44 protein-coding genes and 5 tRNA genes (1 of these 49 running past the window's edge) are annotated in these 48,738 nt (G+C 55.5%); 31 read left to right on the top strand and 18 right to left on the bottom strand.

The features are described 5' to 3' along the window. Positions 1-2: 2 nt before the first annotated feature. Positions 3-75, bottom strand: a tRNA-Lys gene (locus tag IM300_RS05350). A gap of 3 nt (positions 76-78) precedes the next feature. Then, positions 79-154: transfer RNA gene (locus IM300_RS05345), tRNA-Val, on the bottom strand. A 258-nt stretch (positions 155-412) separates the two neighbouring features. Here IM300_RS05345 and gltX point away from each other — a divergent pair. Then, entirely contained in the window at positions 413-1,828 is a 1,416-nt protein-coding gene (gene gltX / locus IM300_RS05340) for a glutamate--tRNA ligase (protein WP_063868117.1), read from the top strand. Positions 1,829-1,879: 51 nt separating this feature from the next. Here gltX and IM300_RS05335 read toward each other — a convergent pair whose 3' ends face one another. Together IM300_RS05335 and IM300_RS05330 are read right to left on the bottom strand one after the other, a co-directional pair. Further along, on the bottom strand, positions 1,880-2,266 hold the full coding sequence (locus tag IM300_RS05335) for a YfeC-like transcriptional regulator (RefSeq protein WP_226842057.1): 387 nt from the start codon (positions 2,264-2,266) through the stop codon (positions 1,880-1,882). Between the two features lies 1 nt (position 2,267). After that, on the bottom strand, positions 2,268-2,630 hold the full coding sequence (locus tag IM300_RS05330; protein WP_063868121.1) for a YfeC-like transcriptional regulator: 363 nt from the start codon (positions 2,628-2,630) through the stop codon (positions 2,268-2,270). Between the two features lie 217 nt (positions 2,631-2,847). Here IM300_RS05330 and IM300_RS05325 point away from each other — a divergent pair. From IM300_RS05325 to IM300_RS05315, 3 genes are all read left to right on the top strand, one after another. Continuing rightward, a tRNA-Ala gene (locus tag IM300_RS05325) sits at positions 2,848-2,923 on the top strand. Positions 2,924-2,964: 41 nt separating this feature from the next. Further along, positions 2,965-3,040: transfer RNA gene (locus IM300_RS05320), tRNA-Ala, on the top strand. Between the two features lie 211 nt (positions 3,041-3,251). After that, positions 3,252-5,441 carry an EAL domain-containing protein gene (locus IM300_RS05315; protein WP_131636522.1) on the top strand — a complete coding sequence of 730 codons (2,190 nt, stop codon included), beginning with the start codon at positions 3,252-3,254 and terminating at the stop codon, positions 5,439-5,441. Positions 5,442-5,486: 45 nt separating this feature from the next. Here the strand turns inward: IM300_RS05315 and nupC are convergent, their stop codons facing one another. After that, the gene (nupC, locus tag IM300_RS05310) at positions 5,487-6,674 is read right to left on the bottom strand and encodes a nucleoside permease NupC (protein ID WP_063450445.1); all 1,188 of its coding nucleotides are present in this window, start codon (positions 6,672-6,674) and stop codon (positions 5,487-5,489) included. Between the two features lie 345 nt (positions 6,675-7,019). On the opposite strand from nupC, the gene IM300_RS05305 reads away from it, so the two are divergent. After that, positions 7,020-8,258, top strand: a complete 1,239-nt coding sequence (locus tag IM300_RS05305) for an Nramp family divalent metal transporter (protein WP_064910292.1) — start codon at positions 7,020-7,022, stop codon at positions 8,256-8,258. Positions 8,259-8,291: 33 nt separating this feature from the next. Here IM300_RS05305 and ypeC read toward each other — a convergent pair whose 3' ends face one another. Together ypeC and mgrA are read right to left on the bottom strand one after the other, a co-directional pair. Further along, positions 8,292-8,639, bottom strand: coding sequence for a DUF2502 domain-containing protein YpeC (gene ypeC, locus IM300_RS05300; protein WP_063450443.1), 348 nt, complete (start codon positions 8,637-8,639; stop codon positions 8,292-8,294). A gap of 126 nt (positions 8,640-8,765) precedes the next feature. After that, positions 8,766-9,764, bottom strand: a complete 999-nt coding sequence (mgrA, locus tag IM300_RS05295; RefSeq protein ID WP_107533449.1) for an L-glyceraldehyde 3-phosphate reductase — start codon at positions 9,762-9,764, stop codon at positions 8,766-8,768. Positions 9,765-9,949: 185 nt separating this feature from the next. Between mgrA and ipdC the strand changes: the two genes are divergently transcribed. Continuing rightward, positions 9,950-11,608: an indolepyruvate decarboxylase gene (gene ipdC, locus IM300_RS05290; RefSeq protein WP_193035597.1), complete on the top strand. Its 1,659-nt coding sequence runs from the start codon at positions 9,950-9,952 to the stop codon at positions 11,606-11,608. Here ipdC and IM300_RS05285 read toward each other — a convergent pair whose 3' ends face one another. Continuing rightward, positions 11,609-12,844, bottom strand: a complete 1,236-nt coding sequence (locus IM300_RS05285; RefSeq protein ID WP_193035595.1) for an ion channel protein — start codon at positions 12,842-12,844, stop codon at positions 11,609-11,611. A 205-nt stretch (positions 12,845-13,049) separates the two neighbouring features. Here IM300_RS05285 and glk point away from each other — a divergent pair, with 205 nt between their 5' ends. Next, positions 13,050-14,015 carry a glucokinase gene (glk, locus tag IM300_RS05280; protein WP_063868132.1) on the top strand — a complete coding sequence of 322 codons (966 nt, stop codon included), beginning with the start codon at positions 13,050-13,052 and terminating at the stop codon, positions 14,013-14,015. Positions 14,016-14,050: 35 nt separating this feature from the next. Here glk and IM300_RS05275 read toward each other — a convergent pair whose 3' ends face one another. Together IM300_RS05275 and IM300_RS05270 are read right to left on the bottom strand one after the other, a co-directional pair. Further along, positions 14,051-14,782 (bottom strand): LytTR family DNA-binding domain-containing protein, encoded by a 732-nt coding sequence (locus IM300_RS05275; RefSeq protein WP_063450438.1) that lies wholly within the window; start codon positions 14,780-14,782, stop codon positions 14,051-14,053. Between the two features lie 13 nt (positions 14,783-14,795). Then, positions 14,796-16,493, bottom strand: coding sequence for a sensor histidine kinase (locus IM300_RS05270; RefSeq protein WP_107533445.1), 1,698 nt, complete (start codon positions 16,491-16,493; stop codon positions 14,796-14,798). Between the two features lie 386 nt (positions 16,494-16,879). Between IM300_RS05270 and alaC the strand changes: the two genes are divergently transcribed. Continuing rightward, entirely contained in the window at positions 16,880-18,115 is a 1,236-nt protein-coding gene (gene alaC, locus IM300_RS05265; RefSeq protein ID WP_193035593.1) for an alanine transaminase, read from the top strand. Positions 18,116-18,173: 58 nt separating this feature from the next. Here alaC and ypdK read toward each other — a convergent pair whose 3' ends face one another. Together ypdK and lpxP are read right to left on the bottom strand one after the other, a co-directional pair. Next, a complete protein-coding gene (ypdK, locus tag IM300_RS22790) occupies positions 18,174-18,245 on the bottom strand; it encodes a membrane protein YpdK (protein ID WP_099458937.1) in 72 nt (23 codons plus the stop codon). A 359-nt stretch (positions 18,246-18,604) separates the two neighbouring features. After that, positions 18,605-19,525, bottom strand: a complete 921-nt coding sequence (gene lpxP, locus IM300_RS05255; protein ID WP_167349523.1) for a kdo(2)-lipid IV(A) palmitoleoyltransferase — start codon at positions 19,523-19,525, stop codon at positions 18,605-18,607. A gap of 268 nt (positions 19,526-19,793) precedes the next feature. Here lpxP and IM300_RS05250 point away from each other — a divergent pair, with 268 nt between their 5' ends. Continuing rightward, positions 19,794-21,173, top strand: coding sequence for a diguanylate cyclase (locus IM300_RS05250; RefSeq protein WP_107533443.1), 1,380 nt, complete (start codon positions 19,794-19,796; stop codon positions 21,171-21,173). Positions 21,174-21,186: 13 nt separating this feature from the next. Here the strand turns inward: IM300_RS05250 and IM300_RS05245 are convergent. After that, positions 21,187-21,258, bottom strand: a tRNA-Arg gene (locus IM300_RS05245). Between the two features lie 75 nt (positions 21,259-21,333). After that, positions 21,334-22,263, bottom strand: a complete 930-nt coding sequence (locus IM300_RS05240; RefSeq protein ID WP_063868143.1) for a formate/nitrite transporter family protein — start codon at positions 22,261-22,263, stop codon at positions 21,334-21,336. 314 nt (positions 22,264-22,577) lie between these two features. Here IM300_RS05240 and mlaA point away from each other — a divergent pair, with 314 nt between their 5' ends. Continuing rightward, entirely contained in the window at positions 22,578-23,330 is a 753-nt protein-coding gene (mlaA, locus tag IM300_RS05235; RefSeq protein ID WP_003861365.1) for a phospholipid-binding lipoprotein MlaA, read from the top strand. A 44-nt stretch (positions 23,331-23,374) separates the two neighbouring features. Here the strand turns inward: mlaA and fadL are convergent, their stop codons facing one another. Beyond that, the gene (gene fadL, locus IM300_RS05230) at positions 23,375-24,658 is read right to left on the bottom strand and encodes a long-chain fatty acid transporter FadL (protein WP_063868145.1); all 1,284 of its coding nucleotides are present in this window, start codon (positions 24,656-24,658) and stop codon (positions 23,375-23,377) included. A 372-nt stretch (positions 24,659-25,030) separates the two neighbouring features. On the opposite strand from fadL, the gene IM300_RS05225 reads away from it, so the two are divergent. The 4 genes from IM300_RS05225 to sixA all read left to right on the top strand — a co-directional run bounded on the left by IM300_RS05225 (position 25,031) and on the right by sixA (position 29,705). Continuing rightward, complete coding sequence (locus IM300_RS05225; RefSeq protein ID WP_063868147.1) at positions 25,031-25,315, top strand: YfcZ/YiiS family protein; 285 nt, start codon at positions 25,031-25,033, stop codon at positions 25,313-25,315. 237 nt (positions 25,316-25,552) lie between these two features. Continuing rightward, positions 25,553-26,863, top strand: a complete 1,311-nt coding sequence (gene fadI, locus IM300_RS05220) for an acetyl-CoA C-acyltransferase FadI (protein WP_112791588.1) — start codon at positions 25,553-25,555, stop codon at positions 26,861-26,863. Then, a complete protein-coding gene (gene fadJ / locus IM300_RS05215) occupies positions 26,863-29,010 on the top strand; it encodes a fatty acid oxidation complex subunit alpha FadJ (protein WP_193035591.1) in 2,148 nt (715 codons plus the stop codon). The genes fadI and fadJ overlap by 1 nt, the downstream gene beginning before the upstream one ends. Positions 29,011-29,219: 209 nt before the next feature. Continuing rightward, on the top strand, positions 29,220-29,705 hold the full coding sequence (gene sixA, locus IM300_RS05210) for a phosphohistidine phosphatase SixA (RefSeq protein WP_063868153.1): 486 nt from the start codon (positions 29,220-29,222) through the stop codon (positions 29,703-29,705). 46 nt (positions 29,706-29,751) lie between these two features. On the opposite strand, the gene smrB is transcribed toward sixA, so the two are convergent. After that, the gene (smrB, locus tag IM300_RS05205) at positions 29,752-30,303 is read right to left on the bottom strand and encodes an endonuclease SmrB (RefSeq protein WP_063450427.1); all 552 of its coding nucleotides are present in this window, start codon (positions 30,301-30,303) and stop codon (positions 29,752-29,754) included. A gap of 145 nt (positions 30,304-30,448) precedes the next feature. Between smrB and prmB the strand changes: the two genes are divergently transcribed. From prmB to IM300_RS05175, 6 genes are read left to right on the top strand one after another with little or no spacing between them, the layout of a single operon-like run. Then, positions 30,449-31,381, top strand: a complete 933-nt coding sequence (prmB, locus tag IM300_RS05200) for a 50S ribosomal protein L3 N(5)-glutamine methyltransferase (RefSeq protein ID WP_063450426.1) — start codon at positions 30,449-30,451, stop codon at positions 31,379-31,381. Positions 31,382-31,441: 60 nt separating this feature from the next. Continuing rightward, positions 31,442-32,527: a chorismate synthase gene (aroC, locus tag IM300_RS05195; RefSeq protein WP_193035589.1), complete on the top strand. Its 1,086-nt coding sequence runs from the start codon at positions 31,442-31,444 to the stop codon at positions 32,525-32,527. Positions 32,528-32,529: 2 nt separating this feature from the next. Beyond that, a complete protein-coding gene (gene mepA / locus IM300_RS05190) occupies positions 32,530-33,354 on the top strand; it encodes a penicillin-insensitive murein endopeptidase (protein WP_193033403.1) in 825 nt (274 codons plus the stop codon). Next, positions 33,354-34,163 (top strand): sulfite exporter TauE/SafE family protein, encoded by an 810-nt coding sequence (locus IM300_RS05185; protein WP_022648863.1) that lies wholly within the window; start codon positions 33,354-33,356, stop codon positions 34,161-34,163. Before mepA ends, IM300_RS05185 begins: the two co-directional genes overlap by 1 nt. Next, positions 34,163-34,708 carry an elongation factor P hydroxylase gene (locus IM300_RS05180; protein ID WP_063868156.1) on the top strand — a complete coding sequence of 182 codons (546 nt, stop codon included), beginning with the start codon at positions 34,163-34,165 and terminating at the stop codon, positions 34,706-34,708. Before IM300_RS05185 ends, IM300_RS05180 begins: the two co-directional genes overlap by 1 nt. Before the next feature lie 13 nt (positions 34,709-34,721). Beyond that, positions 34,722-34,997, top strand: coding sequence for a YfcL family protein (locus IM300_RS05175; protein ID WP_028013966.1), 276 nt, complete (start codon positions 34,722-34,724; stop codon positions 34,995-34,997). Positions 34,998-35,062: 65 nt separating this feature from the next. On the opposite strand, the gene mnmC is transcribed toward IM300_RS05175, so the two are convergent. Then, the gene (gene mnmC, locus IM300_RS05170) at positions 35,063-37,060 is read right to left on the bottom strand and encodes a bifunctional tRNA (5-methylaminomethyl-2-thiouridine)(34)-methyltransferase MnmD/FAD-dependent 5-carboxymethylaminomethyl-2-thiouridine(34) oxidoreductase MnmC (protein WP_193035581.1); all 1,998 of its coding nucleotides are present in this window, start codon (positions 37,058-37,060) and stop codon (positions 35,063-35,065) included. A 158-nt stretch (positions 37,061-37,218) separates the two neighbouring features. Between mnmC and fabB the strand changes: the two genes are divergently transcribed. Beyond that, positions 37,219-38,436 carry a beta-ketoacyl-ACP synthase I gene (gene fabB / locus IM300_RS05165; protein WP_022648859.1) on the top strand — a complete coding sequence of 406 codons (1,218 nt, stop codon included), beginning with the start codon at positions 37,219-37,221 and terminating at the stop codon, positions 38,434-38,436. Between the two features lie 67 nt (positions 38,437-38,503). Next, positions 38,504-39,682, top strand: coding sequence for an MFS transporter (locus IM300_RS05160; RefSeq protein WP_193035579.1), 1,179 nt, complete (start codon positions 38,504-38,506; stop codon positions 39,680-39,682). A gap of 87 nt (positions 39,683-39,769) precedes the next feature. Here IM300_RS05160 and flk read toward each other — a convergent pair whose 3' ends face one another. Further along, the gene (gene flk / locus IM300_RS05155) at positions 39,770-40,774 is read right to left on the bottom strand and encodes a flagella biosynthesis regulator Flk (RefSeq protein ID WP_193035577.1); all 1,005 of its coding nucleotides are present in this window, start codon (positions 40,772-40,774) and stop codon (positions 39,770-39,772) included. Positions 40,775-40,885: 111 nt separating this feature from the next. Between flk and pdxB the strand changes: the two genes are divergently transcribed. The 9 genes from pdxB to purF all read left to right on the top strand — a co-directional run. Beyond that, the gene (gene pdxB, locus IM300_RS05150; protein WP_193035575.1) at positions 40,886-42,022 is read left to right on the top strand and encodes a 4-phosphoerythronate dehydrogenase PdxB; all 1,137 of its coding nucleotides are present in this window, start codon (positions 40,886-40,888) and stop codon (positions 42,020-42,022) included. A 64-nt stretch (positions 42,023-42,086) separates the two neighbouring features. Further along, entirely contained in the window at positions 42,087-43,100 is a 1,014-nt protein-coding gene (locus IM300_RS05145) for an aspartate-semialdehyde dehydrogenase (protein ID WP_063450416.1), read from the top strand. After that, positions 43,100-43,912: a tRNA pseudouridine(38-40) synthase TruA gene (gene truA, locus IM300_RS05140; protein WP_193035573.1), complete on the top strand. Its 813-nt coding sequence runs from the start codon at positions 43,100-43,102 to the stop codon at positions 43,910-43,912. The genes IM300_RS05145 and truA overlap by 1 nt, the downstream gene beginning before the upstream one ends. Positions 43,913-43,940: 28 nt before the next feature. Continuing rightward, complete coding sequence (locus IM300_RS05135) at positions 43,941-44,600, top strand: DedA family protein (protein WP_063450414.1); 660 nt, start codon at positions 43,941-43,943, stop codon at positions 44,598-44,600. Between the two features lie 154 nt (positions 44,601-44,754). Continuing rightward, on the top strand, positions 44,755-45,660 hold the full coding sequence (accD, locus tag IM300_RS05130) for an acetyl-CoA carboxylase, carboxyltransferase subunit beta (protein ID WP_193035571.1): 906 nt from the start codon (positions 44,755-44,757) through the stop codon (positions 45,658-45,660). A gap of 70 nt (positions 45,661-45,730) precedes the next feature. Beyond that, positions 45,731-46,999: a bifunctional tetrahydrofolate synthase/dihydrofolate synthase gene (gene folC / locus IM300_RS05125; RefSeq protein WP_193035569.1), complete on the top strand. Its 1,269-nt coding sequence runs from the start codon at positions 45,731-45,733 to the stop codon at positions 46,997-46,999. Further along, a complete protein-coding gene (gene dedD, locus IM300_RS05120) occupies positions 46,989-47,684 on the top strand; it encodes a cell division protein DedD (protein WP_063868170.1) in 696 nt (231 codons plus the stop codon). The genes folC and dedD overlap by 11 nt, the downstream gene beginning before the upstream one ends. Before the next feature lie 222 nt (positions 47,685-47,906). Continuing rightward, on the top strand, positions 47,907-48,395 hold the full coding sequence (gene cvpA / locus IM300_RS05115) for a colicin V production protein (RefSeq protein WP_063868171.1): 489 nt from the start codon (positions 47,907-47,909) through the stop codon (positions 48,393-48,395). A 33-nt stretch (positions 48,396-48,428) separates the two neighbouring features. Beyond that, positions 48,429-48,738, top strand: the beginning of a protein-coding gene (purF, locus tag IM300_RS05110; RefSeq protein ID WP_008502595.1) for an amidophosphoribosyltransferase. The gene runs 1,208 nt beyond the window's last position; the window shows 310 of its 1,518 coding nt (coding positions 1-310); its start codon is at positions 48,429-48,431; its stop codon lies beyond the right edge, outside the window.

Raw genomic sequence — 48,738 nt, 5'->3', positions numbered from 1 at the left:
GGTGGGTCGTGCAGGATTCGAACCTGCGACCAATTGATTAAAAGTCAACTGCTCTACCAACTGAGCTAACGACCCGAGTGGTGGGTGATGACGGGCTCGAACCGCCGACCCCCTCCGTGTAAAGGAGATGCTCTACCAACTGAGCTAATCACCCCCGCTGTGTGGAGTCGCATTATAGGGAGAGTTGAAAATGAGTCAACGCATTTTCTAAAGTTTTTATTCGTTCGTCGTAAAATTAGTCAAAACGATCGCAAAACGGACTGTGGCGCATGATTTCTAAACAAAAACAGCAATCTCGAACCGGATAAAGTGATCGACATTGAGGAATCGGCCCACAGTGATAGAATATTGCCCATTGTTTTCTTCCCAGGATTTGCCGATTACCGGCATCTTTATAACGTAAGGCCATTTCATGAAAATCAAAACTCGCTTCGCGCCGAGCCCGACAGGCTATCTGCATGTCGGTGGTGCACGTACCGCTCTCTATTCCTGGCTTTTCGCACGCCACAACAAAGGTGAGTTTGTGCTGCGTATTGAAGACACCGATCTTGAGCGCTCAACGCCGGAAGCAATTGAAGCCATTATGGATGGGATGAACTGGCTGAATCTGGAGTGGGACGAAGGCCCGTACTTCCAGACCAAACGTTTTGACCGCTATAACGACGTCATTGACGAGATGCTGGTCGCGGGCACGGCCTATAAGTGCTACTGCTCCAGAGAGCGTCTGGATGCACTGCGCGAAGAGCAAATGGCAAAAGGCGAAAAACCGCGTTATGACGGTCGTTGCCGTCACGACCACAGCGAGCATGCTGCCGATGAGCCGTGCGTTGTGCGTTTTGCTAACCCGCAGGAAGGCTCTGTTATCTTTGATGACCAGATCCGTGGCCCGATCGAATTCAGCAACCAGGAGCTGGATGATCTGATTATTCGTCGTACTGACGGATCGCCAACCTATAACTTCTGCGTAGTGGTGGACGACTGGGATATGGAAATCACGCACGTGATCCGTGGTGAAGACCATATCAATAACACCCCGCGTCAGATCAACATCCTGAAAGCGCTGAACGCGCCGGTACCGGTGTACGCGCACGTATCGATGATCAACGGTGACGACGGCAAAAAACTGTCCAAACGCCACGGCGCGGTGAGCGTAATGCAGTACCGTGATGACGGCTATCTGCCGGAAGCGCTACTGAACTACCTGGTGCGTCTGGGCTGGGCCCATGGCGACCAGGAGATCTTCAGCCGCGAAGAGATGATCAACCTGTTCTCTCTGAACTCGGTGAGCAAATCCGCCAGCGCGTTCAACACCGATAAGCTGCTGTGGCTGAACCATCACTATATCAATACCATGCAGCCAGAATATGTGGCGACTTATCTGCAATGGCACATTGAGCAGGCAAACATCGATACCCGTACTGGTCCGGAACTGGCGGATCTGGTGAAACTGCTTGGCGAGCGTTGCAAAACGCTGAAAGAGATTGCCGAAAGCTGCCGCTATTTCTATGAAGAGTTTGACGCGTTCGACGCGGACGCGGCCAAGAAACACCTGCGTCCGGTTGCGCGTCAGCCGCTGGAAGTGGTGCGAGACAAGCTCGAAGCCATTACCGAATGGACAGCGGAAAATGTGCACCACGCGATTCAGGCTACTGCTGATGAGCTGGAAATTGGCATGGGTAAAGTCGGTATGCCGCTGCGCGTTGCGGTAACGGGGGCAGGCCAGTCTCCGGCGCTGGACGTGACCGTACATGCAATTGGTAAATCGCGTAGCGTTGCGCGCATCAACAAGGCGCTGGGCTTTATCGCTGAGCGCGAAAGCCAGCAGTAATGCCCGCGTAATACACATAACGGCAGGGTGACCTGCCGTTTTTTTTGCCTGTTATTCAGCAATACCAAGACGCGTAAGAAAACCCTGCAAACCTTCACGCGCGAGCAGTGTGCGCAAACGTTCCTGTTCGACAGCCGTCATGTTTTCCAGCGAGTCGATGATTTGTGGAAGCAGGCTGGGTGAGGTCGCCACGCCATAGAGGGAAGGGCTTTCCGCAACGTGGTAAACAGCCTGACGGTTACGCATGGCGGGAAGGCTTATGATGTGCTCCTTCACGTGCGCATCAATGCATATCACACGCGCTCTTCCGCCTTTAACGCCGTTAATCCCCTCCGTTTTCCATCCTTTTTGTCGTATCCAGCGATTAACGGTCTGTCGGGCTACGCCCAGACTGTCCGCCAGCTCTTCCGTGGTCATTTTGCTGCGTAATCTTTTCATATTAGCGTTGGTCGCGAATCCCTAAGCGTTGTAACAATCCGGTAATCCCTTCCCGCAGTAACAGCGATGTCATCTGCTTTTGCTCATCCGGCGTCATTTCATTCGCCAGCGTCATGAGCAGGGCGTGAAGTGAACCGTCGTGGTACGCCTTATCTGGCATTTCCGGCGACTCTGTCACCCTGCGTGCGCTGCGAATAAAGTCGCGCACTTTTTCATTGACGTGTACCAGACGCGCCTTGCCACCCTGAACGCCTGGTTTTGGCGATGTAATCCAACCCTCTTTACGTACCCATTTATTGATGGTCTGTCGGCTATAGCCAGTCAGCAGAGCTAACTCTTCTGGCGTCATTCGTTCCTTGATCATACAATTTCCTGAATATCTGTGGGGTTAATTAGTGGTTCATTTTATAGCACCGTTTTACGTGAAAACGTGACAAGCTTAACTCCTGGCTGCGAGCAGGCTCGCAAAGTGATTCATTTGCATGATTTTTCGACGGTTGAAAGGCGGAGGCTGAATTTGCCGTTGACACGTTGCGGCGGAATTCATATTATGCCGCCCGTCAACATGACAGCTTTACGATGGGGCTATAGCTCAGCTGGGAGAGCGCCTGCATGGCATGCAGGAGGTCAGCGGTTCGATCCCGCTTAGCTCCACCAAACTCTGAACCCAACAGAGTGCGGTAGGTAAAGTAACATGTGGGGCTATAGCTCAGCTGGGAGAGCGCTTGCATGGCATGCAAGAGGTCAGCGGTTCGATCCCGCTTAGCTCCACCAAAATTTAAACCCTCGTCGCAAGACGGGGGTTTTTTTATATCTTGTAAAATGTTTAGACTCTTTTTGTTGCCAGCAATGTCGTTTTCTATACATCACCTCAATCCAAATCAATAAACAAGTCTATAAATAGACCCGAACTTGATTCGTGCAATTAATAAACCTATTATCCATCCGGTCAATAAGACGATGGTTAAATAGATCTCACGGATTAATGAATAGAAAAATTTACAATAATGTAAAAATATTTATGATTGCCCTGGCGCTAAGCCTGATTGCGATCCCCTTTTCCCGTTATATCTCCCCGCGCGCTATCGTCAACGAAAATGATGTTTATTTAGCGTGGTTGCCCTTAAGCGCTATGCTCGCCATCGTGTTGTTATTTGGACGAAGGGCAATCATTCCTTTACTGATTAGTTTTAGTGTCACTAACATTTATTACTTTGATTTAGCATTGCTACAATCTTCCGTGTTATTACTTTGTCAGACGTTTGCCGTCTTTGCGGCCTGTGGCGTCATCCGTCTGATGCTGGGCAAGCGCTGGCGACACAGCATGCCGAATAAGTACATCGGTATACGTATTTTCTGGCTCGGATTTATGGTTCCTGTAGGCATCAAATTATCGATGTATCTGGCTGGATATTTATTTGATTTCCCGGTGACAATCTCCTCCTATTTCGGCGAAGGCTCTGCAATTTATAACGTTATCGATATTCAAAGCCTCATTTGTGCCGCCCTGATTTTCACCATGATGTTCTATTACCCGTTAAGAATGATAATTAATCCCCGGTATGCCCGAACATTCTGGCGGCGAAGCGTGAAGCCTCTCTTTTGTCACAAAAAAGCATTATTTATCGTTGTGTGGCTGATGCTGTTGGTCTCGATGATCGCTATTTTGTGCGCGCCTTTCGAGTCACAGTTTATAGCTGGTTATTTGATGCCAATCGTTTTTATTCTTTTTACCCTAGGGATTGGTCGTCTGAGCTATTCACTCATCTCTTTGCTCTGGGCGGCTTCGGCGCTCATGCTGTTGACCTACAATTATAATTTTCTCAATGGCGTTGAATCGGGTCACTCACTTTCCTTTATCCTCTCGGTGCTCATCTCTTTCGCCATCTGCCTGCTTTACATGTCACGGATCTTCCAAAAAAGTGAATGGCTGAAACAGGGATGGCAGGAGAGGGCGCTTACCGATCCGCTCACCGGTCTGCCTAACATTCGTGCGCTGGAAGTTTTTCTTCAGCACCATCCTGAGGCTAAAGTCTGCTGCCTGCGCCTGGATAATCTGGAATTCCTGAGTCGTCACTACGGCATCCTCATGCGCGTGCACTGTAAAAAGATGATCACCGCGTCGCTGCAACCGCTATTGCAAAAAGACGAGAAGCTCTTCCAGCTACCGGGCAGCGAGCTGGTGGTGGTTTTGCTGGGGCCGGGCACGGCTGAGCGCCTGCAATATATGGTTGACCAACTGAACAGCCGTAAGATCACCTGGAACAAGACCGAGCTCGACATTGAGTTTGGTGCCTCCTGGGGGGAAGTGCCGGATGGGGAAAGCCTGCACCACACGCTGGGTCAGCTGAGCTGGCTGTCCGAGCAATCCTGTGGCGGGCATAACGTTCTGGCGTTAACCAACAGTCTGGATGATGTCTCTGGTCAGACGACGGACAGGGTGCTAATGCTGGCCCGCATAAAACGCGCCCTGGATATCGGCGGTCTTCACCTTTACGCCCAGCCAATCCACAATGCGCGCGGGGAAGGGTACTTTGAAATCCTCTCCAGGCTGGAAAGCGATGGCGAGATCATCACCCCTGACCGCTTTATTCCGCTGATTGCTCAGTTCAACCTGAGCCACCGGTTTGACCTGAACGTACTGGAAAAATTGCTGATGTGGATGCGCAGCCATCCGTCCGGACGTGCAGGAACGCGCTTCTCCGTCAATCTGATGCCGCTGACGCTGATGCAAAATGAGATTGCGGCTGAGATCATTGCCCTTTTTGAACGCTACGCTATTGCGCCGCAAGATATCATCATTGAGATCACCGAGGAACAGGCTTTCTCTGACTCGGGAAGCAGCATCAAAAATATCCAGCAGCTGCGTGATTACGGCTTCCGTATTGCCATAGACGACTTTGGTACCGGCTATGCCAACTTTGAGCGCCTGAAGCGGCTGGAGGCCGATATCATTAAGATCGATGGCAGCTTCGTTAAAGATATCTGCACCGACAGCATGGATGCGATGATCGTGCAGTCCATTTGCAACATGGCAAAAACGAAATCGCTGTGTGTGGTGGCTGAATATGTGGAAACGGCTGAACAACGCGAAATGTTGCTGCGATTTGGCGTAGATTATTTGCAGGGCTATTTGATTGGCAAGCCACAGCCTCTGACGGCGCTGGAAGCATAAAAAAACCGGGAGCGATGGCTCCCGGTTTTCGTTCAGCGGTATGAATTAGAGGACCAGTGCTGCGATAGAGGCAGACAGGACGCTCACCAGCGTTGAACCGTAAACCAGCTTCAGGCCAAAGCGAGACACCACGTTACCCTGCTCTTCGTTCAGGCCTTTAATTGCGCCAGCGATGATACCGATGGAAGAGAAGTTCGCGAAGGAGACCAGGAAGACGGACAGGATCCCTTCCGCGCGCGGGGAGAGCGTGCTGGCAATCTTCTGGAGATCCATCATCGCCACGAATTCGTTGGATACCAGTTTCGTTGCCATGATGCTGCCCACCTGCAACGCTTCATGAGCCGGTACACCCATCACCCAGGCAACCGGGTAGAAGATATAGCCCAGAATGCCCTGGAAGGAGATACCCAGTACGGCCGCAAACAGGGCGTTCAGCGCAGCGATCAGCGCGATAAAGCCAATCAGCATCGCGGCAACGATAACCGCAACCTTGAAACCAGCCAGAATGTATTCACCCAGCATTTCGAAGAAGCTCTGTCCCTCGTGCAGGTTTGACATCTGAATGTTCTCTTCGCTGGCATCCACACGGTACGGGTTAATCAGCGAAAGGACGATAAAGGTGCTGAACATGTTCAGAACCAGCGCCGCAACCACGTATTTAGGTTCCAGCATGGTCATATACGCGCCCACGATAGACATGGAAACGGTAGACATTGCGGTCGCCGCCATGGTGTACATGCGGTTGCGGGACATCTTGCCGAGGATATCTTTATACGCAATGAAGTTCTCAGACTGACCGAGGATCAGCGAGCTGACTGCGTTGAAGGACTCCAGCTTGCCCATGCCGTTAACTTTAGATAACAGGAAGCCGATCGCACGGATAACCACCGGCAGAACACGGATGTGCTGGAGGATACCGATCAGGGCAGAGATGAAGACGATAGGGCAGAGCACTTTCAGGAAGAAGAAGGCCAGACCCTGATCGTTCATGTTGCCAAAGACAAAGTTTGTCCCTTCGTTGGCAAATCCGAGCAGTTTTTCGAACATTTCGGAGAAGCCTTTCACGAAGCCGAGGCCTACGTTGGAGTTCAGGAAGAACCACGCAAGTAAAACTTCAATGACCAGCAGCTGGACAACATAGCGAATACGAATATTTTTGCGGTCTGTGCTGACCAGCAATGCGAGTGCAGTAACGACAACGAGTGCCAGGACAAAATGAAGGACGCGGTCCATATTTGCTCCAAATATGAGGCAGGTTTAATTTCCGTGCACATTCTATGTAACAAGCACAAAGAAAACGAGATCAAGCCCACACTATAGTTACATCCTGTGACGAGTCTCAAAAATAGTGATCAACAATACATTTTTGTTATGTTAGGTAAATGAGTGAAAAGTTAAGTTTGTGTGCTACGCTTCACAAATGTCTGCGCATTTTCACATTCTGTGACCTTGCTCCACCTGCCTGTCTATTGTTCCTGACTATCAGAGAAATCATGTTAATCATTACAAATGAACTTGATAATCATTCTCATTTTGATAGCATAAAACATAGCAAAGGCTATATTTCCAGAGGCAGAAATGACGAATAGTCGCGTAGAGAGTAGCAGCGGCAGAGCGGCACGCAAGCTGCGGTTCGCATTAATGGGACCGGCATTCATTGCCGCGATTGGCTACATCGATCCGGGTAATTTTGCGACCAATATTCAGGCCGGGGCCAGTTTCGGCTATAAGCTGCTGTGGGTTGTGGTTTGGGCCAACCTGATGGCGATGCTGATTCAGATGCTTTCCGCGAAGCTGGGTATTGCCACCGGGAAAAACCTGGCGGAGCAAATCCGCGATCACTATCCGCGTCCGGCGGTATGGTTTTACTGGGTCCAGGCGGAAATTATTGCCATGGCCACCGATCTCGCTGAGTTTATCGGGGCGGCGATCGGCTTTAAGCTCATTCTGGGCGTCTCCCTGCTACAGGGCGCCGTGCTGACCGGTATCGCCACGTTCCTTATTCTGATGCTCCAGCGGCGGGGACAAAAACCGCTGGAGAAAGTCATCGGCGGCCTGCTGCTGTTCGTCGCTGCCGCCTATATCGTTGAGCTGGTTTTCTCCCAGCCGAATCTGGTGCAGCTGACGAAAGGGATGGTGATCCCATCGTTACCCACCTCTGAAGCCGTTTTTCTCGCGGCCGGGGTGCTGGGGGCGACCATCATGCCGCACGTGATTTATCTGCACTCTTCTTTAACCCAGAATCTGCACGGCGGGACGAGCAAAGAACGTTACTCCGCCTCGAAATGGGATGTGGCGATCGCGATGACCATTGCCGGATTTGTGAACCTGGCGATGATGGCGACCGCCGCCGCCGCGTTCCACTTTAACGGGCATACCGGGGTTGCCGATCTCGACCAGGCTTACCTGACGCTGGAGCCGTTGCTGAGCCATGCCGCGGCCACTATTTTCGGTTTAAGCCTTGTTGCTGCGGGTCTCTCGTCTACGGTTGTGGGAACGCTGGCCGGGCAGGTGGTGATGCAGGGGTTTGTACGTTTCCACATTCCTCTGTGGGTTCGCCGCTCGGTAACCATGCTGCCTTCCTTTATTGTCATTCTGATGGGATTGGATCCGACCCGCATTCTGGTGATGAGTCAGGTGCTGCTGAGTTTCGGTATTGCGCTGGCGCTGGTGCCGCTGCTGATCTTCACCAGCAACAAATCGCTGATGGGCGATCTGGTAAATTCAACGTGGGTGAAACGCGCCGGCTGGGCCATTGTGGTGGTGGTGGTGGCGTTAAACCTCTGGTTGTTAATAGGCACGGCGGCAGGGCTGTAAAAGAAAAAGGAGCCGTGAGGCTCCTTTTTGCTGTTAATGATGATGGCCGTGACCGTGGCCCCTGCCTTTACCATGGCCTCTGCCGCCGCGGTGGTCGTCACGATCGTGCCAGCCTTCGCGGTAGCCGCGTTCGTAGGCCTTACGCTTATCCCAGCCACGGTGATAGCCGTTATCGTGTTTCCACCAGCGGTTTTTACGCCACTCATAATGGCGGTGCCAGTAGTCACGGTCGCGCCAGCCGCCGCCGTCCCAGTAGTTACCGTAATTGTCGCGATCGCCAATTTGTAATTTTATCGATGGCAACAGGGTGATTTCGCCAGCGTTGGCGACCAGCGGGGCCGAAGCCAGTAATACCGCTGCAAGAATCAGTGACCTGAACATACTCTTCTCCTTCACGATCGGGGCCGCTGTGCGACCTGTTAACGCAATTTTACGAGTTGGTAAACATTCGTTTCATCGCCTCAACTCCTAAATCATGAAGGAGAGCACTTTTTGCTAAAAGTAATGTTAATCTGAACTGGACAGGATCGCTTCTATCGTCTTCAGCTCGTCTGCGGAGAAATGACAATTTTCAAGCATGCCTGCTGCATCATCAATTTGCCCGGTTTTGCTTGCGCCGATGAGCACTGACGTCACCGCATCGTGGCGCAGTATCCAGGCCAGCGCCATTTGCGACAGCTTTTGCCCCCGGCTTTGCGCCAGCGCGTTCAGCTTACGCACTTTTTCCAGCTTATTGTCGGTGATTTGCTCCGGATTAAGGAACTTACTGCCGCTTGCCGCGCGAGAATCTGCCGGGATGCCGTTCAGATAGCGATCGGTCAACTGTCCACCGGCCAGCGGAGAGAAGGGGATACATCCCACCCCTTTTTGCTGCAATACCTCCAGCAAACCCGCTTCAGGCGCACGTTCAAACATGGAGTACTTCGGCTGGTGGATGAGACACGGCGTGCCCAGATCCTCCAGTATTTCAATCGCCTGTCGTGCCAGTTCTGCCGGGTAGTTGGACAGACCAATGTACAGCGCCTTGCCCTGACGCACCACGTGGTCAAGCGCTTTCATGGTTTCACGCAGCGGCGTTTGGGGATCGGGACGATGGTGATAGAAAATATCAACGTACTCCAGCCCCATACGCCTGAGGCTTTGATCCAGGCTGGCGATCAGGTATTTACGTGAGCCCCAGTCGCCGTAAGGCCCGTCCCACATGGTGTAGCCCGCTTTGGTGGAGATAATCAGCTCATCGCGCCAGGGCAGGAAATCCTCCTGCAAAATGCGACCAAAATTACGTTCGGCCGACCCGGGAGGCGGGCCGTAATTATTGGCAAGGTCAAAATGCGTAATACCCAAATCGAACGCGCGCTGTAAAAGTTGACGGCTGTTTTCGAGCAGCGTCGCGTCGCCAAAATTATGCCACAGCCCCAGCGAGATGGCGGGAAGCTTAAGGCCGCTTTGTCCACAGCGGCGATACTGCATTGTCTGATAACGATTTTTGTCAGGTTGATAACCCATTGGCGAGACCTCTGGCGCTGAAAAAAAAATCAGTGTATACGTTTACACTCACCCGAAGAAAATGAGCATAGCTCAGCTTTTTTCGTAAAGCATTCTTTCCATTCTCGACTTCTCGCCATTTCTGGACAGGCTTCACGCTTATTTAATACTCAGAGTGAGGTCAACGTCAGAAGGACACCTATAATATGCGTACCCCCTATTGCGTCGCCGATTACCTGCTGGACCGACTAACAGATTGCGGTGCCGATCATCTGTTTGGCGTGCCGGGCGACTATAACCTGCAATTTCTCGACCATGTGATAGACAGCCCGGACATCTGCTGGGTGGGCTCTGCCAACGAACTGAACGCGTCTTACGCTGCTGACGGCTATGCCCGCTGTAAGGGCTTTGCCGCGCTGCTGACGACATTCGGCGTTGGGGAATTAAGCGCCATGAACGGTGTGGCGGGCAGCTTTGCCGAACATGTTCCCGTGCTCCATATTGTGGGGGCCCCGGGTATGGCGGCACAGCAACGAGGAGAGTTATTGCACCATACGTTAGGCGACGGCGAGTTCCGCCACTTCTATCATATGAGCGAACCCATTACCGTCGCACAGGCGGTGCTCACCGAACAAAACGCCTGCTATGAAATTGACCGGGTGCTTACCACCATGCTGCGCGAGCGCCGTCCGGGCTACCTGATGCTGCCTGCCGATGTGGCGAAAAAAGCCGCTACGCCCCCTGTAAGCGCTCTCACTTTGCATCCCGCACCCGCTGATTCAGCCTGTTTGCAGGCGTTCCGTGAGGCTGCCGAAAAGCGTCTGTCCATGAGCAAACGCACCGCGCTGCTAGCGGATTTCCTGGTGCTGCGCCACGGCCTGAGAGACGCCGTTCAGAAGTGGGTCAAAGCGGTGCCAATGGCCCACGCAACGATGCTGATGGGTAAGGGCATTTTTGATGAACGCCAGAGCGGCTTTTATGGCACCTATAGCGGGTCGGCAAGCGCCGAACAGGTTAAAGAGGCGATCGAGGGTGCCGATACGGTGCTGTGCATTGGCACGCGTTTTACCGATACGCTCACCGCCGGATTTACCCATCAGCTGACGCCAGCCCAGACGATAGAGGTTCAGCCCCACGCTGCCCGCGTCGGTGACGTCTGGTTTACGGGCATCCCGATGAGGGAGGCGATTGAAACGCTAACGGCCCTGTGTAAAACGCATGTACGTGATACGCGAACGTCATCAGATAACAACGGCTTTTCGTTCCCCACTATCGAAGGGTCTCTGACGCAGGAGAGTTTCTGGCGTACCCTGCAAGCGTTTATTCGTCCCGGCGATATCATTCTGGCTGACCAGGGAACATCTGCTTTTGGCGCTATCGATCTGCGTTTACCGGCAGACGTCAACTTTATCGTCCAGCCGCTGTGGGGCTCAATTGGCTACACGCTGGCGGCGGCTTTTGGCGCGCAAACGGCGTGTCCGGACCGACGCGTGATTGTCCTGACGGGCGACGGCGCCGCGCAGCTGACCATTCAGGAGCTGGGCTCAATGCTGCGCGACAAGCAGCGCCCGATTATTCTGGTGCTTAACAACGAAGGGTACACGGTCGAGAGGGCTATCCACGGGCCGGAGCAGCGCTATAACGATATCGCCCTCTGGAACTGGACGCAGATCCCGCAGGCGCTGAGCCTGGCGCCTCAGGCAGAGTGCTGGCAGGTCAGCGAAGCGGAAGCGCTGGCAGAAGTGCTGGATAAAGTGGCACACCACGAGCGGCTGTCGCTGATCGAGGTGATGCTGCCGAAAGCCGATATTCCGCCGCTGTTGAGCGCGCTGACCAAAGCGCTGGAGGCGCGCAATAACGCCTGATTACCTGTCGTTTCGCCATGCCATCAGCATCGGTTTGCCCGCCAGCAGGAGCCAGGCGGGCAACATCACGATACAGAGCAGCGGCAGAAGCGTGGTATCCGGCACGACAACGGCCGCCATAAACAGGCTTAGCCACGCATCGCGCGTGACCACCAGTACCAGCCCCAGAATGGAGCAGGAGACGGTAATCGCCGCAGGGACTGCGTCGACGTGCTCATGCAGCATCAGCCCCAGCGCGACCCCAACAAAGACCGCCGGGAAGATACGACCTCCCCGGAAACCACAGGCCGCAGCGACCACGAGCGCCGCCAGTTTTATCAGCGCGAACAGCAGATAATCTGAAACGCTAAAGACCTGGCTGAAGGCCAGCTGCTGCATCTCGTCCAGCCCCTTAAACAGCGTAACCGTCCCGCCGATGGCGCCTAAAATGCCCAGAATAAAGCCGCCCATACCCAGAATCAGCACCGGATGCTTCAGCCTGTGCATCAGGCGATGCAGGCGCGGAAGACACCATACCGCGACCATCCCCAGCGCAATGGCTATCGCGACGACGACGACACCGCTGAAAATATCGGCGAGCTGCATCTGACCGTAGTGGGGGATGGGCAGCGAAAAATGAGGATGGAAAAACAGGCTGGTGGTGAGCGCCCCCGCAGCGGCGGCCATCAGCGGCGCGAAGAGTTTGTCCCACAGCGGCACGTCATTGTCCCTGCTCAGGGTTTGAGAAAAGATAAGCGCGGCGGCTACTGGCGTGCCAAACAGCGCCCCGATGGTGCCGGCGGAGGCCAGAATCGTCCAGTCCAGCGCGCCAACGCGCGGGAAAAGACGCGCCCCCAGGAAGACCGCCAGCGCGATGTTGACCGCCATAATGGGGTGTTCAGGCCCGAGGCTCACGCCGCCGGCGAGACCGATAATCAGCGCGATGATAAGCCCCGGCAGGGCAGAAGGCGAAACGGGCGCGCCAATCAGTGGTTCCAGCGCCGGGTCCGGCCCGGCGTGTCCCGGGCTATAGCGGATCACCAGGCCTACGGCAATCCCGGTCAGGGTCAGCATCATCATGATCCAACCCGGCGAGTCAATGCTGATGCCGAGCTTTGCCGGTAGCGCAGACCACAACAACGATTGCAGCACCGATGCCACCTTCATGACGACGATGAGCACCAGGCTCGACGCCACGCCAATAATCAGCGCCGGGACGGCCAATAACAGCATGGTTCTGGCTCGCGGATGGAGCATGATGATTTCCTTGTACAAAACGGCTTAACGTTACTTTGCACAATCAGCATTGTGGCAATAGTGCAAAAGGTGCTGAAACGGTAAAGTTATTATGTGACGAAGATCGATAATCCATGGGCAGTCACCTTCTGGTCGTTGTTGTTATCACGCCTTGAATTTACAGTGTCCCAAAGATTTATTCTGACTTTAGCGGAGCAGTAGAAGAATGACAAAGTATGCTTTGGTAGGTGATGTGGGCGGCACCAACGCTCGCCTTGCCCTGTGCGATGTGAACAGCGGTGAAATTTCTCAGGCGAAAACCTATTCAGGGCTGGATTACCCAAGCCTGGAAGCGGTGGTACGCGTCTATCTGGAAGAGCATAAAGTGAGCGTTGAGGACGGTTGTATCGCCATCGCCTGTCCGATCACCGGCGACTGGGTCGCGATGACCAACCACACCTGGGCCTTCTCAATTGCCGAAATGCAGAAGAACCTCGGCTTCTCGCACCTCGAAATCATTAACGACTTCACCGCGGTTTCCATGGCTATTCCGATGCTTAAGCAAGAGCATCTGATTCAGTTCGGCGGTACGGCCCCGGTTGAAGGTAAACCGATTGCCGTTTACGGCGCGGGCACCGGTCTGGGGGTGGCGCACCTGGTTCACGTCGACAAACGCTGGGTGAGCCTGCCGGGCGAGGGCGGTCACGTGGATTTTGCGCCGAACAGCGAAGAAGAGGGCATTATTCTTGAGGAGCTACGCGCCGAGATTGGTCACGTGTCGGCGGAGCGCGTGCTTTCTGGCCCGGGGCTGGTGAACCTGTATCGGGCGATTGTGAAATCAGATGGCCGTCTGCCGGAAAATCTGCGGCCTAAAGACGTGACCGAACGCGCGCTGGCCGACAGCTGTACTGACTGTCGCCGTGCGCTGTCGCTGTTCTGCGTCATTATGGGGCGTTTCGGCGGCAACCTGGCGCTGAATCTTGGCACCTTTGGCGGGGTCTATATTGCGGGCGGGATCGTGCCGCGCTTCCTCGATTTCTTTACCGCCTCCGGCTTCCGCGGCGGCTTCGAAGACAAAGGCCGCTTCAGGAGCTACGTGCAGGACATTCCGGTTTACCTGATTGTCCACGACAACCCAGGCTTGCTTGGCTCCGGTGCGCATCTGCGCCAGGTGCTTGGCCAGATCCTCTGACGCCCGTCCCCCTCTCCTGCGGGAGAGGGAACGCACTACAGGTGCATGAGCTGGCGGAACTCTTTCACCCTGCTGCGGCTTACCGGCACCTGAAAATCCAGATCCTTCAGACGCAAAATATAGGTGTTATTAAACCAGGGCTCGATTTCGCGGATCTTGTTCAGGTTGACGCAGAACGAACGGTGGCAGCGGAAGAAGCGGGCGGCCGGGAGTTTATTGCAAAATTCGGTGATGTTCATCGCCATGACGTAGGATTCACGCCGCGTATAGACAAACGTCATTTTTTCATGCGCTTCGGCATAGTAAATATCGTCGACAGGCGTGACGATGATCCGTTCGTCTTTCACCAGGTTAATGGTGTCGTTTTCCCGCGCTGCCGGGCTGGTGCTGGCGGGCAGCGTCTGCTGCTGCCATGCGGCTTCCAGCTTATGCAGCATACTGATAATACGCGACTCCTGGTAAGGCTTGAGAATATAGTCAAACGCCTCGAGCTCGAAGGCTTCCACGGCATGCTCTTTCCACGCGGTGACAAACACAATAAACGGCTTATGGGCGAACTGATTGATATTTTGCGCCAGCAGGACGCCGTCCAGCGACGGAATATTAATATCGAGAAAAATCGCGTCGACCCGGTTATGCTGCAAAAATTTCAGCACGTCCAGACCGTCCTCAAAGCAGCCAACAATCTCCATCTGGCTGTGGGTTTTGATAAGCCAGCTCAACTCCTGCTGAGCCAGAATTTCATCTTCTACAATGATGACTTTCATCTGTTACTCCGGCCTACGGCAACAAGGAAATGGGGGCATTAACGGGCGTTCGTTCATTCGGAACATAAAAAGCAATCTCGGTGCCCGGCTCAAGACGGTGAATGTGCAGCCCGTCACCGAACAGCAGCTTGACCCGGTGGTGCACGTTCAGCAGCCCGATCTTGTTGCCCGGCATTTCATTTGCCTCGACGCGCTCGATGACTTTCGGATCGATGCCGTGCCCGGTATCGCGCACGGCGATGCGCACGCGGTTACCGCTTTCCGTCACGCTAATCGTGACCACGCCTTTGCCTTTACACGGCTGAATACCGTGAACAATGGCATTTTCCACCAGCGGCTGGATCAACAGGCTTGGGATCACGCAGTTGACCTCCTCATCAATATCGTAAATGACCGTGAGCTTATCGCCAAAGCGTGCCTGCTCGATCGCGATGTAATCTTTAATTTGATACAGCTCTTTTTTGATGTCGATCTGCTCGTCGTCTTTTAGCTCAATGTTGTAGCGCAGATAGCGTGACAGATTAAAAATCAGCTGCCGCGCGGTGTCCGGATTAAGACGGATGGAGGAGGAGATCGCATTCAGCGCGTTAAACAAAAAATGGGGATTGATCTTGCTTTGCAGGGCACGGAGTTCTGCCTTATTTGCCATCTCGCGCAGCTGCTCCGCACGCGACACTTCGAGTTGGGTAGAGATAATTTGCGACAGGCCAATCGCCATTTCCTGAAGCGAGGAGGTGATTTGGTGCGCGTGACAGTAGTAAATTTTCAGCGTCCCCGTGACGACCCCTTTTTCCCACAGCGGGATCACCAGCATCGAGTGGATCTCTGGCGTTCGGTGGGCTTCATCATTATTTTTAATGATGATTTTTCCGTAATTAATTGCCTGTCTGGTGGTCGGGCTGATGGTATCGTCGCTGTCGCGGTAGTTGTGCTCACCAACGCCAACGTAAGCCAGCACGTGGTCAATATTGGTGATAGCGACCGCATCCGCATGAATGTCCCGGCGGATGATATCGCAAACCTGACGTAAAGAGTCGGCGTTAACGTGTCGGAAAAGCGGCAGCGTTTTGTTGGCAATATCCAGCGCCAGCTTGGCCTGACGCGCGGCGCTGGCCTCTTTTTCGCCTTCCACGCTTTGCACCAGCAGCACGATAAAACCGATACAGACGCTCCCGAGGATCATCGGAATCCCGATCTTCGAGACGATATCCAGCCCCAGCGCAACGGTGGGCGCCCAGACGACGACCAGAATCATGGTCAGCGTTTCGCAAACCATCCCTGCGATAATCCCCGCACGCCAGTGCTGCTTTTTCGGGATTTTGCGGTTAATCCAGCCGGAGAGTATCCCGGCAATAATGCTGGTGATAAAGCAGGGGACGGCCGTCACGCCGCCAATATCAATCAGGTATCGGTGGGTCCCGGCGATAATGCCCGTAATAATCCCGACCCAGGGGCCAAAGAGGATCCCGCCTGACATCACGGCGATGATGCGCACGTTTACCAGCGATCCTTCTACCGGCACGCCGGACCAGGTGCTGAACAGGGCAAACATCGAAAAGATAAACGTGACGGCCAGCAGCTCTTTTGGCGAGTGGGCTGATTTATGCAAAAGCTCGCGAAACAAGCGAATGCGGATGAGGAAAAAGAGACAGATCAGCATTAATGCCGCGCGGTCGAACACCGCCAGGAGCATATTGAAGATTTCGTGCACGGTCAGGCCTGGGAAAACGGGAAAAATCTATGATAGAAAACATGGGGCCTGATGACCAGCTATCCGTCAGATTTATAAAATGAGGAAAAACCATAACTCCCAAAGGGGATTGTTCTCTTTTGACTGAAAGACGGTGCGTTTCCGTTTGAGGTAAAAAGTACGGTAACAATACTGATAACAACGTGTTAAATCGTAGCGCTTAAAACTGCCTGTTCGCGAAAAGAGTTCCGCTTTTCACTGCTATCGCGTTCCCGTTTTAGCGCAAAATATTATTTTGTCATTACCCTCTCGACAGCGTCTTTTTCTTCAGGTTATTTTCTAAGCACGCCACACGGGTGGCAGCGTCGCTCGGACGGTCCGGGCGCTAACGTGACTCTGAGGAATCTATGGCTGAATTCAGTCCTGAACGCCGTTTTACGCGTATCGATCGTCTCCCCCCTTATGTTTTCAACATCACTGCTGAACTGAAAATGGCTGCGCGTCGGCGCGGCGAAGACATTATCGATTTCAGTATGGGTAACCCTGACGGCCCAACGCCGCCGCATATCGTTGAGAAACTCTGCACCGTTGCCCAGCGTCCTGATACCCACGGGTACTCGACCTCACGCGGTATTCCCCGGTTACGTCGGGCGATCTCTCGCTGGTATCAGGATCGTTATCAGGTGGATATCAATCCCGAAAGTGAAGCGATCGTGACCATTGGCTCGAAAGAGGGGCTGGCCCACCTGATGCTGGCGACGCTGGATCACGGCGATACCGTCCTGGTGCCGAACCCGAGCTACCCTATTCATATTTATGGGGCGGTGATTGCCGGCGCGCAGGTTCGTTCTGTTCCGCTGGTGGAAGGCGTCGACTTCTTTAACGAGCTGGAACGGGCGATTCGTGAAAGCTATCCAAAGCCGAAAATGATGATCCTCGGCTTCCCGTCTAACCCAACGGCACAATGCGTTGAACTCGAATTCTTTGAGAAAGTGGTTGCACTGGCTAAGCGTTACGACGTGCTGGTGGTACACGATCTCGCCTATGCCGATATCGTTTATGATGGCTGGAAAGCGCCGTCCATTATGCAGGTACCGGGTGCCCGTGATGTGGCGGTTGAGTTTTTCACGCTCTCGAAAAGCTACAACATGGCGGGCTGGCGAATTGGATTTATGGTCGGGAACAAAACGCTGGTGAGCGCCCTGGCACGTATTAAAAGCTACCATGACTATGGCACCTTTACGCCATTACAGGTCGCGGCCATCGCGGCGCTGGAAGGGGATCAGCAGTGCGTACTTGATATTGCCGCCCAGTACAAACGCCGCCGTGATGTGCTGGTCAAAGGGCTTCACGAAGCGGGCTGGATGGTGGAAATGCCTAAAGCTTCCATGTACGTCTGGGCGAAAATCCCCGAGCCGTATGCGGCGATGGGATCGCTGGAATTTGCCAAAAAACTGCTTCAGGACGCGAAGGTGTGCGTCTCTCCGGGCATCGGCTTTGGTGACTACGGTGATACGCACGTGCGTTTCGCGCTGATCGAAAACAGCGACCGTATCCGTCAGGCAGTGCGGGGGATCAAAAGCATGTTCCGCGCGGATGGTTTGCTCGCAGCGAAGAGCGTTACGGAACAAGCTGAGTCTTAACGGACACCTAAAAAAACAGGCGCCAACGGCGCCTGTTTTTTTGACTGCATTTTCTTAACTAGATCATCAGAGCAAACGTTCCGGCCCAAACTAAAACAATAACCGAAATGCCCATAAAGAAATATTTCACGTTTCATCGCTCCGCGTATCTTCCGGTACGCATTAAAAAAACAGAGTCCAACTGAGTATAGAGAGTTGAAATCATGCGAAAGGGGAAATCGGATTTATCCCGTTCCGTCGCTAACTTCAGCCCTGAATTCTGTGCTTTCCTGTCGCCAGACGGCGCTAATGTACGCCTAAAATTCAGGAGTGACAAGAGGCATTTTTTTAAATAATTTCCTATACTTACGAGTGTCGTGGAACGGCGACAGTTTGATTTCAGTACGCAATAAATGCGTATTGAGCGACGGTTGAAAGAAACCGTTACGCACGGCGATGACAGGTGTTTGAAAAGGTTAGTTTCTTAGCGAAACTAACCTTCGGAAGGGTTCAGATATAGAGTGAGGCTTCGCCCAGTGGGCGGGTTTTGAAGCGGCGGTGCATCCACAGATACTGCTCAGGTGCACGCATAATCTCAAACTCAATCACCTTATTGATAAAGGTAGCGGCTTCACTTTCGTCTTCAGGATAGTTCGCCATTTCTGGGGAAATGTGCAGACGATAGCCTGACTTATCGGCTTTTCGGACCATGGTAACCGTTAACATCGCGGCGCCTGACAGACGTGAAATCACAAAGGTACCGTTTGTCGTAGCGACATCTTTAACCGCGAAGAAAGGGGCAAAGCTACTGCCTTTAGGACCGTAATCCTGATCCGGGGCAAACCAGACGGCTTCACCTTTTTTCAGGGCGCCCACCATACCGCGCAGATTGTTACGGCTGATCATCGCCTTGTTGGAGCGCATGCGACCCCGCGTTTGTACCCATTCCATCAGCGCACTGTTGTGCGGGCGATAGGTTGCCATCATCGGCTGACAGAGACCCATAACGCGGCCGCCCAGCTCAAGGGACATAAAATGTACGCCAACAACCATCACGCCGCGCTTTTGCAGCTGGGCACGCTTCAGGTTATCCAGACCTTCCACGTCGAACCATTTACGGACGCGTTCGTCTGACCAGAACCAGGCCATACCGGTTTCAAGCAGCGCCATACCGATAGATTTGAAATTTTCCGCAATCAGCGTTTCGCGCTGCTGCGCATTGTAATGCGGAAAGCAAAGTTCGAGATTTTTACGTGCAATGGACTCACGACGTTTGAGGAAGTGACGCGATGCGCTGCCGAGCTTCGAACCCAGAAAACGAATCACAGGATAAGGGAGTTGGACCAGTAGCCAAAGTACGCCAAGGCCGAACCATGTAAACCAGTAGCGCGGATGCAGAAACGCCCGCTGAAATTTGGATTGAGACAAAATAGTGGAACCTTTGTAAAGCCTGTGAAGGTAGCGCAGACTTCGCGATACCACGTGCCATTAAGACCGTAGGACGAGGTCATGGTTGCAGGCTTTACCGTTCTTTACGACGTTGCCTGGCCATTGCTGACTTGGGTGGGCGGCATAATGTAGCACCGTTATACAATATGAGCTATCACTCGTTTTTGCTTAAAAAAGCGACAATTGCGGAGTGGGTTGATTTTGCTATTGTTAAATCTGCGTTCCCGCATGACTCCTTAAGGAGCAGATCATGGAAACCTACCTGCAAACGGTGAAAGAAGAGTGGGTGAAGCTGATTAATGAGACCGATCCCGACGTGCATCGCCTTGCGACTGAGCTTGCCAGGGACAACGCATCGCCGCTGGTTGCTGAATTTTATCGTGTGGTGCTGGCGGACCCTTCGGTGGCTGAATTCCTGACGACCGAACAGGTGGAAAGGCAGCTTCAGGAGGCGCTTCGTCGCTGGCTTATTGATGTGCTCTCATGCCGGGTGGAGCAGGTTGAAGAGCAGATGCGGGCGCAGCAGCGCGCTGCGGATGTTCATGCCCGTATTGGTATTTCGGTTGATTTGGTCGAAATGGGCTTTCGTGTGCTGAAAAAGCTGCTGTTACCCGTCATTACTACCAGCGCCCATACGCCCGAGGTGAAGCTGCATATTTATCACTACGCGATAAACAGTATCGATCTGGCCATGGAAGTGATGTCGCGGGCCTATGTTTTTAGCGAGAACAATGCGGCGAAGGAAGATGAGAATTACCGCATCTTTTCCTTAATGGAGAACGCAGAAGAGGAGAAGGAAAGACAGACCGCGGCGTTACTGTCATGGGAAATGGTGCTGCTGTATAAAATCACCCTTAATTCCAGTATCGGCAACAGTCTTCCGCTGGGTCAGTCTGAATTTGGACTGTGGTTTAGCCATAAAGGTCGCCACTATTTCAGCGGGATCGCTGAGGCCGGGCATATCTCTCGTCTGATTCAGGAATTTGATGACCTTTTTAACGAGGTCCGTCTGTCAGGGCAGGATCTGAATGATAAAGTGCACCGGGATAAATTCTTGCAGCGAATGCGTAATACCCTCTCGCAAATCATCACCCTGCTGCGCGAGCTATTTGATGAAGTTTCGCGGCACGAGGTGGGGGTGGATGTCCTGACCCGTCTGTTGAACCGCCGTTTCCTGCCAACCATCTTCAAACGCGAAATCCTGCACGCCACCCGGGCCGGGACAATGCTCTCAACGCTGCTGATTGATGTCGACAAATTTAAACAAATCAATGATACCTGGGGACACAATACCGGGGACGAGATCCTGCGAAAAGTTTCCGGCGCGTTCTACGACAACGTGCGAACCTGCGATTACGTTTTTCGCTACGGCGGGGATGAGTTCCTGATTGTGCTGACGGAAATCTCGGAAGTGGATACGCTGCGTATTGCCGAGCGCATTCGCAAACGGGTGGAAAAAATCAAGGTTAACTCCCCAACCGGCGAGATTATCCCGCTCTCACTCTCGATAGGCGCTGCGATGTTTAACGGTCATCCTGATTACGAACGGTTGATTCAGGCTGCGGATGAAGCCTTATACGGCGCGAAACGGCGTGGCCGGAACTGCGTGGAGCTTTGGAAGGGGGCATAAGGAAAAACGGAAGTGTCCCCTGCAGGAATCGAACCTGCAACTAGCCCTTAGGAGGGGCTCGTTATATCCATTTAACTAAGGGGACGAAGCGGCAAGAGTATAACGTTATTTACACTTTTCGTTAAGCGCATTGCCGCCTGACTGGTCAAAGAGTCACCGTTCACGCCGATTTTTCGGCTGTTTTATCCTTTTTTTCCTGAGCCTTAAGCTCGGCCTTACGCTTGTTGGACATGTCGTTACGGATTTGCGCATGGCTCAGCAGCGCAAAGATAAAGGTTCCGCCACAAATGTTGCCTGCGAGGGTAGGCAGGGCGAACGGCCAGAAAAAGTCGCTCCAGTGGAGGGTGCCGTTAAACACCAGATAAAGGATTTCTACGGTCCCGACAACGATGTGCGTGGTATCCGCGAGTGCGATAAGCCAGGTCATCAGGATAATCACGACGATTTTCGCGCTGCCCGCTGACGGGAACATCCAGACCATAGTGGCGATGATCCAGCCGGAGATAATGGCATTAGAGAACATTTCAACCGGCGTGTTTTTCATCACATCCATCCCAATCTTCACGAATGCGTCACGGGTCGGTTCATCAAATATGGGCATATACTCGAAGGCCCAGGCGGCTACGCCCGTACCGATGAGGTTCCCCAGCAGCACAACGCTCCACAGGCGCATCAGTAAGCCAAAATTTCCGAGGGTGGGGTTTTGCATGACCGGCAGTACGGCGGTAACGGTGTTCTCGGTAAAAAGCTGCTGCCGCGCCATAATGACGATGATAAAGCCGAACGTGTAGCCTAAATTTTCGAGCAGAAACCCGCCCGGCACGCCTTCCAGCTGCACGTGAAATATCCCTTTGGCAAGCAGCGATGCGCCCATCGACAGACCGGCTGCGATGGCTGACCACAGCAGGGCCATCGCGTCACGCTCCATCTCCTTTTCGCCATCCTGGCGAATATGTTCATGAATCGCCATGGCGCGCGACGGCAGGCGATCCTCATCGACTTCTATCTCTTCGCCCCGGTCTTTCTCCTCGCTCTCAATCTCAGGTTCTTCATTGTTCTCGCCAATTTTTTCTTCGTTAATGTCTTTCATAACTGCTCCTTCGGGGTTATCGCTCATTTAAGCGTAGCGGCTTTTAGCGCCTTGCCCGTGGGGAAGCTCTTAAATTGCAGAAAATGGCAATAAAGGTGAGACATCTCTTTCAAAGCCAATATAAAATTGCCGGCGAAACGAATTCTTAAAGACAGGCTATGCTGAAATTAGCGTGATGACGCGAGCGGGTCGTCATTGTCCTCGTAGACATCGGTAAGCGTGCTGTTACAATCACTTGCACGTTTCAGGCGGAGCGTCACCTGCTCCGTTACAGATGGCATTCAACGATAGCCATATTGAACAGGGAGAAATATATGAAACTTCGGCTGTCGGCGCTTGCGCTGGGCGTGACGATGCTTGTGGGCTGCGCCAGCTCTGGCGAGCAAACCGGACGCTCCGATCCTCTCGAAGGATTTAACCGTTCAATGTACAGCTTTAACTATAATGTGCTGGATCCGTACCTGGTTCGTCCGGTTGCCGTGGCATGGCGTGACTACGTTCCGCAGCCAGCGCGAAACGGGCTGAGCAACTTTACCAGTAACCTCGAAGAGCCAGCGGTGATGGTGAACTATTTCCTCCAGGGCGACCCGTATCAGGGGATGGTGCATTTCACCCGCTTCTTCCTGAACTCCCTGCTGGGCATGGGCGGCTTAATTGATGTCGCAGGCATGGCGAACCCGAAACTACAGCGTGAACAGCCGCACCGTTTCGGCAGTACGCTGGGGCATTATGGCGTAGGTTATGGTCCGTATGTGCATCTGCCGTTCTACGGCAGCTTCACCGTGCGTGACGATGGCGGCGACATGGTGGATACGCTGTATCCGGTGTTGTCATGGCTCACCTGGCCGCTGTCGATTGGTAAATGGACCGTGGAAGGGATTGAAACACGTGCGCAACTGCTGGACTCAGACGGTCTGCTGCGTCAGTCTTCGGATCCGTACATTATGGTGCGTGAGGCCTACTTCCAGAACCACGACTTTATTGCCAACGGCGGTAAGCTGAAGCCGGAAGATAATCCGAACGCGAAAGCCATTGAGAACGAATTAAAAGATATTGATTCGGAATAAATAAAAAAGGTGAGCGATGCTCACCTTTTTTAATCGTGTTGGGATTAGAACGCGTAGTTGAAGTTGGTACCGAACAGCCACGCTTTACCTTCAGAGGTAAACTCGTAAGGGCCTTCCTGGAAGGTCACTTTCTGACCGTGCATATAAGAGACGCCCGCGTCGATGGACGCATTCTCGTTAAACGCATAAGTTGCACCCGCACTCAGCCAGAAGCGGTCCTGATCCGGAATGGAGATAGAACGTTTATCTGCCGGGACCGGGCTGTCATCAAACGCGATACCGGTACGGAACGTCCAGTTGTCATCCATATAGTAGGTCGTACCCAGCGCCAGACGGTATGCGTCGTGGAAGCTCTCGTCCTTATAGAACAGCGTCTGGCCGTTGCTGCCGGTGGCTTTCAGCTCCTGGAACTGGCTCCAGCTGGTATACGCGAGGCTATAGTGAATTGCCCACTGCGGCGCAACGCGGTTGTAACCAGACACTTCCCACATTTCAGGCAGATGCAGCGACAGTGAACCCGGTACGGTTTGATTCGAGGTACCCCATGGAATGGTGGTGCCTGCGCCCGGAACCATACCGTTGACTGGGCTCAGGATGCCGCTTTTGTAATCGCCATCGAAATCAATTTTCACTTCTGAGCGATAGGTCAGACCCCAGCGGTTGTTTTTATCCAGTTCATACAGGATCCCGGCGTTCCAGCCGTAGCCCCATTCATCACCTTTCAGGCTGGCGATTTTGTTGCTGTTTTTCGGCAGCGCAGCGGTTTGCTCGCCGGTGTAACGCTCGATTTTTGCGTCGGCGTAAACGGCATTAAAGCCCAGACCGAAGCTCCAGCTATCGTTCAGACGATAGGCGCCGCTCAGGTTGAGGTTCAGGGTGGTCAGGTCGGTTTTACCGCCGTATTCCCCGGCCGGATAGTCGTTGTTGAATTCCGTCGCCAGGCCATAGTTAGAGGTAACAGAAGCCCCCCAACCAAACTGTTCGTTAATCGGGGCAACAAAGTGCAGGTTAGGCACCCACGCCGTTGGCGCAATGTTATCCGCCTTCAGATCCGCGCCGGTGAACTGTGATTTGCCAGAAATGTTGACATCAGGATCGATGTAAACCGCACCGGCAGAGAAGGTAGGGCGATCGAACATCATGATCAGCGCCGGGTTACGGCTTGCGTTGCCTGCGTCATCGGCAATCGCACCTTCCCCGGAATACGCACGGCCAAGGCCAGAGGAAGAAAATTCGTTTAACTGGAAGCCCGCTGACCAGGCGGACGTTGAGACGATTGCCACTGCAACTGCTAAAGCAGTTTGTTTGAACAGGGTTTTCTGGCTCATGACCATAACCTCATTGAGTTATTTTTATTCAATAATTGTTACATACCGTAACAGGAGCGCGAAGTGTAGGGTCTGAGGTATGACTTACAAATCAGACCAGTGGCGAGAGTATAGGTCTGACCAGCTGGGATGTTGCAAGTTTGTTTATTAATATTTTCAGATATGTTTCTTGAAACGAGATCTGGTTGGCAAAATTGTGACCAGTGCGAATCATCTGAAAAGGTGAATTTTGTTTTAGATCATTTTTTAGTGTGATATTGCTCACTTATCCGATTTTGCGCCATTAACGGCTGGAGGGGGCTCGTCCGGGGGCGTAAAATAGTCGCATCGTGTTTATCTCGCGCGTTGCGCGAATACAGAGGAAATTGAGCTATGAGTAAATGCAGTGCTGATGAAACCCCGGTTTGCTGCTGTATGGATGTTGGCACCATCATGGACAACACCGATTGCACCGCCTCTTACAGCCGCGTCTTCAGCAATCGCGCTGAAGCGGAAGAAACGCTGGCGGCGCTGACCCAGCGCGCGCGCGAAGTGGAATCCGATCCGTGCGAAATCAAATCTACCTTCACGGAAGTGGACGGCGGCGTACAGCTGGATATCGACTTCGTGTTCGCCTGCGAAGCTGAAACGCTGATTTTCCAGCTGGGCCTGCGTTAATTCCTGCGGTCTGGTGCCCTCACCCCAACCTTCTCCCACGGGAGAGGGCGCAAACACTAAAAACGGTAACCCACGGGTTACCGTTTTGCTTTTACCCTGGGCATTTTCTTTTTCTTCTCTGTGCCTTAGCTCGCAATTTTTCGCTTCCCCGATTGGCTCAATGTAAAAAAATAGTTAACACTATTATCAGGTCAGACCACTTAATGTGCGCGCAAAATTTTTTTACAGGGGAGTGTTATGAGTCAGGCATTACCGCTTATCACCCGACACGGTGACCGCATTGCCATTGTCAGCGGGTTACGTACGCCGTTTGCGCGTCAGGCAACCGCGTTTCACGGTATACCGGCTGTCGATCTGGGAAAAATGGTCGTGGGGGAGATGCTGGCTCGCAGCGAGATCCCGCCAGAGGTTATTGAGCAGCTGGTTTTCGGCCAGGTCGTGCAAATGCCGGAAGCGCCCAATATTGCGCGTGAAATCGTCCTGGGCACCGGCATGAACGTTCACACCGACGCCTACAGCGTCAGCCGCGCCTGCGCCACCAGTTTTCAGGCGGTGGCGAACGTGGCTGAAAGCCTGATGGCGGGAACCATCCGCGCAGGGATCGCCGGAGGCGCGGATTCCTCCTCCGTGCTGCCCATCGGCGTCAGCAAACGGCTAGCCCGCATCCTGGTGGATGCCAACAAAGCCCGGACCACCGGTGCGAAGCTCAAACTCTTCTCGCGTTTACGCCTGCGCGACCTCATGCCCGTGCCCCCTGCCGTTGCGGAATACTCCACCGGCCTGCGTATGGGCGACACTGCCGAGCAGATGGCAAAAACCTACGGTATTACCCGCGAGCAGCAGGACGCGCTGGCGCATCGCTCGCATCAGCTTGCAGCGAAAGCCTGGTCAGAAGGCAAACTGGCCGACGAAGTGATGACTGCCTACGTGCCGCCTTACCGCGAACCGCTTTCAGAAGATAACAACATCCGCGGCACCTCCACGCTGGCGGATTACGCCAAACTGCGCCCGGCGTTTGACCGTAAGCACGGTACGGTCACTGCTGCTAACAGTACGCCACTGACGGACGGCGCCGCCGCCGTGATCCTGATGACGGAATCCCGGGCGAAAGAGCTGGGCATTACGCCGCTGGGCTATTTGCGCAGCTACGCCTTTACCGCCATCGATGTCTGGCAGGACATGCTGCTCGGTCCGGCCTGGTCCACGCCGCTGGCGCTGGATCGCGCAGGGCTGACGCTCTCCGATCTCACGCTGATTGATATGCACGAAGCCTTTGCCGCCCAAACGCTGGCAAACGTGCAGCTTATGGCGAGCGAGCACTTTGCCCGCGACGTGCTGGGCCGCGCGCATGCCACAGGCGAAGTCGATCAGAGTAAATTCAACGTGCTGGGTGGCTCCATCGCCTACGGTCATCCGTTTGCGGCGACAGGGGCGCGAATGATAACCCAGACGTTGCACGAGCTGCGTCGACGTGGCGGCGGTTTTGGTCTCGTCACCGCCTGTGCGGCGGGCGGTCTGGGTGCAGCAATGGTTCTGGAGGCTGAATAATGGAAACGACATCTGCATTTAACCTGGCCGTTCGCCTCGATAACGTGGCCGTTATTACCATTGATGTGCCCGACGAAAAGATGAATACCCTGAAGGCCGAGTTTAGCGTTCAGGTGCGCGCGATGCTCAGACAGATCCGCGAAAACAAAGCGATACGCGGACTGGTATTTATCTCGGCAAAGCCGGATAACTTCATCGCCGGGGCCGATATCAATATGATTGCCCGCGCTGCAAGCGCTCAGGAGGCAGAAGATCTGGCGCGTCAGGGTCAGCAGGTGATGGCGGAGATCCATGCGCTGTCGATACCCGTTGTCGCCGCAATTCATGGAGCCTGCCTGGGCGGCGGGCTTGAGCTGGCTCTGGCCTGCCACAGCCGCATTTGCACCGACGATGCGAAAACCGTACTCGGACTGCCGGAGGTACAGCTTGGTTTGCTGCCAGGCTCGGGTGGAACGCAGCGCCTGCCGCGTCTGGTGGGCGTCAGCACGGCGCTGGAGATGATCTTAACCGGTAAACAGCTGCGCGCCCGTCAGGCCCTCAAGGCGGGTCTGGTTGATGAAGTCGTTCCGCACGCCATCCTGCTTGACGCTGCCGTTGAACGGGCGCTGAAGGGGCGTCAGGCGAAACGCCCCCTGCCGGTGCGCGAGCGCATCCTTGCCGGGCCGCTGGGACGCGCGCTGCTGTTCAGGATGGTTGATAAAAAAACCGAGCAAAAAACCAGAGGAAACTATCCGGCAACGAAGCGCATTCTGGAGGTGATTGAAACCGGTTTATCGCAGGGCAGCAGCAGCGGCTATGCCGCAGAAGCGAAGGCGTTTGGCGAACTGGCGATGACGCCGCAATCGCAGGCGCTGCGCAGCATTTTCTTTGCCAGCACGGAGGTCAAAAAAGATCCGGGCAGCGAAGCTGAACCGGCTCCGTTGCGCGCCATTGGCGTTCTGGGCGGCGGGCTGATGGGTGGCGGCATCGCGTTTGTCACCGCCAGCAAAGGCAAATTGCCCGTACGTATTAAAGATATCAATCCTAAGGGCATCAACCACGCGTTGCAGTACAGCTGGCAGAATCTCGATCGCAAAGTGAAACGCCGCCATATTAAGGCCAGCGAGCGCGATAAAACCCTCGCGACGATCACGGGCACCACCGACTACAGCGGGTTCGCACACCGCGATCTGGTGATTGAAGCCGTGTTCGAAGATCTGGCCCTTAAGCAACAGATGGTGGCGGACGTTGAGCAGCATTGCGCGCCGCACACCATTTTTGCTTCAAACACCTCCTCTTTGCCGATTGGCGACATCGCGGCGAAAGCCGCGCGCCCGGAGCAGGTGATAGGGCTGCACTTTTTTAGCCCGGTCGAAAAAATGCCGCTGGTGGAGGTGATCCCGCATGCCACCACCAGCCCGCAAACTATTGCCACCGTGGTGAAGCTGGCGAAAAAACAGGGCAAAACACCCATTGTGGTCGCGGACAAAGCGGGCTTCTACGTCAACCGTATTCTGGCACCGTACATTAACGAAGCGATGCGGCTGCTGACGGAAGGGGAGAAAATTGAGCACGTCGATGATGCCCTGGTGAAGTTTGGTTTCCCCGTTGGCCCAATCCAGCTTTTGGATGAGGTAGGGATTGATACGGGGACTAAAATTATCCCTGTGCTGGAAACGGCTTATGGCGATCGTTTTGCGCCGCCTGCAAACTTTGTTTCTGCAATTTTGAAGGACGATCGCAAAGGCAGAAAAAATGAACGCGGTTTCTATCTTTACGCTGCGAAAGGGCGTAAAAGCAAGAAACAGGTCGACCCTTCGGTTTATGCGCTTATTCCCGTCACGGGGCAGGGAAAACTGTCGGCGGTTCAGTGTGCTGAGCGCTGCGTAATGATGATGCTCAATGAAGCGGCGCGCTGCTTTGGCGAGCAGGTGATCAAAAGCGCGCGCGACGGTGACATCGGCGCCGTGTTTGGCATCGGTTTCCCGCCATTCCTTGGCGGCCCGTTCCGGTACATGGATAACCTCGGGGCGGGTGAAGTGGTTGCGATCCTGCAACGTCTGGCCTCGCAATACGGTCCACGGTTTACACCTTGTGACGAATTATTGCAGATGGCGGAACGGGGCCAGACATTCTGGCCCGCAAGGGAAACTGATTGCGTAAACTAAAGTCAAAGAAGGGTAAATCCTGAGGTAATGGAACCTGTTCTGGCGAAATTGTAAACAGAGATTGACTATACTTACGCCATTGAGGTAAAAAACAGCGTTTCATTCACCGAATGGATCAGGCACAATGCCCGGCCATCGGGTTTTCTACCTCAGAGCATTAATCGCGGGTAGTTAACGCCGGTGATTCTGGTTAACAAAAGCGGTGCAATATGCAAGTTTTTATCATGCGTCACGGCGACGCGGCACTTGATGCCGCCAGTGACTCAGTACGTCCTTTAACCGTCTGTGGCTGCGACGAATCCCGTCAGATGGCAACATGGCTTAAAGGTCAAAAAGTGGACATTGAACGCGTTCTGGTGAGTCCGTTCCTGCGGGCAGAGCAGACGCTGGATGTGGTAGGGGAGTGTATGAACCTGCCCGCCAGCGTGGACGTTCTTCCTGAACTCACGCCGTGCGGCGATGTTGGCCTTGTCAGCGCTTACCTTCAGGCGCTGTGCAATGAAGGTGTTGCTTCCGCACTGGTCATTTCCCACCTGCCGCTGGTCGGCTATCTGGTATCTGAGCTGTGCCCGGGCGAAACGCCACCGATGTTCACAACGTCCGCCATTGCCAACGTCACCCTCGACGAAACCGGCAAAGGGGTCTTTAACTGGCAAATGAGTCCATGCAACCTGAAGATGGCAAAAGCCATCTGACGTGACGTGCGATATGGCGGGGTGCATTGTGCTTCCCGCCATCCTGTCAGGGTAACTCTGGCGGCTGCCACTCCTCAACTTCAATCAACACCAGCAATGCGGCATCTCCGCCGTACTCTTTCGGTGCCTGATGAAAAGCCATCACGTGTGGATGCTGAGCCAGCCACAGCGGCGTCTGTTGTTTGAGAATATGTTTGCCGTGACCGTGCATCACGCAGGCGCAAAAAACATGCTCGCGTCGGCACGCCGCGATCAACGCCCCCAGCTCCTGCTTCGCCTGCATCTGCGTCAGCCCGTGCAGATCGAGAAACAGCTCCGGCGAATAATCGCCCCGGCGCAGCTTCTTCAGCTCAAAATGGCTGACGTCCTCGCGCACGTACTTCACGGCCCCCTGCGTATTGAGCAGCGGCTGGAATTCATCTGAAAAATAGTGGCTGTTATCGGCCTGCTCCTGGAGCAGACGTTTGACCGGAACCTCGCTGATTTTTTTACGCTGCGGGCGATGGACAATGGTGTCCTGCGTGATTTTACGCGTCCCGGTCATCAGCTGACGGAAGAGAGCCTGATCCTCCTCGCTGAGCGGTGTTTTCTTTTTCATTCGTCATTCTCATCTCGTATTTCCGATAGTGTACCCGACTAAACGCATTTTTTAACCTCAAGCGGTACGCGTCATTGCTGATTTATCCCTGTCTTCATGGCAAACTAGCCGCCGAAAATTATGCGAGCATGCCCTGGAGGAAAGAGTGGATAAAATTTTTGTCGATGAAGCAGTAAACGAGCTGCATACCATACAGGACATGTTGCGCTGGTCGGTTAGCCGCTTCAGCGCCGCCAATATCTGGTACGGTCACGGCACCGATAACCCGTGGGATGAGGCCGTCCAGCTGGTGCTGCCATCACTCTATCTGCCGCTGGATATTCCGGAAGACATGCGCACCGCGCGCCTGACTTCCAGCGAAAAACACCGCATCGTTGAGCGCGTGATCCGCCGCGTGAACGAGCGCATTCCGGTGGCTTACCTGACCAACAAAGCCTGGTTCTGCGGCCACGAGTTCTATGTTGATGAGCGTGTGCTGGTGCCGCGCTCGCCGATTGGTGAGCTGATCAACAACCACTTCGACGGCCTGATCGCGCACCAGCCGCAGCACATTCTCGATATGTGCACCGGCAGCGGCTGCATCGCCATTGCCTGCGCCTACGCTTTCCCTGAAGCGGAAGTCGACGCCGTCGATATCTCTACCGACGCGCTGGCCGTTACCGAACACAACATTGAAGAGCACGGCCTGATCCATCACGTCACGCCTATCCGCTCTGACCTGTTCCGCGACCTGCCGACGCTGCAATACGACCTGATCGTCACCAATCCGCCGTACGTGGATGCAGAAGACATGTCCGATCTGCCGAACGAGTACCGTCACGAGCCGGAGCTGGGCCTGGCGTCAGGCTCTGACGGCCTGAAGCTGACCCGCCGCATCCTGGCGTGTGCGCCGGATTATCTGACCGACGACGGCGTTCTGATTTGTGAAGTGGGCAACAGCATGGTACATCTGATAGAGCAGTACCCGGATGTGCCGTTCACCTGGCTTGAGTTCGACAACGGCGGTGACGGCGTCTTTATGCTGACCAAAGCACAGCTGCTTGATGCGCGCGAATACTTCAGCATTTACAAAGATTAATCCAGCGGGCTTCGGCCCGTTTCACAACGCTCAAACACAAACAACAACATCGGAGCCGTGATGGCAGGAAACAGTATTGGACAGGTATTCCGTGTGACCACCTTTGGCGAGTCGCACGGTCTGGCACTGGGTTGTATCGTTGATGGCGTCCCGCCAGGCATCGAACTGACCGAAGCCGATTTGCAGCATGACCTCGATCGTCGTCGTCCGGGTACCTCTCGCTACACCACGCAACGTCGCGAGCCGGACCAGGTCAAAATTCTCTCCGGCGTATTTGAGGGCCGTACCACCGGCACCAGCATCGGACTGCTGATTGAAAACACCGATCAGCGCTCTCAGGACTACGGCGCGATCAAAGACGTTTTCCGTCCTGGCCATGCCGATTACACCTACGAGCAAAAATATGGCTTCCGCGACTATCGCGGCGGCGGCCGGTCTTCCGCACGTGAAACCGCGATGCGCGTAGCGGCAGGGGCGATTGCCAAAAAATATCTCCAGCAGAAATTCGGCATTGTTATCCGCGGCTGTCTGACCCAGATGGGCGACATTCCGCTGGCAATCAAAGACTGGGATCAGGTCGAGCTTAACCCGTTCTTCTGCGCCGATGCCGACAAGCTGGACGCGCTGGACGAACTGATGCGCGGCCTGAAAAAAGAGGGTGACTCTATTGGCGCGAAAGTCACCGTGGTAGCCGACGGCGTGCCGGCTGGCTGGGGCGAGCCGGTATTTGACCGCCTCGACGCCGACATCGCCCACGCGCTGATGAGCATTAACGCGGTGAAAGGCGTCGAAATCGGCGACGGTTTTGACGTGGTTCAGCTTCGCGGCAGCCAGAACCGTGATGAAATCACGAAAGACGGTTTCCAGAGCAACCATGCGGGCGGCATTCTGGGCGGCATCAGCAGCGGTCAGCAGATTATGGCCAATATCGCGTTGAAGCCAACGTCCAGTATTACCGTACCGGGCCACACGATTAACCGCGCTGGCGAAGACGTTGAGATGATCACCAAAGGGCGACACGATCCGTGCGTCGGGATCCGCGCGGTGCCGATCGCAGAAGCGATGCTGGCGATCGTGCTGATGGATCACTTCCTGCGTCAGCGCGCGCAGAATGCGGATGTGTCGACCACCATTCCACGCTGGTAACTATGAAAAAAACCGCAATCGCTCTGCTGGCGCTGCTTGCCAGTGGAGCCAGTCTGGCCGCCACGCCGTGGCAGAAAATCACCCACCCGGTGGCGGGTAGCGCGCAGTCTATCGGCGCGTTTTCTAACGGCTGTATCGTCGGCGCGCAGGAACTTCCGCTGCAATCGAATACCTATCAGGTGATGCGCACCGACCAGCGCCGTTATTTCGGCCATCCTGACCTGGTGCTGTTTATTCAGCGTCTTGGCAATCAGGTACATAACCTGGGGCTGGGCACGATGCTGATTGGCGATATGGGAATGCCTGCCGGTGGCCGCTTTAACGGCGGACACGCCAGCCACCAGACCGGACTGGATGTGGATATTTTCCTGCAACTGCCGAAAACACGCTGGAGTTCAGCGCAGCTGCTGAAGCCGCAGGCGCTGGATCTGGTGTCGGCCGACGGCAAACGGGTCGTTGCTTCGCGCTGGTCACCGGAAATTTCCAGCATGATCAAGCTGGCGGCAGAAGATAATGACGTCACGCGGATCTTTGTTAACCCGGCCATCAAGCAGCAGCTCTGCCTGGATGCGGGAACGGATCGCGACTGGCTGCGCAAAGTGCGCCCGTGGTTCCAGCACCGGGCACATATGCATGTTCGTCTGCGCTGCCCGGCGAACAGCCTGGAATGTGAAGATCAGCCGCTCCCGCCGCCTGGCGACGGTTGCGGTTACGAACTGCAAAGCTGGTTTGAACCGGCCAAGCCTGGAACCTCTAAGCCTGAGAAGAAGACACCGCCTCCGTTGCCGCCTTCCTGCCAGGCGCTACTGGATGAGCATGTACTTTAATGGATAATTTCGTCGATCTGTTCATGGTGTCACCGCTGCTGCTGGCGGTGCTCTTTTTTGTTGCGATGTTAGCCGGATTTATCGATGCCCTTGCGGGCGGTGGCGGCTTGCTCACCGTTCCGGCGCTGCTGGCGGCAGGCATGAGTCCTGCCCAGGCACTCGCCACCAATAAACTCCAGGCGTGCGGCGGCTCTCTTTCCTCTTCGCTCTATTTTGTTCGCCGCAAGGTGGTGAATCTCGCCGATCAGAAGCTCAATATCCTGATGACGTTTATTGGCTCGACGGCGGGTGCCTTGCTGGTACAGCACGTGCAGTCCGACATTCTTCGCCAGATCCTGCCGATTCTGGTTATCTGCATCGGTCTGTATTTCCTGCTGATGCCTAAGCTCGGCGAGGAAGACCGGGCGCGGCGGCTGCACGGCCTGCCGTTTGCGCTGATTGCCGGTGGCTGCGTCGGCTTTTACGACGGCTTCTTTGGCCCGGGGGCTGGCTCGTTTTACGCGCTGGCGTTCGTGACGCTGGCCGGCTTTAACCTCGCCAAATCCACCGCCCACGCCAAAGTCCTCAACGCGACCTCCAACGTTGGCGGCCTGCTGCTGTTTATCATTGGCGGCAAGGTTATCTGGGCAACCGGGTTTGTGATGATGGCAGGGCAGTTTTTGGGCGCGCGCGCAGGCTCGCGTCTGGTATTAAGCAAAGGGCAAAAGCTAATCCGCCCGATGATTGTTGTCGTCTCGGCGGTGATGAGCGCCAAACTTCTTTATGACAGCCATGGACAGGAGATCCTCACCTGGTTGGGGATGAACTAATGAACAGTACGCATAAATACGAACAGCTGATTGAGATCTTCGATAGCTGTTTTGCTGATGATTTTAATACCCGTCTGATTAAAGGCGACGACGAACCGATCTATCTTCCTGCTGATGACGAGGTTCCGTACAACCGCATCGTTTTTGCCCACGGCTTTTACGCCAGCGGTTTGCACGAGATTTCGCACTGGTGCATCGCGGGGAAAGCGCGTCGCGAGCTGGTGGACTTCGGTTACTGGTACTGCCCGGACGGGCGCGACGCCGCCACCCAGGGGCGGTTCGAAGATGTGGAGGTGAAACCGCAGGCGCTGGAGTGGCTGTTCTGCGTGGCGGCGGGTTTCCCGTTCAACGTGAGCTGTGACAACCTTGAAGGCGACTTCGAGCCAGACCGTATCGTCTTCCAGCGCCGCGTGCATGCGCAGGTGATGGAGTATCTTGAGAAGGGCATCCCGGAACGTCCGGCGCGCCTGATCGAGGCTTTACAGAATTATTACCACACGCCGGAGATCACGGCGGAATGCTTCCCGTGGCCGGAAGATTTATAACAGAGGAAAGAAGATGATCGCAGAATTTGAATCACGCATTCTGGCGTTAATTGATGACATGGTGGAACACGCCAGTGATGATGAGCTGTTCGCCAGCGGTTATCTGCGTGGTCACCTGACGCTGGCGGTAGCCGAGCTGGAAGCAGGTGACGATCACTCTGCCGACGCCGTTCACGCTGAAGTCACGCGCAGCCTGGAAAAAGCCATTCTGGCCGGGGAGCTCTCTCCGCGCGACCAGTCTTTAGTGCTGGGCATGTGGGACAATTTATTCCAGCAGGCTAAACGCTAAGCCGCCGCCTTCTCTTCCCTCTCCCCTTTGGGGAGAGGGTCAGGGTGAGGGGATTCGACCGCACCCTACTTAACCATTTTCCCCTTCAGCAGTTTCCTTACCCACAACCGGTTCGGATTCAGCCCCGCGAGCGTAACCCTGTCCAGCGGAACCGGCTCATCGCTCATTTGCGCAGCCAGCACCTCTGCCAGCAGCGGCGCGGAGCATAATCCCCGCGAGCCTAAACCACCCAGCATAAACAGTTCAGGATAAACCGGCGCACTCACCGCCGTTTCTTTGTTGTCTGCCAGATCCTGATAGAGTTCAAGCGTGGCTTCATAGTCCGGCACGCTTCCCGCCATCGGCAGGTGATCGCGGGTCGCGCAGCGTACGCCGCAGCGCGCTTCGCCCTCGCTGACGTCAACCTCTTTCGCCCACGACGCATCCGGGAAACAGTCGATCAGGCGCTGGCGGTTTTGCTGCTGATCTGCTTCGCTGTACTGCATGTCCGTTTCACCGCGATGGTAGCTGGCGCCAATGCAGTGATGGCCGTTGGACGGATTTTGCGGCGTCAGGTAGCCGTCGTAACACAGCACCTGGCGCAGCTTGCTCAGCGCGGGCGCGGCAGGAATATGGCTCACCTGGCCGCCGACAGGATAAACCGGCAGCGTCTCGGTCTGGGTAAACTGATTGATGTTATGCCCGTTGGCCAGCACCACGCTGGCATGCTGCGCCTCGTTGCCGTCAGCAAAATGCAGCGTCCAGTGCGCTGTGCGGCTAAGCGATTCAACCCTGTGGGCATAATGTACCGTCAAGCCGCGCGACTGCCCGAGAGCAATCGCCGCAGAAGTCAGTTCAGCCGGGCACAGCCAGCCGCCGCGTGGATACTGAATCCCGCCGCAGCCGGTGTCGACGCCCGCGGTCTCAGAAACCTGCTGCGCCGTGACGGCATGGGCGATGGCCTCCGGCAGACCCAGCGACAGCATTTGTGTGATTTTCTGCTGGCTTTTCTCGTCCCAGCCGAGCTGCGTCACGCCGCACCAGTCGTGGTCAAACGCAACCGGCAGGCTATCGTAAAGGCGACGAGCAAACGTAAACGCCGCCGGGAAGAACTGGAACAGCGCCGGATCGTGTGAACTTAACAAAGGATAAAGTGCGCCCTGGCGGTTGCCTGATGCACCCGTCGCCGGCGCCTCGTCAGCGCAATAGAGCGTCACCTGCCAGCCCCGGTGCAGCAGCGCCAGCGAGAGCAGGGCGCTGGCAATACCGCCGCCCACAATGGCGACCTCACGCGACGCACTGGGGCGGCGAGCAAACCAGGGTGCCTGTGCCGGGATCGCCAGATCCTGCTCCATCACCCCGACCAGCATGTCGCGTTTGCGGCCAAAGCCTTTGGTTTTCCGCATGGTAAATCCCGCCTCCTGCAACCCACGGCGGACGAAGCCCGCCGAGGTGAAGGTGGCAAGCGTCGCGCCGGGACGTGCCAGCCGCGCCATGGCGTTGAACAGATGCTGGCTCCACATGTCCGGGTTTTTGGCGGGCGCAAAACCGTCCAGGAACCAGGCTTCCACCTTCTGATTCATCGAGTCGTCGAGCTTATCGGTCAGGTCGTTAATGTCGCCCAGCCACAGGTCGAGCGTGACCCGTCCATCGTCCAGAATCAGACGATGACAGCCACCGATGTGAGGCGGCCACTGTGCCTGAAGCTGTTCCGCCCAGCGGGCAAGCTCCGGCCAGTGCTGATGGGCAAGGCGCAGATCGTGCGCGGTAAGCGGAAATTTTTCGAAACTGATGAAATGTAATCTTTGTAGGGTAGCCTCGGGGTGTGCAGCGCGAAATCGATCGAACGCCTGCCAGAGAGTCAGAAAATTCAGCCCGGTTCCGAAACCGCTCTCCGCCACAACGAACAGACTGCGCGGATGCTTAGGGAAGCGGGTGCCGAGATGATTTCCGTCGAGGAAAACATAGCGCGTCTCTTCCAGTCCGTTATCATTAGAAAAGTAGACGTCATCAAAATCTCGGGAAACAGGTGTACCCTCAGCGTTGAATTCGAGGTTGGCAGGTTGTATGGCGTTTTGTTTCACGTAAGTTACTCGTCCGACAGGCAGTGGCACGATCTTAACGATGTGAGCCTGTCGGTGCAAATTTCCACAGAAAATCGCTGATCGGACTTGTTCGGCGTACAAGTGTACGCTATTGTGCGACTCGAAACTTTTTATAGTGCGACTTACAGAGGTATTGAATGAAACGTGCAGTGATTACTGGCCTGGGCATCGTTTCCAGCATCGGTAATAACCAGCAGGAAGTCCTGGCATCTCTGCGTGAAGGACGCTCCGGGATCACTTTCTCTGAAGAGTTTAAAGATTCTGGAATGCGTAGCCACGTATGGGGTAACGTTAAACTGGATACCACCGGTTTAATTGACCGTAAAGTGGTTCGTTTCATGAACGATGCCTCTATCTATGCCTATCTTTCCATGCAGGAAGCGATCAAGGATTCTGGTCTGAGCGAAGACGCCTACCAGAACAACCCACGCGTTGGCCTGATTGCCGGCTCCGGCGGTTCCTCTAAGGCGCAGGTATTCGGCGCAGACGCCATGCGTAGCCCGCGCGGCCTGAAAGCGGTCGGTCCATACGTTGTGACCAAAGCGATGGGTTCTGCGGTATCCGCGTGCCTGGCAACACCGTTCAAAATCCACGGCGTGAACTACTCCATCAGCTCCGCGTGTGCGACCTCCGCGCACTGTATCGGTAATGCGGTTGAGCAGATCCAGCTAGGCAAACAGGACATCGTCTTTGCTGGCGGCGGCGAAGAGCTGGGCTGGGAAATGGCCTGTGAGTTCGACGCAATGGGCGCACTGTCCACCAAATACAACGAAACGCCAGACAAAGCATCCCGTACCTATGACGCACACCGCGACGGTTTTGTTATCGCGGGCGGCGGCGGCATGGTCGTGGTTGAAGAGCTGGAACACGCGCTGGCGCGTGGCGCGCACATCTACGCTGAGATCGTGGGCTACGGCGCAACGTCTGACGGCGCTGACATGGTTGCTCCATCCGGCGAAGGCGCGGTGCGCTGCATGAAGATGGCGATGCACGGCGTTGATACCCCAATCGACTACCTGAACTCCCACGGTACCTCTACTCCGGTAGGCGACGTGAAAGAGCTGGGTGCGATCCGCGAAGTGTTCGGCGACAACAGCCCGGCTATCTCTGCCACCAAAGCCATGACCGGTCACTCTCTGGGTGCGGCGGGCGTGCAGGAAGCGATCTACTCTCTGCTGATGCTGGAAAACGGCTTTATCGCCCCGAGCATCAACATCGACGAGATGGACGAGCAGGCGGCTGGCCTGAACATCGTGACCGAAACCACCGAACGTGAGCTGACGACCGTTATGTCCAACAGCTTCGGCTTCGGCGGCACCAACGCCACGCTGGTGATGCGCAAGCTGAAAGCGTAAGCGTTTGAAGGTATAGTAGAAGGGAGCCGCGCGGCTCCCTTTTTTATGCCTGAACACGGAGTTATGCATGAAGGCTGTTACCCCTGAGAAGAACGCTCCTTCCGGGAACCTTTCCCTCTTCCGCATCGCCTTTGCGGTGTTTCTGACCTATATGACCGTTGGCCTTCCGCTGCCGGTGATCCCCTTGTTCGTTCACCATGAGCTGGGCTATGGCAACACCATGGTCGGCATTGCGGTGGGCATTCAGTTTTTAGCGACGGTGTTAACCCGGGGCTACGCCGGGCGTCTGGCGGACCAGCACGGCGCAAAACGCTCGGCGTTGCAGGGCATGTTTGCCTGTGGGCTGGCGGGGGGCGCCTGGCTGCTGGCGGCGCTGTTGCCGATAGATGCAGCGTATAAATTCGCACTGCTGGTAGTGGGGCGCCTGATCCTTGGTTTTGGCGAAAGCCAGCTGCTGACCGGCACCCTGACCTGGGGAATGGGGCTGGTGGGGCCTGCGCGTTCCGGTAAAGTGATGTCCTGGAACGGGATGGCGATTTACGGCGCGCTGGCGGCAGGCGCGCCGCTGGGTTTGCTGATCCACAGCCAGTTTGGTTTTGCGGCGCTGGCAGCAACCACCATGATATTACCGCTGCTGGCGTGGGCGTTTAACGGTTCGGTACGCAAGGTGCCCGCCCATAAAGGCGAACGTCCTTCGCTGTGGAGCGTGGTGGGGCAAATCTGGCAGCCAGGGCTGGGGCTGGCGCTTCAGGGAGTAGGCTTCGCGGTGATTGGCACCTTCGTCTCTCTCTATTTTATGAGCCGCGGCTGGGCGATGGCGGGCTTTACGCTGACGGCCTTTGGTGGCGCGTTTGTATTGATGCGCGTGCTGTTTGGCTGGATGCCGGATCGCTTTGGCGGCGTGACGGTGGCCGTGGCGTCACTGGTCATAGAGACGGTAGGTCTGGTACTGCTCTGGCAGGCTCCGTCCGCTTACGTTGCGCTGCTGGGTGCGGCGTTAACCGGCTGCGGCTGCTCGCTGATCTTCCCGGCGCTGGGCGTTGAGGTGGTGAAGCGCGTCGCACCGCAGGTGCGCGGCACGGCGCTGGGCGGCTATGCGGCGTTTCAGGATATCTCATACGGGATAACCGGACCGCTGGCGGGCGTGCTGGCGACGTCGTTTGGCTATCCTTCCGTATTTCTCGCCGGCGCGGTTTCTGCGGTGGTGGGGATCGTGGTGACGCTGGTGGCGTTTCGGAAGCGGTAATATGTTGCCGGGTGGCGGCTGCGCCTTACCCGGCCTACGGTTCGAGCCGTTGTAGGCCCGGTAAGCGGAGCGCCACCGGGCAAAACCTCAGACAACCAGCCAGAAAAGCGCCAGCGCAATCATCAGCGCGATAAACATCAATCCCGGACGGGCAGAGAGCGTTTTAAACGTGTCGACAACCGGGGCAAACAGCGGGCTGTAGATGGGCTGAACGTTACGCACTTCCGGCACGCCGCCTTCCCGCTCGGCGCGTCGAATAAAGATCTGATTCAGTAAATCCTGTACCTGCGCGGTGGTCAGCACCGTTTGCGGCGTGGCCTGCCAGGCCTGCTGGGCATATTCCCGAACAGCTTCAAACTCTTGCCGCTCAAGCGGCTGCTTAAGCGACGCCTGCACCGTATGCAGCGTCGGGGCGGTCTGGGCGCTGAGCGTCTGACGCGCCTGGAGCCAGGTGACCAGATGGGTAAACTGTTTTGCCGGGATCAGCTCGCCCGCTTTCACGCCGGACAGTTCCAGCATGGATTGCCAGATGAGCTTTGTCGGTTCGCCGGTGGCGGCAGCCAGCTTTGTGACCATCTGCTTGAGCGTATTATGCTCCGCTGGCTGCAATGGCCGTTCTGTCGACGGGCGCTGTTGCGGCTGCGGGATCGAAAGCTGGTTGCTTTGCAGCAGGGTCAGCACGGTTTTCAGCTGTTCCGGCGAAAGCTGGCTCAGGGCGGTATGGCCGTACTGTTGACGGATAAAATCACTCACCGCCTGGCGATTATTCCCCTGGCCCAACAGCTCGGTCAGCTGCGAGACAATCTGGCGGGTGGTATGTTGCTGCTGTGCGCTGGTAAGACGCTGGTTCAGGTTTTGTTCAGCGGCAGGGAAATGGCGCGACTGGAGCGGCGCATCGTTTCTGACGCCCAAATCGTGCTTAACGCCGGCCCATACCTCTGCGTTTTGCTGCGAGGTCAACGCAATTAGGCGCGTGATCAGACGCTCCAGCACGGTGCGCTGTTGCGTGGAGAGCGGCTGTTCGCCTGGCGTGTTGGGCGCTACGGGGCCTTCACCCGGAGGGCGCGGAGGCGTACCTGAAATGGGCTGCATCGTCAAAAATCCTTAAAGTCAAACTCTGCGTAACCGGGCGGAGATATATGCCCGGCGGCGAGATTATGGCACACTTGGCAGGTTTACTTCCTCTCAAACAGGTACTCAGACGTGAAAATCCTCGTTGATGAAAATATGCCTTACGCCCGTGAGCTATTCAGCCGCCTGGGCGAGGTTAAGGCTGTCCCTGGTCGCCCGATTCCGGTCAGCGAACTGGACGATGCAGACGCCCTGATGGTGCGCTCGGTGACCAAAGTAAATGAGGCACTGCTCACCGGCAAAGGGATCAAATTTGTCGGGACGGCAACGGCCGGGACCGATCATGTGGATGACCAGTGGCTTAAGCAGGCAGGGATTGGTTTTTCAGCGGCGCCAGGCTGTAACGCCATTGCCGTCGTGGAATACGTATTTTCCGCATTATTGATGCTGGCCGAGCGCGATGGGTTTGCGCTGAAAGACCGCACCGTAGGTATTGTGGGCGTGGGCAACGTCGGCGGACGTCTGCAAAAGCGTCTGAAAGCCTGGGGCGTTCGCACCTTACTGTGCGATCCGCCGCGCAAGGATAACGGCGATGAAGGCGATTTCCGCACGCTGGACGAGCTGGTCGACGAGTGCGACGTCATCACCTTCCACACGCCGCTTTTCAAAGAGGGGCCGTACCGGTCTCTGCACCTGGCCGACGAGACGCTAATTCGCCGTCTGAAGGCTGGCACTATTCTGATAAATGCCTGCCGCGGTCCGGTGGTGGATAACGCGGCGCTGCTGAAATGTCTCGACGAGGGACAAGATCTGAGCGTTGTGCTGGACGTCTGGGAGCCCGAGCCGGATCTTAACGTCGCATTGCTGAATAAGGTGGACGTGGGGACCGCGCATATTGCGGGTTATACCCTCGAAGGCAAGGCGCGCGGTACGACTCAGGTATTTGAGGCCTACAGCGCCTTTATCGGCCATCCGCAGCAGGTGGCGCTGGATACGCTGCTTCCCGCGCCGGAATTTGGCCGCATTACCCTTCATGGCCCGCTGGATGAGGCAACGCTAAAAAGACTGGTGCATTTGGTGTATGATGTGCGCCGCGATGACGCGCTGCTGCGTAAAGTGGCGGGTATTCCGGGTGAGTTTGACAAGCTGCGCAAAAATTACCTTGAGCGCCGCGAGTGGTCCTCCCTGTATGTGATGTGCGATGACGCCCCTGCGGCGGCGCTGCTGCATCAGCTGGGATTTAACGCCGTTCACCACCCGGCACGTTAATGTCTTTCTGCTCCCTGTTGGAAACGCCGACAGGGACGCGTTTTTATTTCTGGAGTAAACCACCATGTCTGAAGGCTGGAACATTGCCATTTTGGGCGCCACTGGCGCCGTGGGCGAAGCCCTGCTTGAAACCCTTGCTGAGCGCCAGTTCCCGGTGGGCGAAATTTACGCGCTGGCGCGTACCGACAGCGCGGGTGAACATCTGCGTTTCGGCGGGAAATCCGTGATGGTGCAGGATGCCGCCGCATTTGACTGGACCCAGGCTCAGCTGGCGTTTTTTGCCGCAGGTGCAGAGGCGACGGCGTCTTACATTGAAGAGGCGACCAATTCTGGCTGTCTGGTGATCGACCTGAGCGGCCTGTTCTCCCTTGAGCCGGATGTGCCGCTGGTGGTGCCGGACGTTAACCCGTTTGTGCTGGCTGATTACCGCAACCGCAACATCATTGCGGTACCAAACAGCCTCACCAGCCAGCTGCTGACCGCGCTGAAGCCGCTGATCGACGACGGTGGCCTGTCGCGCATTACCGTGACCAGCCTGCTGTCGGCTTCGGCTAATGGCAAAAAAGCCGTAGACGCGCTGGCAGGGCAGAGCGCGAAGCTGCTGAACGGGATCCCGATCGACGAAGATGATTTCTTTGGCCGCCAGCTGGCGTTCAACATGCTGCCGCTGCTGCCGGATCGTGAAGGTTCGGTGCGGGAAGAGCGTCGTATCGTCGATGAAGCGCGCAAAATTTTGCAGGATGACGGGCTGATGATCTCCGCGAACGTCGTACAGTCTCCGGTCTTTTACGGCCATGCGCAGATGGTCGGCTTTGAAGCCCTGCGTCCATTGGCGGCTGAAGAAGCGCGCGACGCGTTTGGCCGCGGCGAGGACATTGTCCTTTCCGAAGAGAGCGAATTCCCGACGCAGGTGGGCGATGCCACCGGCAGCGCGCATCTCTCCGTGGCCTGCGTACGTAACGATTACGGTATGCCGGAGCAGGTGCAGTTCTGGTCCGTTGCCGACAACGTGCGTTTTGGCGGCGCGCTGATGGCGGTCAAAATCGCGGAAAAACTGGTGCAGGAGTATCTGTACTGATGTCAGACGTGGAACAAAAGCCGGTCCACAGAATTGCCCTCGGCATTGAGTACGATGGCAGTAAATACTATGGCTGGCAGCGTCAGAATGAGGTGCGCAGCGTCCAGGAGAAGCTGGAAAAAGCGCTCTCTCAGGTAGCGAACGAACCGATCAGCGTCTTCTGTGCGGGCCGCACCGATGCCGGGGTTCACGGCACGGGGCAGGTGGTGCACTTTGAAACCACTGCGGTACGCAAAGATGCGGCCTGGACGCTGGGTGTAAATGCGAATTTACCTGGTGACATTGCCGTGCGTTGGGTGAAAGCTGTGCCGGATGATTTTCACGCGCGCTTCAGCGCGACGGCGCGGCGCTACCGTTATGTCATCTACAACCAGCGCCTGCGCCCGGCCGTGTTAAGCCAGGGCGTAACGCATTTTTATGAACCGCTGGATGCAGAACGCATGCATCGCGCGGCGCAGTGCCTGATTGGAGAAAATGATTTTACGTCGTTTCGTGCGGTGCAGTGTCAGTCCCGTACGCCGTGGCGTAACGTCATGCACATTAACGTCAGTCGTTATGGCGCGTATGTGGTGGTGGATATCAAAGCCAATGCCTTTGTACATCATATGGTGCGGAATATCGTGGGCAGCCTGATGGAAGTGGGCGCCGGACACCAGCCGGAGAGCTGGATTGCAGAACTGCTGGCAGCGAAGGACAGAACGCTTGCGGCAGCAACGGCGAAAGCGGAAGGGCTGTATCTGGTTTCGGTGGATTATCCGGACCGGTTCGACCTGCCAAAACCGCCAATGGGCCCGCTGTTTTTAGCGGACTAAACAAAGGTGCAATTAAGGCTTAGACAATATGGACGTAATACGTTTTCTGATTGATTTCATCCTGCACATTGATGTTCACCTGGCGGAGCTGGTCGCGCAGTACGGCGTCTGGGTATACGCCATTCTGTTCCTCATTCTGTTCTGTGAAACCGGGCTTGTGGTTACGCCGTTCCTGCCGGGAGATTCACTGCTGTTCGTGGCCGGTGCGTTATCTGCACTGCCAACCAATGACCTGAACGTCCACCTGATGGTCGTCCTGATGATCGTCGCGGCGATTGTTGGCGATGCGGTCAACTACACCATCGGGCGAGTGTTTGGCGAGCGGTTGTTCAGTAATCCGGACTCGAAGATTTTCCGCCGCAGTTATTTAGACAAGACCCATGCGTTCTATGAACGTCATGGCGGAAAAACCATTATCCTTGCCCGTTTTGTGCCTATTGTGCGCACATTTGCACCGTTTGTGGCGGGAATGGGCCACATGTCCTATCGTCATTTTGCAATGTACAACGTGGTGGGCGCACTGCTTTGGGTGTTGCTCTTTACCTATGCGGGCTACCTGTTTGGCGATCTGCCTGTGGTTCAGGAAAACCTTAAGTTACTGATTGTAGCGATTATTGTGCTTTCCGTTCTGCCGGGTGTTATCGAAATCATTCGTCACAAACGCGCGGCAGCAAAACAAGCGAAGTAAATGCACGCTGGCGGTTCGACCACTTTTTTATCCAAAGTTTCGGGCTGTTATGTTTTAATGTGCAACATTCATGGTCTGTTGGAGGCAAAAATGGCATTATTCGCCTCTTACAGCAAAACTGGCATACGACCAGGTTCAGGCAGAAAGGTTATCAATGAGCTGGATTGAACGAATTAAAAGCAACATTACCCCGACGCGTAAAGCGAGCATTCCTGAAGGGGTATGGACGAAGTGTGATAGCTGCGGCCAGGTTCTGTATCGTGCAGAGCTGGAACGCAATCTTGAGGTGTGTCCGAAGTGTGACCACCACATGCGTATGTCGGCGCGCAACCGCCTGCATAGCCTGCTGGACGAAGGTTCTCTGATAGAACTGGGCAGCGAACTGGAGCCAAAAGATGTGCTCAAGTTCCGCGACTCCAAAAAATACAAAGATCGTCTGGCCTCTGCACAGAAAGAGACCGGCGAGAAAGACGCGCTGATCGTCATGAAGGGCACCCTGCATGAAATGCCGGTGGTTGCCGCTGCGTTTGAGTTCTCCTTTATGGGCGGCTCAATGGGCTCCGTGGTCGGCGCGCGTTTCGTGCGTGCCGTTGAGCAGGCGCTGGAAGACAACTGCCCGCTGATCTGCTTCTCCGCCTCCGGTGGTGCGCGTATGCAGGAAGCGCTGATGTCTCTGATGCAGATGGCGAAAACCTCCGCTGCGCTGGCGAAAATGCAGGAGCGCGGTCTGCCGTATATCTCGGTACTGACCGACCCAACCATGGGTGGCGTCTCTGCGAGCTTCGCAATGCTGGGCGACCTGAACATCGCCGAGCCAAAAGCGCTGATCGGCTTTGCCGGTCCTCGCGTTATCGAACAGACCGTACGTGAGAAACTGCCGCCGGGCTTCCAGCGCAGTGAGTTCCTCATTGAGAAAGGCGCTATCGATATGATCGTCCGCCGTCCGGAAATGCGCCTCAAGCTGGCCAGCATTCTGGCGAAGCTGATGAATCTGCCAGCGCCTAACCCGGACGAGCCGCGCGAAGGCGTGGTCGTACCGGATCAGGAACCCGAGGCCTGATAACTGAAAAGGGCAGGGCCGAATGGCGCTGCCCTTTTGCTTTCTAAACCGTTAATGACAACCGGGCATCATGGAAAATAAAAGCATTCCTCAAGCCACGTCGCCCCTGGCCGCGTGGCTTTCTTATCTGGAAAACCTGCACAGTAAAACCATCGACATGGGCCTTGAGCGCGTAAGCCAGGTTGCCGCGAGTCTCGACGTGCTGAAACCCGCGCCGTTCGTGTTTACCGTCGCCGGCACTAACGGGAAAGGCACCACCTGCCGCACGCTGGAATCTGTCCTGATGGCTGCCGGCTATAAGGTCGGCGTTTACAGCTCTCCGCATCTGGTGCGCTATACCGAGCGCGTGCGGGTGCAAAACGCCGAGCTGGCGGAATCTGCCCACACGGCATCGTTTGCCGCTATCGAAGCGGCGCGCGGCGAAACTTCACTGACCTATTTCGAATATGGCACCCTGTCGGCGCTGTGGCTGTTTAAGCAGGCGCAGCTGGACGTGGTGATCCTGGAAGTCGGGCTGGGTGGGCGACTGGACGCGACAAACATGGTGGATGCGGATGTCGCGGTCGTGACCAGCATCGCGCTGGATCACACCGACTGGCTGGGGCCAGACCGCGAAAGCATTGGCCGCGAGAAGGCCGGTATTTTTCGGGCGACTAAGCCCGCCGTGGTCGGCGAGCCGGACATGCCGCACACCATTGCCGACGTGGCGAAAGAGAAGGGCGCCCGGCTGCTGCATCGTGGCGTGGACTGGCAGTATGAGGTTCAGGGCCACGGCTGGCGCTTTAGCGATGCGCAGGGCGTGCTGGAGAATCTGCCGCTGCCGCAGGTGCCACAGCCTAACGCGGCGACCGCGCTGGCCGCACTGCGCGCCAGCGGATTAACGGTGAGCGAGCAGGCGATCCGCGACGGTATTCAGAACGCGCTGCTGCCGGGGCGTTTCCAGATTGTGAGCGAGTCACCGCGTCTGATTCTGGACGTGGCGCATAACCCGCACGCGGCGGCGTACCTCGCAGGACGTCTCAAATCGTTACCAAAAACCGGGCGCGTGCTGGCGGTTATCGGTATGCTTCATGATAAAGATATCGGCGGCACGCTGGCCTGCATGGAGAGTGTGGTCGATAGCTGGTATTGTGCTCCTCTGGAGGGGCCGCGTGGCGCGACTGCTGAGCAATTAATGGAACATCTCGGCAAAGGCGAAATCTACGACAGCGTGGTTTCGGCCTGGCGCGCCGCGATGGCGGAAGCTAAACCAGAAGATACCGTGCTGGTGTGTGGGTCATTCCACACGGTGGCACATGTCATGGAAGTGATGGAGGCGGGGAGAACCGGTGGCGAGTAAGTTTCAGAACCGTTTAACAGGAACCATTGTGCTGGTCGCGCTCGGGGTGATTATTCTCCCGGGGCTGCTCGACGGGCAGAAAAAGCATTACCAGGATGAATTTGCGGCTATTCCGCTGGTGCCAAAACCGGGCGACCGCGACGAGCCCGACATGCTGCCCGCGGCAACGCAGGCGCTACCTGCCCAGCCGCCTGAAGGCGCAGCGGAAGAGGTGCGTGCAGGCGATGCAGCCGCGCCGTCTCTTGACCCGTCGCGTCTGGCCGCAAATAACAACGTTGAAATCGATCCCGTACCGGTAGAGCAACCTAAACCGGTTGAAAAACCGAAGCCGGTAGAGAAAACGCAGCCTAAACCGCAGCGTGACAAAGCGGCCGAGCAGCTGGCTGCGGCAACGGAAACACCGCCACCGGCCAGACAGGCCCAGCAGGAGGCTGCCCCGACGGGCAAAGCCTATGTCGTTCAGCTGGGTGCGTTGAAAAACGCTGATAAGGTCAATGAGATCGTGAGTAAACTGCGCGGCGCGGGATACCGTGTTTATACTTCACCCACCACGCCGGTGCAGGGTAAAATTACCCGTATCCTCGTGGGGCCGGATGCGTCTAAAGATAAGCTCAAAGGTTCGCTTGGCGAGCTGAAGCAGATCTCCGGCCTGAGCGGCGTGGTGATGAACTACAGCGCAAACTGATAAAATCACCCCCTCACCCCGGCCCTCTCCCCAGAGGGTGAGAAGGTTAGGGTGAGGGGGAATGGCAGACGTCCAAAGAGACGTAATAAGCCAACGGCGTTGAGCATTTTTTCAGCGCCTTTTTTATTTACGCATGGGAAGGAAATCCCTACGCAAACGTTTTCTTTTTCTGTTAGAATTCGCCCCGAACTGGATGACAGGGCGTTAAATCGTGGGACACATATGGTCTGGATTGATTACGCCATCATTGCGGTGATTGGTTTTTCCTGTCTGGTTAGCCTGATCCGTGGCTTTGTTCGTGAAGCGTTATCGCTGGTAACCTGGGGTTGTGCTTTCTTTGTTGCCAGTCATTACTACACTTACCTGTCTGTCTGGTTCACGGGCTTTGAAGATGAACTGGTCCGAAACGGAATCGCTATCGCGCTGCTGTTTATCGCGACGCTGATTGTCGGCGCTATCGTCAACTATGTGATAGGCCAGCTGGTCGAGAAAACCGGTCTGTCAGGGACGGACAGGGTGCTCGGCATCTGTTTCGGTGCGTTGCGAGGCGTGCTGATTGTGGCCGCGATCCTGTTCTTCCTGGATACCTTTACCGGGTTCTCCAAAAGTGAAGACTGGCAGAAATCGCAGCTCATTCCGGAGTTCAGCTTCATCATCAGATGGTTCTTTGACTATCTGCAAAGCTCGTCGAGTTTCTTGCCCAGGGCATAAACCCTGAGATGTGGCTTAACGAGGAAAAGACGAATGTGCGGTATTGTCGGTATCGCCGGTTTCATGCCGGTAAACCAGTCGATTTATGACGCGTTAACGGTGCTTCAGCACCGTGGGCAGGATGCTGCGGGTATCATCACCATTGATGCAAACAACTGCTTCCGTTTACGTAAGGCGAACGGCCTGGTAAACGATGTGTTTGAAGCCCGCCATATGCAGCGTCTGCAAGGTAATATGGGGATCGGTCACGTTCGTTATCCTACTGCTGGCAGTTCCAGCGCCTCTGAGGCTCAGCCTTTTTACGTTAACTCCCCGTATGGCATCACGCTTGCCCACAACGGCA

It is taken from the genome of Enterobacter cloacae complex sp. I2, from assembly GCF_014896205.1.
GTDB lineage: Bacteria > Pseudomonadota > Gammaproteobacteria > Enterobacterales > Enterobacteriaceae > Enterobacter > Enterobacter quasihormaechei.
The sequence above is the reverse complement of the archived record's forward strand: the minus strand, read 5'-3'. Positions and strand labels throughout refer to the sequence as shown.

Coding starts and splice junctions, on each gene's coding strand:
- fadI (WP_112791588.1), top strand. CDS start 25,553: ATGAGTCAGGCATTACCGCTTATCACCCGACACGGTGACCGCATTGCC.
- IM300_RS05185 (WP_022648863.1), top strand. CDS start 33,354: ATGGATAATTTCGTCGATCTGTTCATGGTGTCACCGCTGCTGCTGGCG.
- IM300_RS05145 (WP_063450416.1), top strand. CDS start 42,087: ATGTCTGAAGGCTGGAACATTGCCATTTTGGGCGCCACTGGCGCCGTG.
- mepA (WP_193033403.1), top strand. CDS start 32,530: ATGAAAAAAACCGCAATCGCTCTGCTGGCGCTGCTTGCCAGTGGAGCC.
- sixA (WP_063868153.1), top strand. CDS start 29,220: ATGCAAGTTTTTATCATGCGTCACGGCGACGCGGCACTTGATGCCGCC.
- aroC (WP_193035589.1), top strand. CDS start 31,442: ATGGCAGGAAACAGTATTGGACAGGTATTCCGTGTGACCACCTTTGGC.
- IM300_RS05175 (WP_028013966.1), top strand. CDS start 34,722: ATGATCGCAGAATTTGAATCACGCATTCTGGCGTTAATTGATGACATG.
- IM300_RS05315 (WP_131636522.1), top strand. CDS start 3,252: ATGAATAGAAAAATTTACAATAATGTAAAAATATTTATGATTGCCCTG.
- gltX (WP_063868117.1), top strand. CDS start 413: ATGAAAATCAAAACTCGCTTCGCGCCGAGCCCGACAGGCTATCTGCAT.
- IM300_RS05330 (WP_063868121.1), bottom strand. CDS start 2,630: ATGATCAAGGAACGAATGACGCCAGAAGAGTTAGCTCTGCTGACTGGC.
- IM300_RS05275 (WP_063450438.1), bottom strand. CDS start 14,782: ATGAAAGTCATCATTGTAGAAGATGAAATTCTGGCTCAGCAGGAGTTG.
- nupC (WP_063450445.1), bottom strand. CDS start 6,674: ATGGACCGCGTCCTTCATTTTGTCCTGGCACTCGTTGTCGTTACTGCA.
- mgrA (WP_107533449.1), bottom strand. CDS start 9,764: ATGGGTTATCAACCTGACAAAAATCGTTATCAGACAATGCAGTATCGC.
- folC (WP_193035569.1), top strand. CDS start 45,731: ATGGAAAATAAAAGCATTCCTCAAGCCACGTCGCCCCTGGCCGCGTGG.
- ipdC (WP_193035597.1), top strand. CDS start 9,950: ATGCGTACCCCCTATTGCGTCGCCGATTACCTGCTGGACCGACTAACA.
- mlaA (WP_003861365.1), top strand. CDS start 22,578: ATGAAACTTCGGCTGTCGGCGCTTGCGCTGGGCGTGACGATGCTTGTG.
- fadJ (WP_193035591.1), top strand. CDS start 26,863: ATGGAAACGACATCTGCATTTAACCTGGCCGTTCGCCTCGATAACGTG.
- IM300_RS05285 (WP_193035595.1), bottom strand. CDS start 12,844: ATGCTCCATCCGCGAGCCAGAACCATGCTGTTATTGGCCGTCCCGGCG.
- IM300_RS05250 (WP_107533443.1), top strand. CDS start 19,794: ATGGAAACCTACCTGCAAACGGTGAAAGAAGAGTGGGTGAAGCTGATT.
- truA (WP_193035573.1), top strand. CDS start 43,100: ATGTCAGACGTGGAACAAAAGCCGGTCCACAGAATTGCCCTCGGCATT.
- flk (WP_193035577.1), bottom strand. CDS start 40,774: ATGCAGCCCATTTCAGGTACGCCTCCGCGCCCTCCGGGTGAAGGCCCC.
- IM300_RS05240 (WP_063868143.1), bottom strand. CDS start 22,263: ATGAAAGACATTAACGAAGAAAAAATTGGCGAGAACAATGAAGAACCT.
- accD (WP_193035571.1), top strand. CDS start 44,755: ATGAGCTGGATTGAACGAATTAAAAGCAACATTACCCCGACGCGTAAA.
- cvpA (WP_063868171.1), top strand. CDS start 47,907: ATGGTCTGGATTGATTACGCCATCATTGCGGTGATTGGTTTTTCCTGT.
- fabB (WP_022648859.1), top strand. CDS start 37,219: ATGAAACGTGCAGTGATTACTGGCCTGGGCATCGTTTCCAGCATCGGT.
- IM300_RS05180 (WP_063868156.1), top strand. CDS start 34,163: ATGAACAGTACGCATAAATACGAACAGCTGATTGAGATCTTCGATAGC.
- glk (WP_063868132.1), top strand. CDS start 13,050: ATGACAAAGTATGCTTTGGTAGGTGATGTGGGCGGCACCAACGCTCGC.
- IM300_RS05160 (WP_193035579.1), top strand. CDS start 38,504: ATGAAGGCTGTTACCCCTGAGAAGAACGCTCCTTCCGGGAACCTTTCC.
- IM300_RS05305 (WP_064910292.1), top strand. CDS start 7,020: ATGACGAATAGTCGCGTAGAGAGTAGCAGCGGCAGAGCGGCACGCAAG.
- IM300_RS05335 (WP_226842057.1), bottom strand. CDS start 2,266: ATGAAAAGATTACGCAGCAAAATGACCACGGAAGAGCTGGCGGACAGT.
- IM300_RS05225 (WP_063868147.1), top strand. CDS start 25,031: ATGAGTAAATGCAGTGCTGATGAAACCCCGGTTTGCTGCTGTATGGAT.
- alaC (WP_193035593.1), top strand. CDS start 16,880: ATGGCTGAATTCAGTCCTGAACGCCGTTTTACGCGTATCGATCGTCTC.
- ypeC (WP_063450443.1), bottom strand. CDS start 8,639: ATGTTCAGGTCACTGATTCTTGCAGCGGTATTACTGGCTTCGGCCCCG.
- fadL (WP_063868145.1), bottom strand. CDS start 24,658: ATGAGCCAGAAAACCCTGTTCAAACAAACTGCTTTAGCAGTTGCAGTG.
- IM300_RS05135 (WP_063450414.1), top strand. CDS start 43,941: ATGGACGTAATACGTTTTCTGATTGATTTCATCCTGCACATTGATGTT.
- smrB (WP_063450427.1), bottom strand. CDS start 30,303: ATGAAAAAGAAAACACCGCTCAGCGAGGAGGATCAGGCTCTCTTCCGT.